Source organism: Leisingera sp. JC11, assembly GCF_040704725.1.
Lineage (GTDB): Bacteria > Pseudomonadota > Alphaproteobacteria > Rhodobacterales > Rhodobacteraceae > Leisingera.
Genome location: NZ_JBFCVS010000007.1, coordinates 56,292 through 109,216, shown reverse-complemented (window position 1 = coordinate 109,216; position 52,925 = coordinate 56,292). Strand labels below are relative to the sequence as shown.

Annotated in this window: 62 protein-coding genes (2 of these 62 cut by a window edge); 24 read left to right on the top strand and 38 right to left on the bottom strand. The window is 64.0% G+C overall.

The features are described 5' to 3' along the window. The 3 genes in view from pyrC to AB1A62_RS09850 are tightly spaced (each overlapping or abutting the next) and all read left to right on the top strand, a layout consistent with a single transcriptional unit that may run on beyond the window. Window positions 1-815: the 3' portion of a dihydroorotase gene (pyrC, locus tag AB1A62_RS09860; RefSeq protein ID WP_366661322.1), read on the top strand. Its footprint begins 496 nt before the window's first position; 815 of the gene's 1,311 nt are visible here — the last part of the coding sequence; the start codon falls outside the window, past its left edge; it ends in the stop codon at window positions 813-815. Then, window positions 815-1,420, top strand: a complete 606-nt coding sequence (plsY, locus tag AB1A62_RS09855) for a glycerol-3-phosphate 1-O-acyltransferase PlsY (RefSeq protein ID WP_366661321.1) — start codon at window positions 815-817, stop codon at window positions 1,418-1,420. Before pyrC ends, plsY begins: the two co-directional genes overlap by 1 nt. Next, window positions 1,417-1,689: a hypothetical protein gene (locus tag AB1A62_RS09850; protein WP_366661320.1), complete on the top strand. Its 273-nt coding sequence runs from the start codon at window positions 1,417-1,419 to the stop codon at window positions 1,687-1,689. Before plsY ends, AB1A62_RS09850 begins: the two co-directional genes overlap by 4 nt. Here AB1A62_RS09850 and AB1A62_RS09845 read toward each other — a convergent pair. Next, entirely contained in the window at window positions 1,679-2,029 is a 351-nt protein-coding gene (locus AB1A62_RS09845) for a hypothetical protein (protein WP_174146187.1), read from the bottom strand. The genes AB1A62_RS09850 and AB1A62_RS09845 overlap by 11 nt on opposite strands. A gap of 240 nt (window positions 2,030-2,269) precedes the next feature. Here AB1A62_RS09845 and AB1A62_RS09840 point away from each other — a divergent pair, with 240 nt between their 5' ends. Next, complete coding sequence (locus tag AB1A62_RS09840; protein ID WP_366661319.1) at window positions 2,270-2,746, top strand: YHS domain-containing (seleno)protein; 477 nt, start codon at window positions 2,270-2,272, stop codon at window positions 2,744-2,746. A gap of 107 nt (window positions 2,747-2,853) precedes the next feature. Here the strand turns inward: AB1A62_RS09840 and AB1A62_RS09835 are convergent, their stop codons facing one another. From AB1A62_RS09835 to AB1A62_RS09820, 4 genes are all read right to left on the bottom strand, one after another. Next, window positions 2,854-4,224 (bottom strand): glutamate--cysteine ligase, encoded by a 1,371-nt coding sequence (locus tag AB1A62_RS09835; RefSeq protein WP_366661318.1) that lies wholly within the window; start codon window positions 4,222-4,224, stop codon window positions 2,854-2,856. Window positions 4,225-4,289: 65 nt separating this feature from the next. Then, a complete protein-coding gene (locus AB1A62_RS09830; RefSeq protein WP_366661317.1) occupies window positions 4,290-4,817 on the bottom strand; it encodes a hypothetical protein in 528 nt (175 codons plus the stop codon). A 233-nt stretch (window positions 4,818-5,050) separates the two neighbouring features. Beyond that, a complete protein-coding gene (locus AB1A62_RS09825) occupies window positions 5,051-5,728 on the bottom strand; it encodes a hypothetical protein (protein WP_366661316.1) in 678 nt (225 codons plus the stop codon). Continuing rightward, entirely contained in the window at window positions 5,728-6,453 is a 726-nt protein-coding gene (locus tag AB1A62_RS09820) for a 16S rRNA (uracil(1498)-N(3))-methyltransferase (protein WP_366661315.1), read from the bottom strand. The genes AB1A62_RS09825 and AB1A62_RS09820 overlap by 1 nt, the downstream gene beginning before the upstream one ends. 12 nt (window positions 6,454-6,465) lie before the next feature. Between AB1A62_RS09820 and ubiA the strand changes: the two genes are divergently transcribed. The 3 genes from ubiA to AB1A62_RS09805 are packed head-to-tail and all read left to right on the top strand — an operon-like array spanning window position 6,466 to window position 9,689. Continuing rightward, on the top strand, window positions 6,466-7,428 hold the full coding sequence (gene ubiA, locus AB1A62_RS09815) for a 4-hydroxybenzoate octaprenyltransferase (protein ID WP_366661314.1): 963 nt from the start codon (window positions 6,466-6,468) through the stop codon (window positions 7,426-7,428). 60 nt (window positions 7,429-7,488) lie between these two features. Then, a complete protein-coding gene (locus AB1A62_RS09810; protein WP_366661313.1) occupies window positions 7,489-9,378 on the top strand; it encodes an OmpA family protein in 1,890 nt (629 codons plus the stop codon). Next, on the top strand, window positions 9,375-9,689 hold the full coding sequence (locus AB1A62_RS09805; protein ID WP_039131391.1) for a hypothetical protein: 315 nt from the start codon (window positions 9,375-9,377) through the stop codon (window positions 9,687-9,689). Before AB1A62_RS09810 ends, AB1A62_RS09805 begins: the two co-directional genes overlap by 4 nt. Window positions 9,690-9,939: 250 nt before the next feature. Here AB1A62_RS09805 and AB1A62_RS09800 read toward each other — a convergent pair whose 3' ends face one another. The 12 genes from AB1A62_RS09800 to AB1A62_RS09745 form a co-directional block, all read right to left on the bottom strand. Further along, window positions 9,940-10,386: a molybdenum cofactor biosynthesis protein MoaE gene (locus AB1A62_RS09800; protein ID WP_366661312.1), complete on the bottom strand. Its 447-nt coding sequence runs from the start codon at window positions 10,384-10,386 to the stop codon at window positions 9,940-9,942. A 4-nt stretch (window positions 10,387-10,390) separates the two neighbouring features. Further along, on the bottom strand, window positions 10,391-10,636 hold the full coding sequence (moaD, locus tag AB1A62_RS09795; protein WP_174146196.1) for a molybdopterin converting factor subunit 1: 246 nt from the start codon (window positions 10,634-10,636) through the stop codon (window positions 10,391-10,393). Beyond that, window positions 10,636-11,307 (bottom strand): CDP-diacylglycerol--glycerol-3-phosphate 3-phosphatidyltransferase, encoded by a 672-nt coding sequence (gene pgsA, locus AB1A62_RS09790; protein ID WP_366661311.1) that lies wholly within the window; start codon window positions 11,305-11,307, stop codon window positions 10,636-10,638. Before pgsA ends, moaD begins: the two co-directional genes overlap by 1 nt. Window positions 11,308-11,437: 130 nt before the next feature. Further along, window positions 11,438-12,049, bottom strand: a complete 612-nt coding sequence (locus AB1A62_RS09785) for a DUF922 domain-containing protein (RefSeq protein WP_366661310.1) — start codon at window positions 12,047-12,049, stop codon at window positions 11,438-11,440. Window positions 12,050-12,119: 70 nt separating this feature from the next. Then, window positions 12,120-14,000 (bottom strand): excinuclease ABC subunit UvrC, encoded by a 1,881-nt coding sequence (gene uvrC / locus AB1A62_RS09780; protein ID WP_366661309.1) that lies wholly within the window; start codon window positions 13,998-14,000, stop codon window positions 12,120-12,122. A 311-nt stretch (window positions 14,001-14,311) separates the two neighbouring features. Then, the gene (locus AB1A62_RS09775) at window positions 14,312-15,142 is read right to left on the bottom strand and encodes an SDR family oxidoreductase (RefSeq protein WP_366661446.1); all 831 of its coding nucleotides are present in this window, start codon (window positions 15,140-15,142) and stop codon (window positions 14,312-14,314) included. After that, complete coding sequence (locus AB1A62_RS09770; protein WP_366661308.1) at window positions 15,123-16,079, bottom strand: calcium/sodium antiporter; 957 nt, start codon at window positions 16,077-16,079, stop codon at window positions 15,123-15,125. The genes AB1A62_RS09775 and AB1A62_RS09770 overlap by 20 nt, the downstream gene beginning before the upstream one ends. Beyond that, window positions 16,076-16,249, bottom strand: a complete 174-nt coding sequence (locus AB1A62_RS09765; RefSeq protein WP_174146202.1) for a hypothetical protein — start codon at window positions 16,247-16,249, stop codon at window positions 16,076-16,078. The genes AB1A62_RS09770 and AB1A62_RS09765 overlap by 4 nt, the downstream gene beginning before the upstream one ends. A 1-nt stretch (window position 16,250) precedes the next feature. Next, window positions 16,251-17,048 (bottom strand): S49 family peptidase, encoded by a 798-nt coding sequence (locus AB1A62_RS09760; protein ID WP_366661307.1) that lies wholly within the window; start codon window positions 17,046-17,048, stop codon window positions 16,251-16,253. A gap of 327 nt (window positions 17,049-17,375) precedes the next feature. Then, window positions 17,376-18,137 carry an ABC transporter permease gene (locus tag AB1A62_RS09755; RefSeq protein ID WP_174146204.1) on the bottom strand — a complete coding sequence of 254 codons (762 nt, stop codon included), beginning with the start codon at window positions 18,135-18,137 and terminating at the stop codon, window positions 17,376-17,378. Next, on the bottom strand, window positions 18,134-19,093 hold the full coding sequence (locus AB1A62_RS09750; RefSeq protein WP_366661306.1) for an ABC transporter ATP-binding protein: 960 nt from the start codon (window positions 19,091-19,093) through the stop codon (window positions 18,134-18,136). The genes AB1A62_RS09755 and AB1A62_RS09750 overlap by 4 nt, the downstream gene beginning before the upstream one ends. A 111-nt stretch (window positions 19,094-19,204) precedes the next feature. Next, window positions 19,205-19,726, bottom strand: coding sequence for a carbon monoxide dehydrogenase subunit G (locus AB1A62_RS09745; protein WP_366661305.1), 522 nt, complete (start codon window positions 19,724-19,726; stop codon window positions 19,205-19,207). 208 nt (window positions 19,727-19,934) lie between these two features. On the opposite strand from AB1A62_RS09745, the gene AB1A62_RS09740 reads away from it, so the two are divergent. Further along, window positions 19,935-20,609: an NAD(P)H-binding protein gene (locus tag AB1A62_RS09740; protein WP_366661304.1), complete on the top strand. Its 675-nt coding sequence runs from the start codon at window positions 19,935-19,937 to the stop codon at window positions 20,607-20,609. 168 nt (window positions 20,610-20,777) lie between these two features. Here AB1A62_RS09740 and pobA read toward each other — a convergent pair whose 3' ends face one another. After that, entirely contained in the window at window positions 20,778-21,959 is a 1,182-nt protein-coding gene (pobA, locus tag AB1A62_RS09735; RefSeq protein ID WP_366661303.1) for a 4-hydroxybenzoate 3-monooxygenase, read from the bottom strand. A 105-nt stretch (window positions 21,960-22,064) separates the two neighbouring features. On the opposite strand from pobA, the gene AB1A62_RS09730 reads away from it, so the two are divergent. Together AB1A62_RS09730 and AB1A62_RS09725 are read left to right on the top strand one after the other, a co-directional pair. Further along, window positions 22,065-22,925 (top strand): helix-turn-helix domain-containing protein, encoded by an 861-nt coding sequence (locus tag AB1A62_RS09730; RefSeq protein WP_366661302.1) that lies wholly within the window; start codon window positions 22,065-22,067, stop codon window positions 22,923-22,925. A 46-nt stretch (window positions 22,926-22,971) separates the two neighbouring features. Beyond that, window positions 22,972-24,069, top strand: a complete 1,098-nt coding sequence (locus tag AB1A62_RS09725) for a CaiB/BaiF CoA-transferase family protein (protein WP_366661301.1) — start codon at window positions 22,972-22,974, stop codon at window positions 24,067-24,069. A gap of 2 nt (window positions 24,070-24,071) precedes the next feature. Here the strand turns inward: AB1A62_RS09725 and AB1A62_RS09720 are convergent, their stop codons facing one another. Together AB1A62_RS09720 and hemE are read right to left on the bottom strand one after the other, a co-directional pair. Then, window positions 24,072-24,239 carry a hypothetical protein gene (locus AB1A62_RS09720; protein ID WP_366661300.1) on the bottom strand — a complete coding sequence of 56 codons (168 nt, stop codon included), beginning with the start codon at window positions 24,237-24,239 and terminating at the stop codon, window positions 24,072-24,074. A gap of 63 nt (window positions 24,240-24,302) precedes the next feature. Beyond that, window positions 24,303-25,337, bottom strand: a complete 1,035-nt coding sequence (gene hemE / locus AB1A62_RS09715; protein ID WP_366661445.1) for a uroporphyrinogen decarboxylase — start codon at window positions 25,335-25,337, stop codon at window positions 24,303-24,305. A 184-nt stretch (window positions 25,338-25,521) separates the two neighbouring features. Between hemE and hemC the strand changes: the two genes are divergently transcribed. Further along, the gene (hemC, locus tag AB1A62_RS09710) at window positions 25,522-26,481 is read left to right on the top strand and encodes a hydroxymethylbilane synthase (RefSeq protein WP_366661299.1); all 960 of its coding nucleotides are present in this window, start codon (window positions 25,522-25,524) and stop codon (window positions 26,479-26,481) included. A gap of 128 nt (window positions 26,482-26,609) precedes the next feature. On the opposite strand, the gene AB1A62_RS09705 is transcribed toward hemC, so the two are convergent. From AB1A62_RS09705 to clpS, 5 genes are all read right to left on the bottom strand, one after another. Then, complete coding sequence (locus tag AB1A62_RS09705) at window positions 26,610-27,425, bottom strand: GH25 family lysozyme (protein WP_366661298.1); 816 nt, start codon at window positions 27,423-27,425, stop codon at window positions 26,610-26,612. A 178-nt stretch (window positions 27,426-27,603) separates the two neighbouring features. Continuing rightward, on the bottom strand, window positions 27,604-28,485 hold the full coding sequence (gene hemF / locus AB1A62_RS09700; protein WP_366661297.1) for an oxygen-dependent coproporphyrinogen oxidase: 882 nt from the start codon (window positions 28,483-28,485) through the stop codon (window positions 27,604-27,606). 24 nt (window positions 28,486-28,509) lie between these two features. Beyond that, a complete protein-coding gene (locus AB1A62_RS09695; RefSeq protein ID WP_366661296.1) occupies window positions 28,510-29,313 on the bottom strand; it encodes an SDR family oxidoreductase in 804 nt (267 codons plus the stop codon). A gap of 84 nt (window positions 29,314-29,397) precedes the next feature. Next, window positions 29,398-30,387 carry a methyltransferase gene (locus AB1A62_RS09690; RefSeq protein ID WP_366661295.1) on the bottom strand — a complete coding sequence of 330 codons (990 nt, stop codon included), beginning with the start codon at window positions 30,385-30,387 and terminating at the stop codon, window positions 29,398-29,400. A 12-nt stretch (window positions 30,388-30,399) separates the two neighbouring features. Continuing rightward, entirely contained in the window at window positions 30,400-30,723 is a 324-nt protein-coding gene (gene clpS / locus AB1A62_RS09685; RefSeq protein ID WP_036761102.1) for an ATP-dependent Clp protease adapter ClpS, read from the bottom strand. 106 nt (window positions 30,724-30,829) lie between these two features. On the opposite strand from clpS, the gene AB1A62_RS09680 reads away from it, so the two are divergent. The 3 genes from AB1A62_RS09680 to AB1A62_RS09670 all read left to right on the top strand — a co-directional run bounded on the left by AB1A62_RS09680 (window position 30,830) and on the right by AB1A62_RS09670 (window position 33,814). Then, window positions 30,830-31,543, top strand: coding sequence for an HAD family hydrolase (locus AB1A62_RS09680; protein ID WP_366661294.1), 714 nt, complete (start codon window positions 30,830-30,832; stop codon window positions 31,541-31,543). A gap of 43 nt (window positions 31,544-31,586) precedes the next feature. Then, on the top strand, window positions 31,587-31,913 hold the full coding sequence (locus tag AB1A62_RS09675) for a hypothetical protein (protein ID WP_366661293.1): 327 nt from the start codon (window positions 31,587-31,589) through the stop codon (window positions 31,911-31,913). Between the two features lie 260 nt (window positions 31,914-32,173). After that, window positions 32,174-33,814 (top strand): D-alanyl-D-alanine carboxypeptidase family protein, encoded by a 1,641-nt coding sequence (locus AB1A62_RS09670; protein WP_366661292.1) that lies wholly within the window; start codon window positions 32,174-32,176, stop codon window positions 33,812-33,814. A 207-nt stretch (window positions 33,815-34,021) separates the two neighbouring features. Here AB1A62_RS09670 and ccoS read toward each other — a convergent pair whose 3' ends face one another. The 4 genes from ccoS to ccoG are packed head-to-tail and all read right to left on the bottom strand — an operon-like array spanning window position 34,022 to window position 38,292. Beyond that, the gene (ccoS, locus tag AB1A62_RS09665; protein WP_222479326.1) at window positions 34,022-34,180 is read right to left on the bottom strand and encodes a cbb3-type cytochrome oxidase assembly protein CcoS; all 159 of its coding nucleotides are present in this window, start codon (window positions 34,178-34,180) and stop codon (window positions 34,022-34,024) included. Between the two features lie 30 nt (window positions 34,181-34,210). Beyond that, entirely contained in the window at window positions 34,211-36,388 is a 2,178-nt protein-coding gene (locus tag AB1A62_RS09660; RefSeq protein ID WP_366661291.1) for a heavy metal translocating P-type ATPase, read from the bottom strand. 5 nt (window positions 36,389-36,393) lie between these two features. Further along, entirely contained in the window at window positions 36,394-36,858 is a 465-nt protein-coding gene (locus AB1A62_RS09655) for a FixH family protein (RefSeq protein WP_366661290.1), read from the bottom strand. Between the two features lie 3 nt (window positions 36,859-36,861). Next, window positions 36,862-38,292: a cytochrome c oxidase accessory protein CcoG gene (gene ccoG / locus AB1A62_RS09650; RefSeq protein ID WP_366661289.1), complete on the bottom strand. Its 1,431-nt coding sequence runs from the start codon at window positions 38,290-38,292 to the stop codon at window positions 36,862-36,864. Window positions 38,293-38,787: 495 nt separating this feature from the next. Between ccoG and AB1A62_RS09645 the strand changes: the two genes are divergently transcribed. The 3 genes from AB1A62_RS09645 (at window position 38,788) to AB1A62_RS09635 (ending at window position 40,419) form a co-directional block, all read left to right on the top strand. Then, window positions 38,788-39,204: a PRC-barrel domain-containing protein gene (locus tag AB1A62_RS09645; RefSeq protein ID WP_366661288.1), complete on the top strand. Its 417-nt coding sequence runs from the start codon at window positions 38,788-38,790 to the stop codon at window positions 39,202-39,204. Window positions 39,205-39,794: 590 nt separating this feature from the next. Then, on the top strand, window positions 39,795-40,283 hold the full coding sequence (locus AB1A62_RS09640; protein WP_366661287.1) for a hypothetical protein: 489 nt from the start codon (window positions 39,795-39,797) through the stop codon (window positions 40,281-40,283). 10 nt (window positions 40,284-40,293) lie between these two features. After that, window positions 40,294-40,419: an entericidin gene (locus AB1A62_RS09635; RefSeq protein ID WP_366661286.1), complete on the top strand. Its 126-nt coding sequence runs from the start codon at window positions 40,294-40,296 to the stop codon at window positions 40,417-40,419. Window positions 40,420-40,539: 120 nt separating this feature from the next. Here the strand turns inward: AB1A62_RS09635 and AB1A62_RS09630 are convergent, their stop codons facing one another. From AB1A62_RS09630 to AB1A62_RS09615, 4 genes are read right to left on the bottom strand one after another with little or no spacing between them, the layout of a single operon-like run. Then, complete coding sequence (locus AB1A62_RS09630; RefSeq protein WP_366661285.1) at window positions 40,540-42,027, bottom strand: phospholipase D family protein; 1,488 nt, start codon at window positions 42,025-42,027, stop codon at window positions 40,540-40,542. Beyond that, window positions 42,002-43,774 carry a histidine kinase dimerization/phosphoacceptor domain -containing protein gene (locus AB1A62_RS09625; RefSeq protein ID WP_366661284.1) on the bottom strand — a complete coding sequence of 591 codons (1,773 nt, stop codon included), beginning with the start codon at window positions 43,772-43,774 and terminating at the stop codon, window positions 42,002-42,004. The genes AB1A62_RS09630 and AB1A62_RS09625 overlap by 26 nt, the downstream gene beginning before the upstream one ends. After that, complete coding sequence (locus AB1A62_RS09620) at window positions 43,771-44,328, bottom strand: RNA polymerase sigma factor (RefSeq protein WP_366661283.1); 558 nt, start codon at window positions 44,326-44,328, stop codon at window positions 43,771-43,773. The genes AB1A62_RS09625 and AB1A62_RS09620 overlap by 4 nt, the downstream gene beginning before the upstream one ends. Next, complete coding sequence (locus AB1A62_RS09615; protein ID WP_366661282.1) at window positions 44,321-44,578, bottom strand: NepR family anti-sigma factor; 258 nt, start codon at window positions 44,576-44,578, stop codon at window positions 44,321-44,323. The genes AB1A62_RS09620 and AB1A62_RS09615 overlap by 8 nt, the downstream gene beginning before the upstream one ends. A 30-nt stretch (window positions 44,579-44,608) precedes the next feature. On the opposite strand from AB1A62_RS09615, the gene AB1A62_RS09610 reads away from it, so the two are divergent. Then, window positions 44,609-45,424: a response regulator gene (locus AB1A62_RS09610; RefSeq protein WP_366661281.1), complete on the top strand. Its 816-nt coding sequence runs from the start codon at window positions 44,609-44,611 to the stop codon at window positions 45,422-45,424. Window positions 45,425-45,586: 162 nt separating this feature from the next. On the opposite strand, the gene AB1A62_RS09605 is transcribed toward AB1A62_RS09610, so the two are convergent. The 3 genes from AB1A62_RS09605 to AB1A62_RS09595 form a co-directional block, all read right to left on the bottom strand. Next, the gene (locus AB1A62_RS09605; RefSeq protein ID WP_366661280.1) at window positions 45,587-46,084 is read right to left on the bottom strand and encodes a DNA starvation/stationary phase protection protein; all 498 of its coding nucleotides are present in this window, start codon (window positions 46,082-46,084) and stop codon (window positions 45,587-45,589) included. Window positions 46,085-46,209: 125 nt separating this feature from the next. Next, complete coding sequence (locus AB1A62_RS09600; protein ID WP_366661279.1) at window positions 46,210-46,380, bottom strand: DUF1328 domain-containing protein; 171 nt, start codon at window positions 46,378-46,380, stop codon at window positions 46,210-46,212. 133 nt (window positions 46,381-46,513) lie between these two features. After that, window positions 46,514-47,245, bottom strand: a complete 732-nt coding sequence (locus AB1A62_RS09595) for a Crp/Fnr family transcriptional regulator (RefSeq protein WP_366661444.1) — start codon at window positions 47,243-47,245, stop codon at window positions 46,514-46,516. Between the two features lie 33 nt (window positions 47,246-47,278). Between AB1A62_RS09595 and AB1A62_RS09590 the strand changes: the two genes are divergently transcribed. The 3 genes from AB1A62_RS09590 to AB1A62_RS09580 all read left to right on the top strand — a co-directional run bounded on the left by AB1A62_RS09590 (window position 47,279) and on the right by AB1A62_RS09580 (window position 49,266). Beyond that, window positions 47,279-47,752 carry a hypothetical protein gene (locus tag AB1A62_RS09590; protein ID WP_366661278.1) on the top strand — a complete coding sequence of 158 codons (474 nt, stop codon included), beginning with the start codon at window positions 47,279-47,281 and terminating at the stop codon, window positions 47,750-47,752. A 38-nt stretch (window positions 47,753-47,790) separates the two neighbouring features. Beyond that, complete coding sequence (locus tag AB1A62_RS09585; protein WP_260017514.1) at window positions 47,791-47,964, top strand: DUF1328 domain-containing protein; 174 nt, start codon at window positions 47,791-47,793, stop codon at window positions 47,962-47,964. A 261-nt stretch (window positions 47,965-48,225) separates the two neighbouring features. Then, a complete protein-coding gene (locus AB1A62_RS09580; protein WP_366661277.1) occupies window positions 48,226-49,266 on the top strand; it encodes a radical SAM protein in 1,041 nt (346 codons plus the stop codon). 79 nt (window positions 49,267-49,345) lie between these two features. Here AB1A62_RS09580 and AB1A62_RS09575 read toward each other — a convergent pair whose 3' ends face one another. Next, complete coding sequence (locus tag AB1A62_RS09575) at window positions 49,346-50,143, bottom strand: phytanoyl-CoA dioxygenase family protein (protein ID WP_366661276.1); 798 nt, start codon at window positions 50,141-50,143, stop codon at window positions 49,346-49,348. Between the two features lie 99 nt (window positions 50,144-50,242). Here AB1A62_RS09575 and AB1A62_RS09570 point away from each other — a divergent pair, with 99 nt between their 5' ends. Then, the gene (locus AB1A62_RS09570) at window positions 50,243-51,175 is read left to right on the top strand and encodes a LysR family transcriptional regulator (protein ID WP_366661275.1); all 933 of its coding nucleotides are present in this window, start codon (window positions 50,243-50,245) and stop codon (window positions 51,173-51,175) included. On the opposite strand, the gene irrA is transcribed toward AB1A62_RS09570, so the two are convergent. Continuing rightward, window positions 51,140-51,556: an iron response transcriptional regulator IrrA gene (gene irrA / locus AB1A62_RS09565; protein WP_366661274.1), complete on the bottom strand. Its 417-nt coding sequence runs from the start codon at window positions 51,554-51,556 to the stop codon at window positions 51,140-51,142. The two genes, AB1A62_RS09570 and irrA, sit on opposite strands and share 36 nt — an antisense overlap. Window positions 51,557-51,773: 217 nt before the next feature. On the opposite strand from irrA, the gene fabA reads away from it, so the two are divergent. Further along, on the top strand, window positions 51,774-52,283 hold the full coding sequence (gene fabA, locus AB1A62_RS09560) for a bifunctional 3-hydroxydecanoyl-ACP dehydratase/trans-2-decenoyl-ACP isomerase (RefSeq protein ID WP_039158860.1): 510 nt from the start codon (window positions 51,774-51,776) through the stop codon (window positions 52,281-52,283). A 45-nt stretch (window positions 52,284-52,328) separates the two neighbouring features. Continuing rightward, window positions 52,329-52,925 carry the 5' portion of a beta-ketoacyl-ACP synthase I gene (fabB, locus tag AB1A62_RS09555; protein WP_039181510.1) on the top strand. 633 nt of this gene lie beyond the right edge of the window, so the window shows 597 of its 1,230 coding nt (coding positions 1-597); it begins with the start codon at window positions 52,329-52,331; its stop codon lies off the right edge, out of view.

Sequence of the window (52,925 nt, the reverse complement as noted above, 5' to 3'; positions counted from 1 at the left end):
ACGTGGTCAGCAACACCAAGGTTTTCCAGCGGGCGCTGAACTATGCCCGCTCCTGCGGCGCGCTGGTCATTGCCCACCCGCAAGAACCGGTTCTGAGTAAGGGCGCCGCCGCCACCAGCGGCAAGTTCGCAGCGCTCTACGGCCTGCCGGCGGTTTCCCCGATGGCGGAACGGATGGGGCTGGACCGTGACATTGCGCTGCTGGAGATGACCGGCGCCAAATACCATGCCGACCAGATCACCACCGCGCGCGCGCTGCCCGCGCTGGAGCGCGCCAAGAAGAACGGGCTCGACATCACTGCAGGCACCTCGGTCCACCACCTGACGCTCAATGAGCTGGACGTGGCGGGCTACCGCAGCTTCTTCAAGGTGAAACCGCCGCTGCGCTCGGAAGACGACCGGCTGGCGGTGGTTGAAGCGGTGCGCTCAGGGCTCATTGACATCATCTCCTCAATGCACACGCCGCAGGATGAGGAAAGCAAGCGGCTGCCGTTCGAGGAAGCCGCAGCCGGTGCGGTGGCGCTGGAGACGCTGCTGCCTGCGGCACTGCGGCTGTACCATGCGGAACTCCTGGATCTGCCCGCCCTGTTCCGCGCCATGGCGCTGAACCCGGCCAAACGGCTGGGACTGGAGAGCGGCCGCCTGGCGGCAGGCGCGCCCGCCGATCTGGTTCTGTTCGATGCGGATGTGCCGTTTGTGCTGGACCGCTTCAAGCTGCGCTCGAAATCGCAGAACACGCCTTATGACGGCCAGCGGCTGCAGGGCCGGGTTGAAGCCACCTATGTGGCCGGTGAGCCCGTCTACCGGAGGGACTGATGCCAGTACTCGAAAGCTCTGCCACCGCTCTGCTCCTGTGGGCGGTGATCGGCTACGGCCTGGGCTCGGTGCCGTTTGGCATGGTGGTCACCAAGGCCTTCGGGCTCGGCAACCTGCGGGAAATCGGTTCCGGCAATATCGGCACCACCAACGTGCTGCGCACCGGCAGCAAGGCCGCCGCGGCGCTGACACTGCTTCTGGATGGCGGCAAGGGCGCGGCGGCGGTGCTGCTGGCCCGCTTTCTGGCCGGCGAGGATGCGGCGCAAACGGCAGGGCTGTTGGCCTTCCTCGGACATTGCTTTCCGGTCTGGCTGGGCTTCAAGGGCGGCAAGGGCGTTGCAACCTTCCTGGGCCTGATGCTGGCGCTGGCCTGGCCGGTGGGCATTGCCTGCTGCCTGACCTGGCTTGCGGCGGCGGCGGTCAGCCGGATCTCCTCCATGGGGGCGCTGGTTTCGGCCGCCTCCGGTGCGGTCTGGGCATTGCTGCTGGGATATCAGCCGGTTGCGGTGCTGGCGGTGCTGCTGGCGGCGGTGGTTTATGTCCGTCATTCGGCCAATATCGCCCGGCTGCGGGCGGGCACCGAGCCGCGGATCGGCCAGAAGTGACACCGGAGAAGCTGCAGGCCTTCCTTGCAGCTTTTGACGCCCTGCCGGTGGGCGCCTTCACAGGGAAAGCTGACGGGCGGCGCTATGCGGCGGTCCGCCAGGATCTGGCCGGCGGCAAGGCTCAGAAACTCGTGGCGCGGGAGCTGGGCGGTACGGATTACATCAGCCTCAACCTCTACCGGCTGGCCTCCGGAACGCGGCTGAAGCCCTGCGAGATGCCCGCGGAAAAGGTTGTGCGCTTCGTACTGGCGCTGCAGGTCACGGAATGAGCCGCTCCAGCGCGCGGCCGTTGGACCAAGTGCCGTGCAGCTCGCCATTGGGCATCCGCACGTAGACCACCGGGTAGGTATCGCCCCAATTGACCCAGACCACATCACCGTTGCGGGTGCCGGTCCCGGCATAAGTCTGGCTGCCGACCTGCCAGTTCATCTCAATGGCGCCACCGTTGTCGCGGATCTGCACCGTGCCGGCATAAGTGCTGCCGTCGGGGTTGCGCCCCTCGGCGCGGTAGCTGCCGCTGATGCTTTGGGCTGCGGCCGCCCCTGCAAAGGCTGCTGCCGCCAATAGGCCGCCCAGAATTGCGCGGCGGGTGGGGAATGGGCGTATCATACAAGTCTCCAATTGGCTTGCCCTCACTCTGCCCGCATCTGTGCAGCCTGTCACCCGTTCTGCGCGGCAACGCACAGCCAGCTGCCGCCCCGCGCACAGTCAATTTGAGTTGTTTTGAATGTGATCGGCCGCCTCTCCACATCGGTGCCGTGACCCGCAGCATACCGCGGCACACATGGTGAAACGCCGGCCGGGCAAGCAATTGGGAACGCCGCGGCCGGGAATTGAAAGGACGGGACCATGAACAAAGTAAAAGCACTGATCAGCGGTGTGGCTCTGTCGGTTGCGATGGCAACCTCGGCACTGGCGGCGGGCGTTGAGATCAACGCATCCTCCACCGGCCTGGCCATGCAGGGCTATGACCCGGTCGCATATTTCACGGACGGTGCCCCCACCAAGGGCAGCTACAAAATCACTTCCATTTACAATGACGCAACCTACCGCTTTGCCTCGGAAGAGCACAAAGTGGCGTTTGAAAAGAATCCGGAAGCCTATGTGCCGGCCTACGGCGGCTACTGCGCCTTCGGCACCGCGATGGGCTTCAAGTTCGACGGCGATCCGAACCACTGGAAAATCGTCGACAACACCCTGTACCTGAACCTGTCGCAGGACATTCAGGACCGCTGGGAAGGCGACATTCCGGGCTTCATCCAGAATGCCAACGCCAACTGGACCGATATTGCGGACAAAGACCCGGCGGAGCTGCAGACGCAGTAAGGCCTGAAGCCGCCACTCACGTGCAAACAACCGGCGGCAGAGCAATCTGCCGCCGGTTTCTCAATGCAAAAAGGCCGCGCCCGGAGCGCGGCCTATTTCGCCGGTAGTCAGTAGGCGAATTCGCTGTAAATGCGGGAGAGATCCCCCTCCCAGGCGCCGTTATAGCGCTCCATCAGCTCATCCGCGGGGACCTTGCCGGTTTCCAGGCTGTCCTTCAGCGCGTTCAGGAAGTGGGTTTCGTCCGGCACCAGACCGCCAGCGCCTGGGCGCGCGCGCGCCTTAAGGCCGCTTTCGGAGATCGCCACCGCCTCGCGCGCCAGCTCGTGCATGCTGATGCCGTTCACCTTGGCCTGCAGCCCCTGTTCCGAGGAGGCGACGCGCAGGGCGTCGCGGGTTTCTGCGTCCCAGCCCTTGACCAGATCCCAGGCTGCATCAAGCGCGGTCTGATCATAGGTGAGCCCCACCCAGAAGGCCGGCAGCGCACAGAGGCGGCGCCAGGGGCCACCGTCGGCGCCGCGCATCTCAATGAATTTCTTGATGCGGGCCTCGGGGAAGATGGTGGTGAGGTGGTCGGCCCAGTCGCTGAGCGTCGGGGTTTCGCCGGGCAGCGCGGGCAGCTCGCCCTTCAGGAAGTCTCGGAAGGACATGCCGAGCGCGTTGATGTATTCGCCGTTGCGGTAGACGAAATACATCGGCACATCGAGCGCGTATTGCACCCAGGCCTCGAATCCGAAGCCCTCCTCGAACACAAACGGCAGCATGCCGGTGCGGTCGGCGTCCAGCGAGCGCCAGACGCGGGCGCGCCAGGATTTGTGGCCGTTGGGCTGGCCATCCAGGAACGGTGAATTGGCGAACAGCGCGGTTGCGACCGGCTGCAGTGCCAGCGCCACCCGCAGCTTCTGCACCATGTCTGCCTCGGAGGAGAAGTCGAGGTTCACCTGCACGGTGCAGGTGCGGCGCATCATGGTGGTGCCCATGGTGCCGACGTCCTGCATGTAGCCATCCATCAGCTTGTAGCGGCCCTTGGGCATCAGCGGCATGTCTTCATGGCGCCACACAGGTGCGGCGCCCAGGCCGATGAAGCCGACGCCGATCTTGTCGGCGATGTCCTTGACGTCGCGCAGATGGGCGTTCACCTCGTCGCAGGTCTCGTGGATGGTTTCCAGCGGCGCGCCCGACAGTTCCAGCTGGCCGCCCGGCTCCAGGCTGATGTTGGCGCCGTCCTTGGTCAGGCCGATCAGGTTATCGCCTTCGGTCAGCGGCGCCCAGCCGTGGCCGTCGCGCAGCCCTTCCAGCACCGCCTGGATGGAACGCTCACCGGCATAAGGCAGCGGCTTCAGCGTGTCCTTGCAGAAGCCGAACTTCTCGTGCTCGGTGCCGATGCGCCAGTCTTCCTTGGGTTTGCAGCCGTCGGCAAGATACTGGGCAAGCTGCTCGTGGTGTTCGATCGGCCCGCCGCCGGACTGGGGAATGGACATGCCTGGCACTCCGTCCTGTTAGATCTGTCTTGAACGGCCAGTCGTGGGCGGAATCGCCGCCGGTGTCAATGCAGGCGCTGATGTTCCGGACGGCTGGCGGCACGCTCCCAGATCACGACCTGGTGAGGGCCGCGGCGGCGCAGTTCTGCCAGCATCCGCTCAGTCTTGAGGCCCGGGAGGGCGGCAAAGACATCAAACAGCGCCTCGTAGCCTTCCGCATTCACCGGGATTGCCAGCGGCGGCTGGCCGGGCTGTTCCAGCAGCCAGTGCGGCGGTTTGGAAGTGTGGTCCAGTGCCAGCCGCTCCAGTTCTGAGGCCGCTACCGCGCCGCCGGTGAGCGGTCCGAAATAGGCAATCTGCCCCTCGTCCACCTGCACCACGCCAGGGCCGCCGGTGCCGCGCCGGAACCGCATCCGCTGGGCGCCGATCACTGCGGTCACCAGCCCGGTGGCAACCAGAGCCCAGCCGGTGATCGCAGTAAAGCCAGCAGAGGAAAACGCCCATTTCAGCCCCAGTAGGAACATCAGGGCAGCGGCCAGGACTTCGCGCCATTGCCACAGCGCTTCGCGGGCTTCGGGGCGGATGAAACTCATGTGTTTCGCCTCATAAAAACGTCTGGCAGGCGGTACGACCTGCCGTGCCCTCCTTACTTGTGGGGTCAGGGCGGCGGATGCAATGGCGGCCAGGCCGATTGCAGGCTGCATGGGCGGTTTCTGCACCGCCGGCTACCGCTGACGCATACTCAAAGGTTAACCGAAAATGGTTTCCAAACCGTGACCAGAGGCTTTGCCCCACTCTTACCAGCGCCCCGCCTGTTGCCGTTGTGTCATGGCGACCCACTGTGCCAGCGCTCGGGACGCACGGGGGAACAGCCGTCGTAAGGAGCTTTGATTGCCTCAAACTGCATAAAGGAACAATCCAACAAGAGCTCCAATCCTTCAGCAGTCTTTCGAAAGAGCTTGCTGCCGACGCATTCGTAGCAATCTAGCAAACTTGTAATTTTCCCTCGTTTGGATTGGACTGATTCCCGCAATGCAATCTGCTCGTGATAAGAAATGCCCGCATCTTTTGCGTTTCGGCAATGAGACCAATTCTTCCAGTCGGTGTCTTGCCGCAAGCCACAGTCCAATTGGATTGTTCCACCATCGGACATTGTGTGGTGAAAGGTCACAGTATCCTTGTCCACGAAGTACCCCCCAGCGTCAAAACTGGTTAGCCCCGTCTTGAACTCAAGCGCTGTAAAATAGGGTGCGATGCTAAGAGCCGTGAAGACATCCGGAGTTCCGCGATGCATTGCACTGTACACAAAGTACTTTCCATCGGCAGAAACTGCGCACGCGGGTTCAAAAACCCTCGTTTTGATCCACTGGCCAAGAAAAAAAGTATCGCCTTTTGTGTCCCAAGAGATCAGCCGGTACAGGCTGCTTTTAGCCCGGTATAGGATAACCGCCGTCGAATTTTCCACCGCAAAAAACAGATGCAATTCACGGCGTGGCTCTTCCATTACCAGTCCCCCAGCGCCTGCTGCCATAGGGTCATGGCGGCCACGGCTGCGGTGTCCGCGCGCAAAATACGGGGGCCGAGGCTGACCACATGGGATTGCGGCAGCGCGTGAAGGCGTTTGCGCTCCGCCTCGGAAAAGCCGCCTTCCGGGCCGATCAGAATGGCCCATGGGGCGTCCTTTAGCGTCTCCGCGGCCAGTTGCAGCGCATTGCCCACCTCAGCCTCGTCGCAGAACATCAGCTGCCGCTCGGCGGGCCACTGATCCAGGAGGCGCGGGAGTTTCTGCAAATCCGCCACCTCCGGCACATAGGTGCCGCCGCATTGCTCTGCCGCCTCGACCGCATGGGCCTGCAGCCGGTCCTGGCGGATGCGTTCGGAATTGGTGAACTCGGTCTGCACCGGCAGGATGCGGGCGGCGCCCATCTCCGCTGCCTTTTCGACAATGAAATCGGTGCGCGCCTTTTTGATCGGGGCAAACATCAGCCACAGGTCCGGCGGCAGCTGCAGGGGCTTCGTCTGCTCCTGGCAGATCAGCGTGCCGCCGCGTTTGCCGGCTTCGGCAACCTCGGCCAGCCACTCGCCGTCCTGGCCGTTGAACAGCGCCACATGGGCGCCAGCAGACAGCCGCATCACCCCGAACAGGTAATGCGCCTGATCACGATCCAAGGGAACCGATTGCCCTGCCCCCAAAGGGTGCTCTACATACAGTCTGATTTTTGCACTCATGGGGTCCTACATATGCAAGGCCAGAAGCCAGCGCCAGAGGGTCAGGTCGCGGATGCGGTCAAGGGAAACTGGGTCGACACATATGCGCCGGAACGGACGCGGCCCTATCTGCGCCTCAGCCGCGCCGACCGTCCGATCGGCACCTGGCTGTTGCTGATCCCCTGCTGGTGGGGGCTGGCACTGGCGATCCTGGCCGATCAAAGCCCGCGCTGGAGCGACCTTTGGATTGCCATCGGCTGCGCGGCCGGCGCCTGGCTGATGCGCGGGGCCGGCTGCACCTGGAACGACATCACCGACCGCGACTTCGACGGCCAGGTGGAGCGCACCCGCTCGCGCCCGATCCCCTCGGGCCAGGTGACGGTCAAGGGCGCGCTGGCCTGGATGGGGCTGCAGTGCCTGGCTGGCCTTGCAATCCTGCTGACCTTCAACCAGGCGGCCATTGCCATGGGCATCCTGTCGCTGCTGCCGGTGGCGGTCTATCCCTTTGCCAAGCGGTTCACCTGGTGGCCGCAGGTGTTTCTGGGCCTTGCCTTCAACTGGGGCGCCATGCTGGCCTGGGTGGCGCATACCGGGTCCATGGGCTGGCCGCCCATGCTGCTGTATCTGGCCGGCATCGCCTGGACCCTGTTTTATGACACCATCTATGCCCATCAGGACACTGAGGACGACGCGCTGATCGGGGTGAAGTCCACCGCCCGGCTGTTCGGCAGCCAAACACCGATGTGGCTGCGCCGGTTCATCGTCGCTTTTGTCTGCCTGATGGCGATGGCAGTGATCGGCGCGATGCTGGAGAGCGCCTCAGTGCTGGCGCTGGTGCTGGCGCTGGCGGGGCCTTGGGCGATGGGCTGGCACATGACCTGGCAGCTGCGCGCCTTTGACGCAGAAAACAATGCCCGGCTGCTGCAGCTGTTCCGGCTCAACCGCGATACCGGCCTGATCCCGCTGATCTTCTTTGCCCTCGCCATGTTCGTGTGATTGAACCACGGCCCCGTGCAGGGTAAGAGCCACTAACTGACCAAGGGAAACTGCCGCCATATGCGCTTGTCCTCTCTGCTGATCCCAGGCCTGGCCTTCACCGCCGCCGCAGGGCTGAGCCTTGTTGCTGCCGGATTTGCCGTCACCGCGGTGGAACGCAGCACCGAAACCGGGGTGCGTCAGGCGCTTGACGGTGCCGGGCATACCTGGGCTGAGGTCACGGCGGACGGGCTGCAGGTGCTGCTCGAAGGCACCGCTCCCGACGAGGCAACCCGGTTTTCGGTGATCTCGCTGGTTGGCGGCGTGGTGGATGCGGCCCGGATCATCGACGGGATGGAGGTTCCCCCGGCCAAGGGGCTGGCGCCGCCGCGGTTTTCCGCGGAAATCCTGCGGAACGACAGCGGCATTTCCATCATCGGCCTGATCCCGGCAGGCTCCGGCCGTGCGGCCATGGTCAAGCAGCTGAACGCCCTGGCCGGTGAAGGCAGCGTGGCGGATCTCCTGGAAACAGCCAAATACACCAAGCCCGAAGGCTGGCAGCAGGCCCTGGATTTCGCTGTCGAGGCGTTGAAACTGCTGCCGCGCGCCAAGATTTCGGTTGAAGCCGGCGAGGTGTCCATCACCGCAATTTCCGGCAGCGAAGAGGCCAAGCACCAGCTGGAGGAGCAGCTTGGCCGGCTGGCGCCGCCGGGGCTGCGGCTGGCGATGGACATTGCGGCGCCGCGCCCGGTGATCACTCCCTTTACCCTGCGGTTCCTGCTGGACAAGGATGGCGCCCAGTTCGACGCCTGCTCCGCCGAGAGCGAGGAAAGCCACAAGCGAATCCTCGCCGCGGCCCGCACAGCGGGGCTGGAAGGCGAGGCCGATTGCGTGATCGGCATGGGTGTCCCTTCGCCGAACTGGGCCCGCGCGGCGGAACTCAGCATTGCCAGCCTGAACGAGCTGGGCGGCGGCTCCGTCACCATCGCCAATGCCGATATCACACTGGTGGCCGCAGAAGGCACTGCCAGCGGCACCTTCGACCATGTGGTGGGCGAACTGGAAAGCGCCCTGCCCCGGGTCTTTGCCCTGCATGCAGTGCTGCCGGTGCCGGAAGCCAGCGCCACTGCCGGGCCGCCCGAATTCACTGCCACCCTCAGCCCCGAAGGCCAGGTGCAGCTGCGCGGACGGCTCAGCGACGCGGCGCTGCGGACCGTGGCGGACAGCTATGCCAAGGCGCGCTTCGGCTCGGCGAACGTGCATACCGCCACCCGCGTCGTCGCCGACCTGCCCGCCGACTGGCCGGTGCGGGTGCTGGCCGGGCTGGAGGCGCTTTCCTATCTGCAGCGCGGCTCGGTAACGGTCACGCCGGAAAACCTGGAACTGCGCGGCATGAGCTACCGCAAGGACGCCCCGTCCGAGATCGCCCGCTTCCTGTCCGCCAAACTGGGCGAAGCAGAAACCTACGGCCTCGACATCAGCTATGAGGAGCCTCCCGCCCCCAAGGATCAGCCGATCCCGCCGGAACTCTGCGAGGCGCAGCTGGCCGGCGCCCAAGCCGAGTCGAAGATCGCCTTTGAACCCGGCTCTGCCACCATTGCCGCCGAAAGCGCCGGCACCATGGACCGGATCGCCGAAGTGCTTGCCAACTGCGGCCCGGTGCGGCTGGAGATCCAGGGCCACACCGACAGCCAGGGCCGCGAAGTAATGAATCAGAACCTGAGCCAGGCCCGGGCGCAATCGGTGCTGAACGAACTGCGCGCGCGCCGGGTGGTGACCTCAACTTTTGCAGCCAAGGGCTATGGCGAGAGCGAGCCGATCGCCGACAACGGCACCGAAGAAGGCCGCGAGGCCAACCGCCGCATCGAGTTCAAGCTGGTCCGCCCGGCTGAGCAGGCGGAAGCGGAAAACGAGAATAGCGGCGAGGCCGCCGCAAGCGCAGATGACGCACAGGAGACCACAGAGGAATGAACAGGACAGAGTTCATCATCACCACCGCGATCATCCTGTTTGCGGCCTTTGCCATGGGCTGGTTTGCCAATTGGCTGGTGCATCGTTTTACCCGGGTGCGGCAAAGCGATGTGGCTGACCTCGACCGGATGAGCCAGGAGCTGCACGAGGCGGAGGAAACCCGCGACCAGGCGATCACCTATCTGCAGCAGCGCGAGGCGGAGCTGACCAACCAGCTGACCCAGACCGAAGCGGAGCTGCGGGCGGCAATGGAAGGCCTGCGCGAGGCCCGCCGCGAGGCCGAGGAGCTGCGCTCCCAAATTCCGCACTGACCTTGGGAAGAGGCCTGCCGCGCCTGCAGGCTCCGGCGGGCCAAGGAGGCCGCAGGCCCCGCGAAGCGCGCATGCCCTTGACGCGCCAATCTTCAAACAAACTCGAATCGGGCCTGATCGGCTGACCTGCCCTGTCAGGCCCTCTCAGCAAAAGGAAAACGCCGCGCAGAGCGCGGCGCCCGGCCCAATAGGCGGAAATCATCTCTTGATGATTGAATGGCTGGCGGGAGCCCCCTGTTCCGCCTCGGCCTCACCAGCGCTTCAGGGCGTCCTCGTCGGCATCCTTGGCCTCGACCCAACCGGTGCCGCCGCCTTCCAGAATCTCCTTCTTCCAGAACGGCGCGCGGGACTTCAGGTAGTCCATCAGGTACTCCGCCGCCTCAAAGGCATCCTTGCGGTGGCGCGCCGCGGTGGCGACCATCATGATGCGCTCGCCCGGGGCCAGGTGGCCGTGGCGGTGAATCACCAAGGCATCGGCCAGCGACCAGCGTGTCATGGCCTCCTGCGCGATCGCGGTCAGCGCCTTTTCGGTCATGCCGGGATAGTGCTCGATCTCCATCGCCCGAAGCCCGCCCTGATCCGCGTCCCGCACAACGCCGGTGAAGGTCACCACGGCGCCTGCATTGGAAACCGCCGCCGCAAAGGCATCGCTTTCGGCACCCAATTCAAACGGAGCCTCCTGTACCGAGATCCGCATCGCGTCAGCCTCCGGTCATCGGCGGGAAGAAAGCCACCTCGCGCACGCCGTCCAGCGGCGCGTCGAACTCCGACAGCTCCTGGTCCAGCGCCACCCGCAAGGCCGACAGGTCGGCAAAAGCGGCGGCATAACGGTCTTCACGCCCGCGCAGTTCCTCTACCAGATCCGCCACCGTGGCAGCGGTGGTTTCGACCCGCTCGCGCGGCAGGCCGATGCGCTCGCGCACCCAGGCGAAATACAAGACATCCATCAGTGGGCCTCCTTCAAATGCGGCATCGCCTTGCGCAGGTAGTCGATACCGGTGAACGCGGTCAGGGCGGCAGCAATCCACAGCAGCCACAGCCCGATGCGGCCGGTCCAGACCATGCCGTCGAATTTCCAGCGCAGGCCCATTTCATCAGAAACCTGCCCCGTCATGATCTGGTCGATCAGCGCCTGATCCATGCCAAAGGAGGACATCACCAGATAGTGCTCGAAGATTCCTTGCGAGAACAGCGTGGCAATCGCGATCATCTGGGCCGTGGTTTTCCACTTGGCGAGCTTGGTCACCTTCAGCGTGCCAGCCGCAGCGCCAAGGTACTCGCGCAAGCCGGACACAAACACCTCGCGGAACAGGATCACCGTGGCGGGCAGCACCAGCCATGGGGTCCAGTGTTCGGTGGAGTAGCCCACCAGGATCATCAGCGCGATCACCACCATCGCCTTGTCGGCAATCGGATCCATCATCGCGCCCATTTTGGTTTCCTGCTTCCAGGCCCGCGCCAGGTAGCCGTCGAACCAGTCGGTCACAGCCGCCGTCACAAACAGCAGCAAGGCAAACCAGTCCGCATAGGGCCGGTGGAAATACAGGAACATCACGGCTAGGCCGGGCGCCGCGACCAGGCGCAGCAGGGTGAGGATATTGGGCAGAGTCCACTTCATGCGGCGCACATTATCCGGCTGTTTCGCAAGTGGAAAGCGGGGTTAGCTAAAATTCGGCAATGGCTGGCGCTGGCGCACCGCGGCAGTCTGCAGCAATCCGGGCACGTTGCACACGGAACGGGCCCATTCCTCACCCTACGGAGGTATCCAGCAGCGCGCCTTTCTTTTCGCCGTGGTGGCTGGAATGATCAAACTTCCGGTGCACCTCGTTCAACCGGTCGCGGTCAACAAAGATATGGTTGTTGATCTCCCGCATCAGATCTTCCTTGGCCATCTTCAGTGCATCCGCCTCGGTATCCGCCAATCCGGTGCCTCTAAGCTTGTTCAGCTCCTTGGCGATCTTTTCGCATTCCTTCTTGGCCTTGTCCAAGTGCTGGGCCTCATGCGCCAGGCAGCAGGCATAGAAGCGGTACCATTCGATCAGCGCCCGCGGCGACAGCCCGCTGACAGAGCGTTTCGGGCACTTGACCGTCGTATGCAGGATCAGCTTCAGCGCTGAAACCTTGGCCGTCACCTCGAACCAGCCGGTTTTCTTGTCGATCTTGGCTTTGCCGTCTGCCACGTATTTGCCCTTGGCGGTCAGGCATTCCAATTCCGTGGTGGTCAGAAAGGCCACCTTCTTGTTGTCGTTCGGATCCTTCGGCCCGCTCTTCTTGATGCTCTTGGCTATGTCGGGCAGCGTTTTTCCGGACACTGAGTAGGTGTCATAGACAACGGATTTCACGGTCAGGGAGACGGGCATAATTCCTCCAGGCAGTTAACGGCTGCCCTTCAGACATAGCACGATACTCCCATGGCCCAAGTTCAGCAGGCTAGCCCTGCGTGTGAAAGTGGTCGTAGATCCGTTCTGCCAGCGCCTCGGATATTCCATCCACAGCCTTGAGGTCAGCCAGATTGGCGCGGCTCACCGCCTTGGCGCTGCCGAAATGCGCCAGCAGCGCCCGCTTGCGCGAGGCGCCGACGCCCGGCACCTCGTCCAGCGGCGTGGCGCTCAGCGCCTTGGCGCGCTTGGCGCGGTGGGTGCCGATGGCGAACCTGTGCGCCTCGTCCCGCATCCGCTGGATGAAATAGAGCACCGGATCATTGCGTTGCAGAGCAAAGGCGCTTTCGCCGGGACGGTAGAACTCTTCCTTGCCGTGGTCGCGGTCCACGCCCTTGGCGACGCCGACCATGGGAATGTCCTGCACGCCATGTTCTTCCATGATCTCCGCCACCGCCGAGACCTGCCCGGCGCCGCCGTCGATCAGCAGCAGGTCCGGCCACAGGCCTTTGCCGCGGTCCGGGTCTTCCTTCAGCAGGCGCGAGAAGCGGCGGTTCAGCACTTCCTTCATCATGCCGAAGTCATCGCCGGGCACCAGGTCGTCACCCTTGATGTTGAACTTGCGGTAAGCGTTTTTCAGGAAGCCCTCCGGCCCCATCACGATCATGCCGCCCACCGCATTTGTGCCCTGGATATGCGAGTTGTCGTAGACCTCGATCCGCTGCGGCGGGCCTTCCAGTCCAAAGGCCTCGGCCAGCCCGCGCAGCAGCTTCGCCTGGGTCGCGCTTTCGGCCATGCGGCGGGCCAGGCTTTCGCGGGCGTTGCGCACCGCAAAGGCCACCAGCTCTGTCTTTTCACCGCGCTGGGGCACCAGCAGCTCGACCTTGCGCTCGGCTTTCTCGCTCAGCGCCGCCTCCATCAGGTCGGCGTTTTCGATACCGTCTGACAGGATCAGCTGCCGGGGCGGCTCCTTGTTGCCGTAGAACTGGCCGAGGAAGGCCTCCATGACCTCTGCCGGGCTCATGTCTGCGTCCACCCGCGGGTAGAAATCCTGGTTGCCCCAGTTCTGGTTGGCACGGATGAAGAAGACCTGCACGCAGGCCTGACCGCCATCCATGTGCAGGCCGATCACATCCGCCTCCGCCACACCGCGCGGGTTGATGCCTTGGCTGGTCTGCACCTGGGTCAGCGCCTTGATCCGGTCGCGCAGGGCGGCGGCACGCTCGAACTCCATCGCCTCGGAGGCGGCCATCATCTGCTCCGCCAGCTCCTCCTGGATACTGGTGGAACGGCCGGACAGGAAACGCTCGGCGTCGCGGACGCTGGCGGCGTAATCCTCTTCGCTGATCAGCCCGGTGCAGGGCGCGGTGCAGCGCTTGATCTGGTATTGCAGGCAGGGGCGCGTGCGGGTCTCGAACATCGAATCCGAGCAGTTGCGCAACAGGAACGCCTTTTGCAGCTGGTTGAGCGTCCGGTTCACCGCGCCTGCGCTGGCGAAGGGGCCGAAATAGCTGCCCTTCTGCTTGCGGGCACCGCGGTGTTTCTTGATCTGCGGAAAGGCATGATCCTTGGCCACCAGGATATTGGGGAAGCTTTTGTCGTCGCGCAGCAGCACGTTGTACTTGGGCTTCAGCTGCTTGATCAGATTCTGTTCCAGCAGCAACGCCTCGGTTTCCGTCCGGGTGGTCAGGAACATCATCGAGGCGGTGAGCGCGATCATCCGCTCGATCCGCGGGCTGTTGCCGGGGCGGGTATAATTCGACACCCGAGCCTTGAGATTGCGTGCCTTGCCCACGTAGAGCACCCGGCTGTCCGCATCCAGCATCCGATAAACGCCGGGCGATGCGTCCAGTGTTTTTACATAATCCTGGATCACCGCATAACCGGTGCGGGCGGGCGAATCCGGGGCTGTTTCGGAAGGCTGGTCAGTCATGCGCCCAGACATATGATTCCCTGCCCCTGGCTGCAACGTTTGCCTGTCCGGATCAAGAGCGGGGAAATCCACGGAACCTGTGGATAACTGCGGAGATATCTTTGGGCTATCCCGGCTTTTCTCTTATATCAGAGCGGTTTTGGACGGATGCCTAATTTTTAGGCACTTCAATAAGATGCTGATTTAACGCAAAATTTTTCCTGCCACCTGTCAAGGTTTTGAAAAGAAAAGCACTTTTGTAACGCTTCCGTGACGGCAGGTGAACCGGTGCAAAACTTGCGGCAAAAGGGACGGTTTTGTCCCTGTTTGCGTCACTCAAGACCGTCGCTGTCCGGGGTTCTCCAGCCCAGGTGCTGGCCGCCGTCCACGCAGATCATCTGGCCGGTAACCGCTTTTGCCCGCAGCAGATAGCTGAGCGCCGCGGTAACGTCCCCTGCGTCCGCGCCGCGCTGCAAAATCGTGGACTTCCGCTGCCGGGCAAACTGTTCCTCGCTTTGCCGCGGCCCCTGCAAGGTTGGGCCCGGGCCGATTGCGTTGACGCGGATCCGCGGCGCCAGCGCCTGGGCTGCCGTCCGGGTCAGCGTCCACAGCGCCGATTTGGCCAGTGTGTAGCTCATGAACTCCGGCGTCAGCTTGCGCACCCTCTGGTCGATCATGTTGACCGCCAGGCCCCAGGCGCGAGGCTCGCCCGCCGCGTCAGCTTCCAAAGCAACCTCCTGTGCCGCCATTGCCTGCAGCAGCACAAAAGGAGCCCTGAGGTTGCTGCCCATATGCCGGTCCCAGCTGCTGCGGGTGGCTGTGGCCAGGGTGTCATGTTCGAACACAGACGCATTGTTCACCAGACAGGTGACGGGACCGCCCAGCGCCGCAGCCGCACGCGGCACCAGCGCCTGCGCCTGCGCCTCTTCCAGCAGGTCCGCCGCCAGCGGCACGGCCTGACGGCCCATTGCGCGGATCTGTGCGGCTGTCTCCTCTGCCGCATCAGCCGAAGACGCATAGTGGACCGCCACGTCGCACCCTTGCGCTGCAAGTTCCAGCGCCATGGCCCGGCCCAGCCGCCTGCCCGCTCCGGTCACCAATGCCCGCATCTGCGCCTCCCTGCTGCTGCCCGCGCTGTCAGAGTTAGAACAGGACGAACATATAAGCCAGATAGAGGGCGGACAGAACGCCGCCCCAGATACGGGTGATATCCTGTTTGAAGAAGACAAAGGGGATCAGCAGGAGCGAGGCCGTCAGCATGACCCACAGGTCGAACTGCAGGAACTCCGGGTCTACGCTGATCGGGCCGACAAAGGTGGCGATGCCGATGATGGCCAGCAGGTTGAACATGTTGGAGCCGATCACATTGCCCAGCGCCACATCAGCCTGGCGGCGCAGGGCCGCCATCACGGTGGTGGCCAGCTCCGGCAGCGATGTGCCGATCGCCACCAGCGTCAGGCCGATCACCGTTTCGCTGATGCCATAGGTGCGCGCAATGATGCTGGCATTGTCCACCAGCAGGTCAGCCCCCAGCGGCAGGCCGATCAGGCCCAGCAGCAGATAGATGCAGACCCGCCAGTACGGCATGTCCGGATCGGCTTCCTCGATCTCTTCCAGCTCCGTATCCGCGGCACAGCCTTTGCCATTGCGCCGGTGGTTGCGCGCCTCGTGGAAGGCTATGCCGAGCACCCCGGCAAGCGCAGCCAGCAGGATCAGGCCGGACCAGATGGTGAAGGTCCCGCAGAAGGCCAGGCCGATGAACAGCACGGAGGCCCCGAGCATGAAGATGTAGTTCTTGCGGGTGCTGCATTCGCTGGTGTGCAGGGCGCGCATTAACGCGGGAATGCCCAGAACCAGCAGGATATTTGCGGTGTTCGACCCCACCACGTTGCCCAGCGCGATACCGTCTGCCCCCTCGTGCACAGCACTGATGGCAATGAGCAGCTCCGGCGCCGAGGTGCCGAAGGCCACGATGGTCAGACTGACGATCAGCGCAGGCACCCCCAGCCGCAGGCTGAGGTTCACCGCGCCGCGCACCAGCGCGTCGCCCGCCAGCAGCAGGATCACCAGACCAAGCGCCGAGTACAGCCATGGCATCATTTGCCACGATCTCCTTTTCTACAGGCGCACGGCCCCTTGCCGATCTTGAACCGGCCGCATGACGGGCAGCGCCTGGAATTGATTTGCTTCTGGCCGGGAAACCGCAGCTTGCCGAACATCGCAAGCACAGCCATCACCACCAGAAAGATTGCAACGATCTTGAACAGCACGTCAGAGACCGAAACGCGCGTATTCGGCACGCTCCTCGATCCCGGCCAGCGCGTCCTGCGCGACCTGCATGCCGAAGCGGCTCCAGAACGGTTTTTTCAGGCCGTAGCGGCGGAAGCGGACCTTCTCGCCGAACCGTTCCTGCATTTTGGGCTTCAGATGGCCGATGCCGTCGATCAGCCCCAGCTCCTCGGCCCGGCGCGCCAGCCAGATCTCGCCGGTGAACAAGTCTTCATCGCTGTGCAGCTTGGACCCGCGGCGTTCGGTGATATGATCGATGAAGTTGGCGTGGATATCGTTCAGGATCACCTTGAGGCGTTTGACATCCTCGGGGTTCTCCGGGCGGAACGGGTCCAGCATGGATTTGCTCTCCCCCGCGGTATAGACCCGCCGCTCCACGCCCTGTCGGGCCAGCAGAACATGGGCGCCGAAACCTGCCGAGATGACCCCGACCGAACCCAGCACGGAGCTGGCGTCGGCCCAGATCTCATCCGCAGCCGCGGCCAGCCAATAGCCGCCGGAAGCGGCCACGTCCTCGACAAAGGCAAAGACCGGGATGTCCATTTCCTCGGCCAGGCGGCGGATGCGGGCGCCGATCATCGAGCTTTGCACCGGCGAGCCGCCAGGAGAGTTGATTTCCAGCGCCACCGCGGCGGGCTTGCCCTTGCGGAAGGCGCGCTCCAGCACCGGGGCCAGCGCGGTATCGCTGAGGGAGCCGCGGCCTGGCATGCCGATGGCGCCATTGAGGCGCACCACTGCCACCAGCGGCTGTCTTTTCAGGAAAGGCAGGCGAAATCTCATGGCGCCGATGTAGAGGGCCGCCCGGGGTGAAACAAGGTGCGCGGTCTTGGGAATTGGCGTGAAATGCAAAAACCGCCCGGCCGCGGGCATAAATGCAACGCTGGTCTGCGCCTGGCAAATAGCCCGGATGCTCTCCCGCCCGTCAGGCCGGCAGCTTGCAGCCGCCGCCTTCCCGTTGGGTCACGCACCGCGCTGCCGCGCGGCGCATGACGCCAGCTGCAAGCGCAACACCCGGCACGCGGCACGCGTGCCGGGCCCAACCGTGACGGGCGCCCTGCGGGCGCCCGGAGCGGGCGGGAGCGCTTTACCTTGCCTGCAATGCCCGGATCAGGCCCGGATGCGCCAGCCGGTTTTGAAGATCCACCAGATCACTGCCATGCAGGCCAGGGTAAAGCCGCCGATTGCTCCGAGGCTCAGCAGCACCGGCACATCCGCCTGGCCGAAAAAGGCCCAGCGGAAGCCGGACACCAGATAAACCACCGGGTTGAACAGGGTGATCGTCTGCCACACCGGCGGCAGCATCGAGATCGAATAGAAAGACCCGCCCAGGAACACCAGCGGCGTCACCACCAGCAGCGGCACCAGCTGCAGCTGCTCGAAGTTCCCCGCCCAGATGCCGATGATGAAGCCCATCAGCGAGAAGCTGAGGCAGGTCAGCACAAGGAACGCCACCATTGCCAGCGGGTGCTGGATGGACAGATCGACAAACAGCGACGCCGTGCACAGGATCACGGTGCCGATGAACAGCGACTTGGTTGCCGCCGCGCCGACGAATCCCGCGACCACCTCCAGGAAATTGATCGGCGCCGACAGGATCTCATAGATATTACCGATGAATTTCGGGAAGTAGATTCCGAAGGAGGCGTTCGAGATGCTCTGGGTGATCACCGACAGCATCACCAGCCCCGGCACGATGAAGGCGCCGTATTCGACCCCGTCGACCTCCTGGATGCGGCTGCCGATGGCGCTGCCGAACACCACGAAGTACAGAGACGTGGACAGAACCGGCGAGATGAAGCTTTGCAGGAAGGTGCGCCAGAACCGCGCCATTTCCGCCCTGTAGATGGTGGCAACTGCTGTCCAATTCATGCTGCATCTCCTGAAACAGCCCCGCCTGAGGCTTTGCCGCCTGAAACCAGGCCGACAAAGATGTCCTCCAGGCTGGATTCGCGGGTCTGCACGTCTGCCAGCACCAGACCGGCCTCCGCCACATCGTTCAGAAGCGTGGTGATGCCCGTCCGTTCCGCCCGCGTGTCATATGTGTAAAGCAGCGCATCGCCGCCGTTGACGATCTGCAGGTTGTGCTGCGCCAGCGCCACAGGGATCGCGGTGACCGGTGCGGTCAGCTGCACCTCCAGCTGCTTCTGCCCCATCCGGGCCATCAGCTGCTCCTTCTCCTCGACCAGCAGAAGCTCTCCGCCGGTGATGACCCCGACCCGGTCGGCAATCGCTTCGGCTTCCTCGATGTAATGCGTTGTCAGGATGATTGTGACCCCGTCCGCCTTCAGCTCGCGGACGATCTCCCACATGTCCTTGCGCAATTCGACGTCGACACCCGCGGTCGGCTCATCCAGAAACAGGATGCGCGGCTCATGCGCCAGCGCCTTGGCGATCAGCACGCGCCTTTTCATGCCGCCCGAAAGGTCCATGATCCGGCTGTCCCGCTTTTCCCACAGAGACAGCTTGCGCAGCACGTCTTCCACCAGCGCCGGGCTGGCAGGCTTGCCGAACAGGCCGCGGGAGAAGGTGACCGTGTCCAGAACCTTGGTGAAGGGCTCCAGCGTGATCTCCTGCGGCACCAGCCCGATCAGGGCACGCGCCTGCCGGAACTGGCCGACATTGTCGAACCCGCCAACGCTGACACTGCCAGAAGTCGCGGTGGTTATACCGCAAATGGTTGAAATCAGGGTGGTCTTGCCCGCGCCATTGGGGCCGAGCAGTGCCAGGATTTCACCTTCTTCAATATCCAGCGAGACGCCTTTCAGCGCCTGGAAGCCGCCATCGTATGTTTTGCGCAGATCGCGGATGGACAGGATCGCTGCCATGATGCCTCCGGGATGGTCTCAAATCCCGGCCACCCTAGCGGCGGTTTGCCGCATCTGCCAGCCCTGCGCCGCGGATCGGTCCGCAGAATGGCCTGTGCGCCAGTGCAGGGGTCAGCCGCGCCCTGTCACCTTGCTGAACCAGCCCTTCTTTTCTTCACCCTCTTCCGGCGTATCGCCATCCTGGCTTTCCTCTTCCGGCGCCAGATGCGCCTGCAGGTTGGCAAAGAACTGATCCGCCATCTTCTTGGCAAAGCCGTCGATGATCCGGCTGCCCAGCTGCGCCAGCTTGCCGCCGACCTTGGCCTCCACGTCATAGGACAGCAATGTGCCGGTTTCCGACGGCGCCAGCGTCACCACCGCACCGCCTTTGGCGAATCCCGCCGCGCCGCCCTTGCCCTCGCCGGAGATGGTCAGCTTCTCGTTTGCAACCAGATCCGACAGTGTGACCTGCCCCTTGAAGGTGGCTTTGACCGGCCCGACCTTCTGAGTGACCGTGGCCTCGAACCCTTCCTCCGGTGTGCCGGCCACTTCCTGCGCGCCGGGCACGCAGGCCTGCAGCACCTCCGGGCTCAGCAGCGCCGCATAGACGGTTGCCGGGTCAGCGGCGATCTCTTTCTGGTCACTCATCTGCATTGTGGAGCCTCCCTGGCGCTTGCTTGCGGACTGTTCCAGACCTAGCCCCCCGCTCCGCCCCTGCCAAGCCCGCAGTGACATTCAGGCATCTTGCGGCCGCTCCCGGCTCTCTTGCCGGCGGCGGTTTTGCCGATCTTATCTTGACGTCAAGATTTTTAGAAACTATCTCGACATCAAGGTAAATGCAAAGCCAACACAGGAGCACACCATGAAGATCATTCTCTTTGGCGCCACCGGAGACGCCGGCGGTGCAGCATTGCAGGCCGCCGTTGCCCGCGGCCACCAGGTCACCGCGGTTGCACGCCGCCCGCAGGCCCTGGCGGCGGCCAGCCCGCTGGTGACACCGCTGGCACTGGATCTGCTGGCAGAGCCGCAAGCTGCAGCAGACGCCGCCGCGGGCCACGACTTGGCCATCAGCACCCTGCGCCCGCCCGCTGGGCACGAGCCGGACCTGGTGCCGCTGACCCGCACTGCGCTGGCGGCGGCACGGCAAGCCGGGATCCCGGTTCTGGTCACCGGCGGCGCTGCAACGCTGAAACTGGCCGACGGCAGCGGCCACACGGTGCTGAGCGCTCCCGGTTTCCTGCCCGAAAGCGTCCGCCCGATTGCAGAGGCCTGTGCCGCGCAGGACGCGCTGCTGGAGGCGGAAACAGAGGCGCAATGGACCTGCCTGCGCCCGCCCGCGATGCTGACGAAGGGGCCGCAGACCGGCAGCTACCGCTTCGGCACCGACACGCTGGTCACCGATGCAGCGGGCAACTCGCAGATTTCCTTTGCCGATTTCGGTGCGGCGCTGCTGGATCTGGCCGAAACCCCGCGCGGCACCCGGCAGAAGCTGACCGTTGCCTGGGGCGCTCCTGCCCCCGCCCTGGCGGCTGGCTGACGCCGCCCTTGGGGCAGCGTTGGGCCGGGCAGCACGCGGCCGCGTGCTGCAGCGCCGCGCACCAGCGCGGCGCCGGGCCCAAGGCTTTGCCGGGCATCTGCAATGCCCGGCAAAACCTTGGGAGCCGGTCGCTCGCCCGATGACCGGATCAGCCGCAGGACAGCGCCCTCAATAGGGCAGCCCGACGTAATTTTCCGCCAGCGACACCTGTGCTGCCTCTGAGGAAAACAGGTAGTCCAGTTCGGCCCGCTGCAACCGCAGGTCCGTCTCCGACCCCTCCGGCGCCCGGTGCAGCAGGTTGGTCATCCACCAGCTGAACCGCTCCGCCTTCCAGACCCGGGCCAGCGCCTTTTCCGAATAGCCGTCCAGCCCGGCGCTATCGCCGTTCAGGTAGTGGTCCAGGAACCCATGGTAGAGGTAGTGAATATCAGATGCCGCCAGGTTCAGCCCCTTGGCGCCGGTGGGCGGCACGATATGGGCCGCGTCACCCGCCAGGAACAGATTGCCGTAACGCATCGGCTCGGCCACGAAGCTGCGCAGGGGGGCGATGGATTTCTCAATGGAAGGCCCGGTCTGCAGGCCCGCCGCCACGTCCTGCGGCAGCCGCCGTTTCAACTCCTCCCAGAACGCCGCATCGCTCCAATCCTCCACGCGGTCGGTCAGCGGCACCTGGATGTAATAGCGGCTCAGCACGCGGCTGCGCAGCGAGCACAGCGCGAAGCCGCGCTCGTGCCGGGCATAGATCAGCTCCTCAGCCACTGGCGGTGTTTCCGACAGAACCCCCAGCCAGCCGAAGGGGTAGACCTTCTCGTACTCCTTCAGCACATCCGCCGGGATTGATTTGCGGCTGACGCCATGAAAGCCGTCAGCGCCGACGATGAAGTCGCACTCGGCACGCCGGGCCTCGCCGCCGTGCTCCCAGGTCACATAGGGGCGCGCTTCGGTCAGCGCCTGCGGCTGCACATTCTGCGCCTCGTGAATGACCACGCCGTCCATCGCATCCCGTGCCTCGTAAAGGTCACGGGTCACCTCGGTCTGGCCGTAGACCATCACCGTGTCGCCGCCAGTGTGCTTTGCCAGATCAACCCGGTCCAGCTGCCCCTGATGGGCGATATGAAAGCCCTCGTGGATTTCCCCCTCGCGGTCCATGCGCTCACCGCAGCCCGCTTCGCGCATCAGGTTGACGAAACCATGCTCCAGCACGCCTGCCCGGATGCGGCCCAGCACATGCTCCCGAGTGTGCTTCTCCAGCACGATCGAACTGATCCCCTTGCGGTGCAGGAGCTGCGACAGCAGCAGCCCCGAAGGCCCGCCGCCGATGATGACAACCTGTGTCTGATGCGTGGACATGCGCGTTCCCCTGATCGTTTTACTGTTTTCGTGCGTTAAGGATTATGCACCAAGCGCTGATATCTGCGAATGGACCAAGCGCGCCACTTCTTGTACATTTCGAACATGAACTCTCCAACCCGCATCGACAGCTACAACTTGTTCGGAGAAACTGCCGAACTGGCTGATGTGCTGCACATAGAGACGATCCGCGCGCGTTCGGAGCTGCATGATTGGGAGTTGCGGCCGCACCGGCACGCCAGACTGCATCAGCTGCTGGTGCTGACCAGCGGGGACGGAGAGGCTGATCTTGACGGAATCAGACATGGGCTGGCTCCGCCCTGCCTGATCAATGTGCCGCGCGGCGTGGTGCATGGCTTCCGGTTCGGCAGCGGCACCAGCGGCTGGGTGATTACCCTGACATCAGACCTGCTGGACCAGAATCTGACGCCGGGCGAAGGGGTCCGCGCTGTTCTGGACCTGCCCGCCGTTCTGCCGCTGCCTGACGGACTTCAGGATCTGGCAGAGCAGCTGTTCAAGGAATACGGCCGCCGCGACTTCGGGCGCGCGCAGATGCTGCGCGGACTGACGCTTTCGCTCACCGCAGCGGCTGCGCGTGCCATTGCTGCCAGCCAGGAAACCTCTGCGCAAGCGCAGCACAGCACGCTGTTCGCCCGGTTCGAGGCGCTGGTAGAACGCGACTTCCGCCTGCGCCGACCGCTTGCGGAATATGCCAGAGAACTGGCGGTTTCCGCCACTCACCTCAATCGCCTTTCCCATCAGGCCACCGGCCAGCCGGCCTCGGCGCTGGTCAGCGCCCGGGTGCTGCGGGAGGCGCGGCGGCTGCTGATCTATACCAACCTGACAGCGGCGCAGATCGCCTATGAGCTCGGCTTCAACGATCCGGCCCATTTCAGCCGGATGTTTGCCAGGGGCACCGGAATGCCGCCACGGAAATTCCGCCAGCAGCTTGCCGGAAGCGGCTGAGCCGGAGCAGACTGGCGCTTGCAGGCCATCGCAAAGGGAGCGCAAAATGCTGCACGGGATCCGCATTCTGGAGGTCGAGGGCCTGGGCCCCGGCCCCTTTGCCGCGATGACACTGGCCGACCTCGGGGCGGAGGTGATCTGCGTGCACCGCCCGTACACCCCCCGTACACCGGGCCGTACACCGGGGATGCCGGAAAGCTCGCTGCTGGACCGCGGCAAGCGGTCGATCACGCTGGACCTGAAGGACCCTGCCGATGCGGAGACCTTCCTGAAACTTGCCAAAACCGCACATGGTCTGATCGAGGGCTTCCGCCCCGGCGTGATGGAGCGGCTGGGCCTCGGCCCCGAGGCCTGCCACGCGGTGAACCCGGCGCTGGTTTACGGGCGGATGACCGGCTGGGGCCAGGACAGCCCGCTGGCCCATGCGGCGGGGCATGACCTCAATTACATTTCGCTGTCAGGCGCACTGTGGTATGCCTCCGCCCCCGGCGACGTGCCGCTGACGCCTGCGACGCTGGTCGGCGATATCGGCGGCGGCGCGATGTATCTGGTGGCGGGGATGCTGGCGGGCATTCTCAAGGCGCAGTCCAGCGGCAAAGGATGCGTGGTTGATGCCGCGATCTATGACGGCTCGGCCCATATGATGAACCTTCTGATGAGCATCCGTCAGGCCGGAAACTTTGGCGTTACACGTGGAGCAAACCTGCTCGACGGGCCGCATTGGAGCCGCACCTATGCCTGTGCCGATGGCGGCTATGTCTCGGTGCAATGCCTGGAGCCGAAGTTCTATGCGCTGTTTCTGGAAAAGCTGGGACTGGCAGAAGATGCAGAATTCCAGCAGCAGTTCGACAAAGCCAAGTGGCCTGCCCTCACTGGCCGCCTTGCCGGGATCTTTGCCAGCCAGCCGCGCGATCACTGGGCGGCATTGTTCGAGGGGAGCGATGCCTGCGTCGCGCCGGTGCTGAACCCGGAGGAAGCCAAGGCGCATGGGATGAACACCCGCGGCACCTGGGTTGAAGACCAAGGCGTGCTGCAAGCCGCCCCTGCCCCGCGGTTTTCCACCCAGCCTGAGTGGGCGCCGCCGGAGATCCCCCGGCGCGGCCAGCACACGGAGGACATCCTGGCAGAACTGAACCAGGAGTAGGGTCAGTCCTCTTTCTTGGCCTTTTCGGCAGCGGCCTTCATCCGCTTGAGCAGCTCAGCCTTGTCCGCCTGCTTGCCAAACGGGTTTTTCTTGGTGCCCTTGGCATTGTGTTCCGAATGACGGGGTTTGTTGCTGCCCATGCGGGCGCCGCCCATTCTGCTGTAGTCCATCGTGAGACCTCTGGATGTATCCGAAGATGCGGCTATTGCCGCATCTTATTGGATAACACAAGATCAGCCGTTGCGGACCGTGTCGATCATCAGCTGCACATTGTCCGGGTCGGCGTCGGGCGTGATGCCGTGGCCCAGGTTGAAGATATGCGGGCCGTTCCTGAACGCCTCGACGATGCGGCGGGTTTCATCGACCAGAGCCTGCCCGCCGGTCACCATGTGGCGGGAGGCGAGGTTGCCCTGCACGCAGCCGTCCGCCTGCACATTGGCAGCGGCCCAGACCGGGTCCACGGAGTTGTCCAGCGCCACGCAGTCGACGCCGGTTGCCTTGGCAAAGCCCACGTAATTCTCGCCCGCCTCGCGCGGGAAGCCGATGACGGGGATGCCCGGGTGGCGTTCCTTCAGCGCCTGGGTGATCTGGCGGCAGGGCTCCAGCGCGTATTTCCGGAACGCCTCGCCCTTCAGCGAGCCGGCCCAGCTGTCGAAGATCTTGACCACTTCGGCGCCGGCCTCGATCTGCTTGGAGAGGTAGTCGATTGTCGCCTCGGTGATGCGCGCCAGAAGTGCCTCGAACAGGGCGGTGTTTTCCTCGCGCAGGGCGTGGGCAGGCCCCTGGTCCGGGGTGCCGCGGCCCGCAATCATATAGGTGGCAACGGTCCAGGGCGCGCCGGCGAAGCCGATCAGCGTGGTTTCCGCGGGCAGCTCGCGCGACAGGATGCGGACGGTTTCATAGATCGGGTTCAGCGTCTCGTGGATATCGGACGCCGGACCCAGCTTGGCGAAGTCCCCCTCAGTCGTGATGGTCGAGAGCCGCGGGCCTTCGCCGGTCACGAACCACAGATCGGCACCGAGCGCCTGCGGCACCAGCAGGATGTCGGCAAACAGGATCGCCGCGTCGAACCCGTAGCGGCGGATCGGCTGCAGGGTCACCTCGGCGGCCAGATCGGAATTGTAGCAGAGCGACAGGAAATCCCCGGCCTCGGCCCGCGTGGCGCGGTATTCCGGCAGGTAGCGGCCGGCCTGGCGCATCATCCAGATCGGCGGCACATCCTGTTTCTCACCCGCCAATGCGCGCAGCAGCTTCTTTTGTCCGGCCATGGTCATCCTCGCTATCATTCGCCCCTGAGGTCACGCCTGCGAGGGCGAATGTCAAGAGCAGGGGCGATCTGCCGCGCCCCGGGCAAACGTTCCTTGTCCTATGTCAAAGTCCGCGCGCGGCACCCGTGGGAGATGCGCAAAAACCGGTTTCCACCGGGACGCAAACTGATTTATGGCTTTCTGCATGACACTGACCCTGCCCTCCCCCGCTTCGCCCCTGAAGATCGGCACCCGCGGATCGCCGCTGGCGCTGGCCCAGGCGTATGAGACCCGCAGCCGCCTCGCCGCCGCATTCGATCTGCCGCAGGAGGCGTTCGAAATCGTGGTGATCAAGACCACCGGCGACAATCAGGCGCTGATTGCGGCGGACAAGCCGCTGAAGGAGCTGGGCGGCAAGGGGCTGTTCACCAAGGAGATCGAAGAGGACCTGCTGTCGGGCGCCATCGACATCGCGGTGCATTCGATGAAGGACATGCCGGTTGCGCAGCCGGAGGGGCTGGCGCTGGACACCTATCTGCCGCGCGAGGACGTGCGGGATGCCTTTATCTCGCCGTCGCTGAAGTCCCTGCACGATCTGGCCGAGGGCGCGGTGGTCGGCACCTCCTCGCTGCGCCGCCGGGCGCAGCTGCTCAATCGCCGCCCGGACCTGAATGTGGTGGAGTTCCGCGGCAATGTGCAGACCCGGCTGCGCAAACTGTCCGAAGGCGTGGCGGAGTGCACCTTCCTGGCGATGGCCGGCCTGAACCGGCTGGCGATGGACGATGTGCCCGCCAACCCGATCGAGACCAGCGACATGCTGCCCGCGGTGGCGCAGGGCGCCATCGGCATCGAGCGGCGCGCGGATGACAGCCGCGCGGGCGACATGCTGGCGGCGATCCATGATAATGAGACCGGCTTGCGGCTGGCGGCGGAACGGGCGTTCCTGGCGGCGCTCGACGGCTCCTGCGAAACGCCGATTGCGGGGCTTGCGGAACTGGACGGCGCCACCCTGCGCCTGCGCGGCGAGGTGCTGCGGCCGGATGGCTCTGAGTCGATCAGCGATGACCAGAGCTGCGCAGTTGAAGACGGCGCGGGGCTGGGCCGGGAGATGGCGGCGAAACTGCTGGAGAAGGCCGGCAAGGGCTTCTTTGACTGGAAGGCCTGAGCAAGGCTCTGCCTCGCGCTCCGGGATATTGGGGGCCAGATGAATTAAGGGTCCTCTCCTCATCTGGCTGAAAAATATCCTGGGGGGTGAGCGCCAAGGGCGCGAGGGGGCAAGGCCCCCTGCCTGCGCTAGATCTGACCGGACCACCTCAGCCAGCTTTCCGGGCTGCCGCGGAAGGTGTTGAGATCGACGTCACCCGCAACGCCCGGCACCTGGCCGGTGCCGGAATACTGCCAGAAGCTCCAGCTTTTACCCGGGTAGACTTTCTTCGGATGGCCCGCGACGGAGCGCAGCCAGAATTCGGTGCCGGTGAGCCGCCCGATGCCGGTGTCGCGGTAGAAATCCACCGTTGTGTAGACCACCGGGCGCTTGCCGTAGTGGCGCTCCAGGATATTCAGGAACTTGCGCGCCTCGGCCCGCACCGTGGCGCCGTCGGGCCGGGTGCGGCAGGTGCGGGAGCGGTGGTTCCACTCCATGTCCAGCACCGGCGGCAGCGCATTTGCATCCTTCGGCACATTGCGGATGAACCAGCGCGCCTGCTCCGCCGCCGGTCGGCAGAAGTAGTAATAGTGATAGGCGCCGTGCTTGACCCCCGCCGCGCGCGCGCCGCGCCAGTTGTCGCGGAACTTGGCGTCGGTGTGGTCGCCGCCCTCGGTTGCCTTGATATAGGCAAAGGAGACGCCGGAGCGGCGCACCCTGTGCCAGTCGATGTCGCCCTGGTAGCGCGAGACATCAATGCCGTGGACCGGGTAGGACCAGGGCTTGCGGCCTTCCCAGTCATGCGGGTCGCGGTCGCCGAAACGGGGATAGGTGGAAAGCCCTGCAAGCCGCGCGTTGGCGGGTTCGGTGCGGGTGACCGCCGGTGCGCTGACGGCCCTTTCGGGCGGTCTGCCGCATCCTGCTGCCAATGCCAGTGCCAATGCCCCAAGAACCAGTCTGCGCATGTGATGTGCTCCCTGCCCGCTTCGTGAAAACCGCTCTTTTCTTTGCCTGTTGATTTTCATCTTAGCGCAGGTCAGCGCTATGTCGCGCCCCCAAGAGCGCAGGTCAGCGTAAATCCGCCGCAAGAAAAAACGCGCCGCTGAGCAGCGGCGCGCTGTCACTGTTCCGGTCCGGCCCCGCTCAGACCCATTTGGCCAGGGGCGGCAGGCTCATCAGAACCGCGTTGGCGTCGTGGCCGGTTTCCAGCCCGAACTTGGTGCCGCGGTCATAGACAAGATTGTATTCCGCATAGAGGCCGCGGTGGATCAGCTGGGCGTCCTTGTCGGCCTCGGAATAGCCCTGCACCCGGCGTTTCTCGACCAGCGGCACAAAGGCCGGCAGGAAGGCGCGGCCGATGTCCTGGGTCAGGGCAAAATCCGCCGCCCAATCGCCGGAGTTCTGGTCATCCATGAAAATGCCGCCGACGCCGCGGGCGCGCTTGCGGTGGGGAATGTAGAAATACTCATCCGCCCATGCCTTGAGCCGCGGGTACTGGTCTTCCCCATGCGGGTCCAGGTGCTGTTTCTGCGTGGCGTGGAAATGCGCGGTGTCCTCGTCGTATTCGATACAGGGGTTGAGGTCCGAGCCGCCGCCGAACCACCAGGCGTGCGGGGTCCAGAACATGCGGGTATTCATGTGCACAGCCGGCACATGCGGGTTGCGCATATGGGCAACCAGCGAGATACCTGAGGCCCAGAAACGCGGATCGTCCTTCATCCCCGGGATGCCCTTGCGCGCGGCCATCGCTGCCTGCGCGCGCTCGCCCAAGGTGCCGTAGACCTCGGAGATATTGACACCGACCTTCTCGAACACCCGGCCGCCGCGCATCACGCTCATCAGCCCGCCGCCGGCGTCGGAACCGTCGTCCGAGGTGCGTTTGGTTTCCGTCACCTCGAACCGGCCCGGTTCCATTTCCGAGAACGGGCCCTCACTGTGGCTGTCCTCCAGCCCCTCGAACGCGGCAACGATCTGGTCGCGCAATTCCCGGAACCAGGCAGCTGCCCGGGCCTTTTCCTCTTTCATTTCAGCAGTCACAGGTCTTTCCAATCAGTGCATCGGGGCGGACACCGGGTCCAGCAGAGTGCGGCCGCCGTCCAGCGTGAGCACCTGCCCGGTCATGAACCCGGAGGCGTCGGAGGCGAGGTACTGCGCGGTCTCGGTCAGCTCGGTGGGAGAGGCCACCCGGCCCAGCGGGGTGTGCGCCTCTATGTCATGGCGGAAGCTGCGGTTTTCCTTCAGCGTCACCTGCATCGAGGCGCTCATCACCGAGCCGAAGGCAATCGAGTTCACGCGGATCCGGTGCGGGGCCAGCGCCACAGCCAGCGAGCGGGTCGCCTGATCCAGCGCGGCAGAAGCCACCGAATAGGCCATCAGCTCCGGGTGGGTGCGGCGGGCTGCAATCGAGGAGAGGTTGATGATGCTGCCAAGGGGGCCGTCGTCCTCGCGCTCCTCACCCTGCTTGATCATCCGCTTGGCCACTTGCTGGGACAGGCGCACCGTTGGCAGCAGGCTTTGGTTCAAGAGCTGGTCCAAAGTCTCGTCCTGCGGATCCAGCGCATCGGTGGCCACCACCTGCCGGGCGCCGTTGACCAGAATATCGATATCGTCAAAGGCGTCGATGGTGGCCGACAGCAGGTTGGCAATGGTCAGCCGCTCGCGCAGATCGCCGGCAAAGTACCGGATATTGCTCTCGTCTGCCTGCTCTCCCAGTTCATCGACCAGCTGCGCCTCATGCATGTCGGCAAACATCACATTGGCGCCAGCATCGGCGAACTGCTTGCCGATCGCCAGGCCGATGCCGCTGGCGGCGCCGGTCACGATGGCAGTCTTGCCGGAGATCGAAAAGGACATGAAAGGGTACTCCCCTAAAGCATCTGGTCCGCACGTTAGACCGCGCCTGCTGGTTTGGAAACCGCCATTGCGCCGCGTCTGCGGTTACTTGCGCCCGCGTTTCGGCTTGGCGGCGTGCAGGATCTTGAAGCGGTTGTCGCCGCCCTCTTCGCGCACCTGGGCGAACCGTTCCGCCAGCGCGGTCTCATACGGCAGGTGCCGGTTGGCCACCATCCACAGGCTGCCGTTGGCCGCCAGCATGGATGCCGCTGCGCCGATGAAGGCCTGCCCCAGCGACGGTTCCGCCGCGCGGCCGGTGTGGAACGGCGGGTTCATCACCACGGTGTTCACCGGGCCCGGCGCCTTCCAGCTGCGGGCATCGGCCCAATGGAAATGCGACCGCGGATCGGCAGCGTTCAGGCGGGCACAGGCCAGCGCCGCATGGTCGGCCTCGGCCAGGTGCAGCTCCTCAACGCCCTCGTGCTTCAGCACCTGCGCCGAGAGATAGCCCCAGCCTGCCCCCAGGTCAGCCACGCAGCGGCCCAGTTTCTGCGGCAGCGCCGCCGCCAGCATGCGGGAGGCGGGGTCGATGCCATCTGCCGAGAAAACGCCGGGGGCGGTGATGAAACCCTCGACCTGCTGCGGGCCCTCGGGCAGCCAGCCGGACAGGTCGGTGCCGCCCTGGATCCAGAACACCTTGCCATGCGCCTTGGAGACCGGCGCCGAGGGCTCGCAGCGCTTGCGCAGGTCCTTCAGCACCGAATCAATCCCTTCGGTCTTGGCGCCGTCGATCAGCACCTGGCCATGGGTGGCGGCAGCAGCCTGCGCCACCAGCATCCGGGCCAGCGCCTTGGCCCGCGGCAGGAAGACCACGGCGGCGGCGTACTCTGCCCCTGCCTCCGGCGATGGCACGCAGTCATAGCCCTGCCCTGCAAAATGATCGTGATCCGGGCGGAACGGCTGGATGATCAGCAGCTGCTCCTTGGGCAGCGCCGACAGGTCGTGCTCAGCGCGCGGGTGGAACACGGCGATGCGGCCCTCAGCAGGCACAGCAAAGCCGCCCGATTGGGCGGCCAGGGACAAGCGAACGGACATCTAAGGGCCTCTTCAGTCTTCTTTTTCCATGGTGCACTGCAGCGGGTGCTGGTGGCGGCGGGCGAAATCCATCACCTGGCCCACCTTGGTTTCCGCCACCTCATGGCTGAACACGCCGACCACGGCAACGCCCTTCTTGTGCACCGTCAGCATGATCTCAAACGCCTGCGCGTGGGTCATGCCGAAGAACCGCTCCAGCACCATCACCACGAATTCCATCGGGGTGTAATCGTCATTCAGCAGCAGCACCTTGTAGCGCGGCGGGCGCTTGGTCTTGGGCCGCGTCTTGGTCAGGACGCCGGCTTCCGTGTCGTCATCAGAATGATCGGTCATCATCAAGGGCTGCAGCGGCATAAGCAATTTGATCCAGTGGTGCATGGAATTTCCTGTGACGCTTATATAGCCTCTTAGCTGTTCAGGAAAAGAGACTGAGACCCGCAGATTGACACCTAATTTGACAACAATCGGCTTTGATGCCGACGATACCCTCTGGCACAACGAACGGTTCTTCCGCGTCACGCAGGAACGGTTTGCCGAATTGCTGCAGGATCACACCCCCGCGGACATCGGCCCGGAGCAGCTGGAACGGCAGCTGCTGGAGGCTGAAAAGCGCAACCTGGGGCGCTATGGCTACGGGGTGAAGGGCTTCACCCTGTCGATGATCGAAACCGCGATCGAAGTGACCGGCGAGCGGGTGCCCGCCCCGGTTATCAAGGAGCTGATCACCGCCGGCCAGATGATGCTGTCCTACCCGATCGAACTGCTGCCGCATGCGCGCGAAGCGGTGGAGGCGGTGGCCGGTCGCTACAAGGTGGTGCTGATCACCAAGGGCGACCTGCTGGACCAGGAGCGCAAGCTGGCGCAGTCCGGCCTGGGCGAGCTGTTCAACGGGGTCGAGGTGGTGTCGGAAAAGACGACGGAGGTCTACCTGGACATCTTCAACCGCCACGGCGACGGCGCCGCGCGCGCGATGATGGTCGGCAACTCCATGCGGTCCGATGTGGTGCCGGTGATCGAGGCCGGCGGCTGGGGCACCTATGTGCCGCACGGGCTGGTCTGGGAGGTCGAGCACGCCGAAGCGCCGGAGCACAGCCCGCGCTACACGGAAATCCCCGATCTCGGCGGGCTGGCGGATCTGGTGGACAGCCTGGGCTGAGCGGCGCTATCCCTTTGGCAAACGCCAAGGGAGCCCCGGACACATGCCGCACGCAGAACTGAAATTCTCCAGCGATCTGGATCTCGATGCAGAAGCCATTCTCGATGAAATCGAAGCGGTGATACTGGAGCACGACGGCGGTGCGGGTGCCTGCAAGGGCCGTGCCTACCCCACGGACCGGTATCACCACACCCATATCACCGTCAGCGTCGCTCTGCTGACCAAGCCGCATCGGGATGAGGCGTTTTCCCAGGCGCTGCTGGCAGACCTCGAATCCCGCATCAAGGCGCGGCTGCTTCAGCCCTGCGAATTCTCGCTTGGCCTGAGCTATTCCACCCCGTTTTATGTCACCAATTTTCACGCTGGTTGACCGGAATTCTGAACAGAAGGCCTGTCAACCCGGGCTTAAGCTGCCCGCGCCCCGATGCAACGGCAACTTTTTTTGATAACCTTTCGTTAGGACTTGCCGGATTTAGCGGTCAGGCAACACCCACACACAACATGCCGGCACCCTTCGGCCGAAGCGCCTGACTTCGTGCCGGCGCCGCTGTTTATTCCTCGTAAACCCTGTGTTACGCTTTTGCACACAGGCAAAAACGTCAGCCGGAAAATCGGCGGCACGAGGCAAACATGGCAGTGATCACGCAGGTCAAACCGGCGTCAGGCCGGTATTCCCGTACCCGGTTCCTATGGACAGCCGCGGTCTTTCTCTTGGCAGTCTTTACGCTGGCGTTGCAGCCGCAGCGGGCCGCAGCCGCGCCCTATGCAGCGATGGTGATCGACGCCCGAACCGGCGAGGTATTGCATTCACGCAATGCCGACACCCGGCTGCACCCGGCATCGCTGACCAAGATGATGACGCTCTACATCGCGTTCGAAGCGGTGCGGAACGGCGAGATCACGCTGGATACCAAGGTCCGGATCAGCCGCAATGCCGCCGCAGAGCCGCCGTCGAAACTGGGGCTGAAATCCGGCCAGCGGATCGCCTTCCGCTATCTGATCCGCGCCGCGGCAGTGAAATCCGCCAATGACGCCGCCACTGCCATCGGCGAGACCCTGTCCGGCTCCGAGGCGGCCTTTGCCCGCCGGATGAACCGCACCGCCAAGGCGCTGGGGATGAGCCGCACGACCTTCAAGAACGCCCATGGCCTGACCGCCAGCGGGCATCTGTCGACCGCCAGCGACATGACCACGCTGGGGCGGCACCTGCTGTATGATTACCCGGAATACTACAACCTGTTCTCGCGCCGCTCGACCCATGCCGGCATCCGCGAAGTGCCCAATACCAACCGCCGCCTGCTGGCGGCCTACCGCGGCGCCGACGGGATCAAGACCGGCTATACCCGGGCCGCAGGGTTCAACCTCGTGGCCTCGGCCAAGCGCGGCAACGAGCGTATCATTGCCACCGTCTTTGGCGGAAAATCCACCGTGTCACGCAATGCCAAAGTGGCGGAACTGCTGGATCTCGGCTTCCGCCGGGCGCCGTCGCGCGCCGCCCTGCGCAAGCCGCAGCGGCCGGCCTACCAGGGCGCGGGCAATGTGGTGGTTGCCGACGCCGATGACGGCCCCTCGCACGGGGTTGCGGGCAAGACCATCCGCGTGACCGGCCAGGTTAACACCAGCCTGCGTCCGAAAACCCGCCCGGGCAAAGGCGAATCGCCGGTGCTGGTGGCGGCGCTTGAGGAAGCGCTGCAAACCCCGCCCGCAGAGAAAGCCGGAGCGGCGGATGAGACCGCGGCGGCCGAAGCAGCAGAAGCCGTAGCAGAAACCGCTGAGGATCCGATCGAAAACGTTCAGACCGTCAGCGCCGATGGTGCCGCGCGGGGGGATGCGCTGCGTGAAAGCATCGCCGTTGCCTTGGCGGAAGCAGAGGCGGAACCGCTGCCCGCGGCCGAGGAAGCCGCCCCCGCGGTGATTGCAGCCGTGCAGAAGGTGCCCTTCACCGGATTGCGCCCGGTGGCCCGCCCGGCCAGCCTGGCCGCGGCCTCGCCTGAGCCGGAACCGGTTGTCGTGACCCGGCTGTCGACGTCCGGCGGGCGCTACTGGGGTGTTAATGTCGGGCTTTACACAAGCCGCTATCAGGCTGAGAAGGTGCTGCTGCGCACGGCGCTGGCTGAGCTGGAAACGCTGGACGGCACCCTGCGCAAGGTGGCCAAGACCCGCCGCGGGTTTGAGGCGAACTTCCTGGGCATGACCCAGGAGCAGGCTGAACTGGCCTGCCGCCGCCTGAACGCCCGCAACGTGACCTGCGAACCGATCGGCCCGTCCTGAACAGTGTCTCAAGCCAAACGCAGAAAAGGCGCCCGCGGAGGCGCCTTTTTTCATGGTCTGATCCAATACGTTGCCCGGCAGGCTCTCGTGCCCGTCGTCACGGATTTTCCGGCGTACATCCACCCTCCCGTTGGGCGTGGCACCGCCAAGGGGCTCTGGCTCAGCCAGGGCACCTGCGGAGGCGGGAGCTTTTGGTTGCGAGTGATGTCAGGGCTTGGGCTTGTCGTCCCACTCATCGCTGAGAATCCGGCGGGAGTCGCCTTCAGGATCGTCGTACTGGTTGCTGCGCACCGTGTAGAAGAAGGCCGCAAGCCCAACCGTGCCGAGGATCAGTGAAATCGGGATCAGGTAGGCAAGGACACTCATGAGTTCAGTACCAGTCTTGCAGGCGCGGGCTCAGCGCAGCCGCAGCGCGTTGAGGGAAACGGTTATGGAGGAAGTAGACATCGCCAGCGCCGCAATCAAGGGCGTCGCCAGCCCGGCGATGGCCAGCGGCACTGCAATCACGTTGTAGAGCGTGGCTATGCGGAAGTTCTCGCGGATGCGGCGGGTGGCCTTCTGCGCCACGCCGCAGGCCTCGGCGATGGGCTCAAGGTCCTGGCCCAGAAGCACGATGTCGGAGGCCACCCGTGCCGCGTCCAGAGCGGAAGCCGGAGAGATGGAGACATGCGCCGCCGCCAACGCCGCGGTGTCGTTGAGGCCATCGCCCACCATCAGCACCTTCTTGCCCTGGTCCGAGAGCATCCGGACCCGGGCGGATTTGTCCGCAGGCAGCGCCTCGGCCACCCATTTGGCGATGCCGAGCCGCTGGGCCAGGTCCTCTACCGCGCCGGTGGTGTCGCCGGAGATCAGCAGCACATCCTTGTCTGCAGCTCTCAGCGCCGCCACCGCCTCCGCCGCGCCGGGGCGCAAGGCATCGGTGTACAGGAAAGCCTTTGCACGCCCGGCTCCGGTATCGAGCCAGGCCGCCGTCTGGCTGCCCTGCTCTGCGCCGACCCAGGCCGCCCTGCCGAGCCGGACACGGCTGCCGCGGTACAGGCCTTCGGCGCCATAGCCGGGCACCTCGGTGATGTCCTGAACGCTGGCGGGCTTGATCCCGGCCTCCCGCGCGGCGCGGGACAGCGCCACCGACAGCGGGTGCGAGGAGCCTTCGGCCAGCGCCAGGGCAATCTCCAGATCCGCGCGGGCATGGTCGCCCAGATTGGTGACTTCAGGCGTGCCGGCGGTCAGCGTGCCGGTCTTGTCGAAGACGACGGTATCGATCTCCGCCAGCCGCTCCAAAGCGGTGGCGTGTTTGATCAGCATGCCCTTCTTGAACAGCCGGCCCGAGGCGGCAGTGGTGACAGCGGGCACGGCGAGGCCCAGCGCGCAGGGGCAGGTGATGATCAGCACCGCAGCGGCAATGTTGAGCGAGGTGCGGATGTCGAAGGTGTAGAGATACCAGCCGGCAAAGGCGAGCGCCGAGAGGATATGCACGCCGGGGGCATAGAGTTTCGCTGCACTGTCGGCGAGCGATGTGTAGCGGGAGCGGCCCGATTCCGCGATCGCGACCAGGTCGGCCATGCGGTGCAGCGAGGTATCCTCGCCCACCGCGGTGGCCCGGATGGTCAGCGGGCCGGTGAGGTTCACTTCACCGGCAGAGACCGCCAGGCCGGGATCCGCAAAAACCGGCAGGGTTTCCCCGGTCAGCAGCGAGCGGTCGAGTTCGGACTGGCCTTCCACGATCTCGCCGTCCACCGGCATCCGCCCGCCCGGGCGCACCAGGATCAGATCGCCGATGGCCAGATCCGCCACCGGCACCTCGTATTCGTCCCCGTCCAGCAGCCGGATGGCGCGGGGCACCTCCAGCGCCGCCAGTTCTTCAGCCGCCGAGCGCGCCACGGCGCGGGTGCGGTAATCGAGGTAGCGGCCCGCCAGCAGGAAGAAGGTCAGAGTCAGCGCCGCATCGAAATAGGCGTGCTCACCCGACAGCAAGGTCTCCCACAGCGAGGTTGCCAGCGCCAGCACCAGGGCCAGCACAATCGGCACATCCATGTTGAGGCGCCTGACGCGCAGGGCGCTCCAGGCATTGGCAAAGAACGGCTGCGCCGAGAAGATGATCGCCGGGAAGGTGATGGCGGCGGAGATCCAGTGGAACATGTCGCGGGTTGCATCCGAGGCCCCGGACCAGACCGAGATCGACAACAGCATCACGTTCATCGACGCAAAGAAGGCCACCGCCAGCCGCATCAGCAGGTCACGGCCCATCTTGTCGTTCTGGGTGGCCGCCAGAGCCGCCAGATCCAGCTCATGCGCCTCATAGCCGATGCCCTCCAGCACCGGGATCAGGTCAGCGGCACGCAAATCCGGCTCTGCCTCGATCAGCGCCCGCTTCAAGGTCAGGTTCACCCGCGCCGAATGGATGCCGGGATGGGCGTTCAGTTCCCGCTCCACCGCAGAGATGCAGGCCTGGCAGTGAATGCCCGGCAGGGACAGCGCCAGCCGCGCCTCTGTTGGCGCCTGCTCCGCACCCTCATGCGGGGCGGCGACGCAGGCGGGACAGGCGGCAAGCGAGGGGCGGAGCTGGGCGGTCATGGCGGTCAGCCTTTCACATGCAGGATCACCCGCTGGGTGAACTCGGTGCCGTCCGTGGCCCTAGCCACCATGCGGATGTTCCAGTTGCCCGGACCCAGATCAGCCGGCGCCACATAGGCCTGGCCGTCAAATGTGAATTCCGGTTTCTGGTCGTCCTGAACATGGGTTGCCCGGCCGAGCGTTGCGCTCAGCTTGGCGACCTTCACCGGATTGCCATCGGCGTCGGTGATCTCCAGCTTGACCTGATCCCCTGCCGAAGAAGCATAGACCGACCAGCCCAGCGCCTCCTGCGCTGAGCGGCGCTGGTCGAATTCCTGGCTGGCGACATAGGAGTTCTTCACCTCCAGCCCAGGAAAGGTTTTCACTGCATTGACCGCCAGGATGATGTTGACCCCGATGATCACCGCAAAGGCGCCGCCGAACAGCAGGATGGCGTGCTTGCCGGTAAATTCGCGCTCGCGCTTGGCCATGGCTCAGTTCCCCTTGCCGTTAAAGCTGGTGTCCTTGTGGGCCCGTTCCCCGTTTATCAGATCCTCGACCCAGATGCGAACCGGGGTGCTGGAGGCCTGCGACGGCGGCGCGCCCTTGGCGGAGACGATATAGACCCGCTGCAAGAGAGCCGTATCTGCCGGCACGTTCACCGAATGATAGACGGTGCCTTCCAATTGCAGGCGCATTGCCGGGTCGCCCTTGATCGACAGTTTGAACACCCGGTCCTCGCCGTGCTTGTTGCGCAGGCGCACGTCATAGGTGTTGCGGATCGAGCCATCGGACAGCGTCACATAGGTCGGGTTGCGTTCAGGCGCGACGGTCAGTTCGATGTCGGAGCGGATGAACAGTGCAAACAGCAGCCCCACACCGACCAGCGACCACATGCTGGTGTACATGATGGTGCGCGGGCGCAGGATGTGCTTCCAGACGTTCTTGGGCGGCTGACCGCTCCGCTCCAGCGTCTCGTCCGACAGCGCCATATAGTCGATCAGGCCGCGCGGCTTGCCGATCTTGGCCATCACATCATCGCAGGCGTCAATGCACAGCGCGCAGGTGATGCATTCCATCTGCTGGCCGTCGCGGATGTCGATCCCCACCGGGCAGACGTTGACGCAGGCCATGCAGTCGATGCAGTCGCCCTGCCCTTCGGCCACCTGGCCCTTCTTCAGCTTGCCGCGCGGCTCCCCGCGCCATTCGCGGTAGCCGACAGTCAGCGTGTCCTCATCCATCATGGCCGCCTGGATGCGCGGCCAGGGACAGGCATAGATGCAGATCTGCTCGCGTGCGAAACCGCCGAACAGGAAGGTGGTCGCGGTCAGGATCAGCATGGTGGAATAAGCGATAGGGTGCGCGTTCAGCGTCACCAGGTCATAGGCCAGCGTCGGTGCATCGGCAAAATAGAACACCCAGGCGCCGCCGGTGGCGAGGCCAATCAGGAACCACGCGGTCCATTTGGTGACCCGCAGACGCGCCTTGCGGAAATCCATTTTCTTCTGCCGGTGCAGGCGCAGGCGGGCATTGCGGTCGCCCTCGATCCAGCGCTCCACCAGGATGAATAGGTCAGTCCAGACCGTCTGCGGGCAGGCATAGCCGCACCAGACCCGGCCCAGCGCAGAGGTAAACAGGAAGAGCCCCAGCCCGGCCATGATCAGCAGACCGGCGACGAAATAGAACTCATGCGGCCAGATTTCGATCCAGAAGAAGTAAAACCGGCGGTTTGCCAGGTCCAGCAGCACCGCCTGATCCGGCAGCGAAGGGCCGCGGTCCCAGCGGATCCAAGGGGTCAGGTAGTAGATCCCCAGTGTCACCGCCATGATGTACCATTTCAGGTTCCGGAACTTGCCGGACACGCGCCGCGGGAAGATCGGCTCTCTGGCGGCGTAGAGGCTGGGGGCCGGGTTGGAATCGCTCACGGACTCTCTCCGTCTTGTGGCAGTGTTGCCGCCCTTGTCACAGAAGCAAAGTGCCAGAACTTTGACGTGGATCAAAAAGCGCATCACACAATCATGTTTTCCGGCCGGCTTTTGCACCCGGGAACGGCAAGCCGCCACCTATGCCTGAGCTTGCGGGCCCGCCAGAGGCAAGTTGCCGCAGAGGCGGAAAACACCCCCGGCTGCCGCCATTTCCACCTGGCCCCTTCCGAGAGCCTGCGCGCAGGTTTTTGAGAATTTTTCAATTGCACCGGAACTTTCCCGGACGGTGCGGGTTGGGTGGCTGTATTTCAGGCGCGCTGAAGTGCGGAACACACAGGAGATCAACTTATGAAACACCTTATGCTTTCGACTTCGCTGATTGTTGCTGCCGCGGTTCCCGGTTTTGCCGGACCCGGGAGCAGCGCGTCCGGCAGTGCCGGGGCCGGTGTCCAGTTTGAAACGCCTGCGGGCGGGGCCGCTTCCGGAACTGGCGTAATGGGCGAAGCCAAGGCAGAAAGCACGCCGCTGCAGCCCGGCTCTGAAGCCGCAGACAGCCCGCTCAGTGCCGGCAGCGCATCCGAGGGCGGATTTTCAGCCCTGATCCCTGACGCGGACGGACCTGCGATGGAGCCCCTGGGCATGAATGAGGTGACCGCACAAGCGCTGACGGGCGCGCCTGCCTATGACGCCAAAGACGAACACATCGGCGAGTTGTCGCAGATTGTGGTGAACACGAACGGCGGTGTTGAAGCGGTGATTATCGATGTCGGCGGCTTCCTGGGCATCGGCGAGAAGCCGGTCGAACTGTCCATGGGGGATATTGAGATCATGCAGGCCGAAAACGATGTGCGCGTCATCACCCATCTGACCCGCGAGCAGCTGGAAGCGCTGCCGGATTACCGGCCTGGCTAAACATATGGATTCATGAGGTTTTCCAGCTCCTTATGAGAACTGCCGCCTGACGGCCGGCCCGGCATCCGGTTTCCTGCCTCGTACCGGCATACCAGGCGGGCATCAGATCCAAGCGGCCTGCAAGACCGGGTTCCGGATCGGAGCCCGGTCTTTTGGCGCCGGGGGCACGCGGACGGCCAAAAAAACCGGCACGCCGCGGGCAGAGGAAATGCACCGCGCCCCGCGGAGCGGCGTGACCACCGCCATGGCCGGGACCGCCAGCACAGCTGGAAGCGAACTATGCCCCAGTTCTTCCGCAAACCGGCTGACAGTGGTGCCGCCGCGGTTTCTGCGGGCCAGGCTGCTGGTTTCCTTCAGCACATGTTCAACGGGCTGTCTTTTCGGTGTCATATGCCCCTTCTGGCGGTTGCACCGGCTTGAAAACCAACGCCTTGGCAGCACTGCGGTTGAACCTGCCAGAAATCCGCAAAAATCCGCCTATGCGCCTGTGCAACCTCAGCTTTTCAGGCTGAGCCAGGAACCTTTGCTCAAGCCCGTGCGTTTTGCCGGTGCATCCCCGAGCGGGAAACGAATGGAAAGGAACATCGACAATGAAACATCTGATCCGCACCACCACCCTCGTTGCTGCCATGGCCACTGCGGTCTCGGCCGGGTCCATGGTTTCCGACATTGACGTGACTGCTGACCTGAGCGCGATCGAGAACCACCCCGCGGCGAAAGTCTGGACCAGCCTTGAGACCGACCTGGAAACCGCACTGGCGGTACAGCTGGCGGGCCAGATCGCCGAGCCTGATGCCGAAGGGGCCGCGGAAATCCATGTCGAGATCGACTCGGTTGCGCTGGCCAGCAACTTTGAGCAGGCACTGGGTGTTGGCGAATGGGTGCTGAAAGGCGATGTCGACATCGATATGGCCGACGCATCCAAGGACATGCGGTATGACCTGACCGTGTCCGCGGATCAGCTGAACGCCTATTACCCCGAGGGCACCGATCCAGCGGTTGTGACCGTCGACAGCGATCTGTTCTACAACGCCATCATCGATGCCTTTGCAGGCAATGTGGCCTCGAAGCTCAAGTAAGGAGGCCAGCATGCGTATCCTGACAGCCTTACTGGCACTGGCCGGATTGGCCGCCTGCGAAACCGCTGAAGGTTTCGGCAGGGATGTGTCGAACCTTGGCGATGAAATCACTGAGGAATCCCAGGAAGCGCAGTAGAGGTTTAGAGCGTTTCCCTTAGCTTCAATGACCCGGCGCAGCACTGCGCCGGGTCTTTTCTTAACCCTGGCCGGGTTGGGTTTTGAACCGTTCTTCCCTCCGGCTGCGACCCTCCCGGCGTCAAACGATGTCTTCAGTTGCGCCCGGCAAGGGCTGCTGCAGCTCTGCCATCCTGTCCGGATCATGCGGCACCAGCAGCCCGCGGCGGGCTTCCGGGCGGCGCACCTGGTTGCGGCGGATTTCACGCTGCCACCAAGCAGCGGCGCGTTCCGGGTCCAGCGCCTCTTGCGGCAGGTCCTCCTGCCACCAGTGCCGGGCCAGCGCCTGCCAGAGCTGCGCGACCCGGTCCGGACGGGTGATCCGCAAAGCCGCCTCGGTGTCCCAGCGCATAGACCGGCCGTTCAGATTGGCTGAACCGACCATGGCAAAGTCCTGGTCGGTGATGAGCGCCTTGCTGTGCAAATAAATCAGCGGAGAGCCGGCCAGCGTTGAGGGGGCGTCCCGGGCGGCCATGCGGCGCTGCACCGGGCTGGCGATACAGGCGCGGGAGCCGAAGGCCGCGCTTACCGTGTCAAGCGCTTCGGCCTGCAGCGCCATGCCGTAACGGGCGTCGAGTTCCTCATTCCCGTCGAACGCAACATCTTCCGGCAAGCCGGGCAGGATCAGGATCAGCGACAAATCAGGATTTCGGCGAGCGGCGTCCGCAAGTCCGCGGGCGATGACGCTGGAGCGCAGAAACTGGGTTTCCAGATAGATCAAGCGGCGGGCGCGGGCAAAGGCGGCCAGGTGGTCTTCCTCTATTTCGCGCAGAACGGTTTTCGGCGACAGCGCCCAAAAGCCCGCGCGGCGCGGAACCGATAAGGTGCGGCGGATGTGCTTGCGGGCAGGAGGCGTTCTGCACCCGGCGATATCGTCCAGAAAGCTGTCGAGATGATCCGCGGCTTCTTCAGCTTCGGGGCCGCGCAGCAGCAGCTGCACGTCTGCCCATGTTTTGAACGCCGGCTGGTCGTGCGCGGCGGTGTCATACCGGCGGCGGTTCTGGTCCAGCCCGCCGATGTACAGAACCTGGCGGTCGATCACCGCAACCTTCTGGTGATGCGAGACGGGATACAGTTGCGGCAGGCCGGTTTCCGCGGCAGAGGGCCGCAGCCGCTGCGGCAGTTTCCGCAGTTTCCGCAGCACGAACGGCGAAAACGCCAGCCGCGGCAGAATACCTGCCCGGGCCGGATGCAGCGCCGCAGTCACCGACAGCCGCGCGGCTTCTTCCCGCGAAAGCCCGGCGGCAATCTCTCTGGCCTGAGCGAGCGTGTTCTGTGCTGCGGCATGCAGCGGGGCAGCCATCACCGGGTCAAAGTCGCTTACGATCAGACGGACCTGCACACCGCGCCGCAGGGCGGCGGCGATCAGCTCTGCCCAGGTCTGTCCTGCTTCCCTGGCCTCCGGGCTGAGCAGACGGGTGGCAAAGTCGAACAGGCGGAAGCTCGCCGTGATTTCCTGTCTGGCCTCCAGCACGGCGCGCTCAAATGCGGGCCAGGCCTGTTCCGCCGTGACCAGCACTGAAAATTCCGGGCAGCTGAAGTCGTCAGACTGCGGGTTCTGCTGCGTCATGATCCTGTTCTTTGTCATGTGCGGCTGGCGGCACCGCCCCGGCAACAACGGGAAAGCCCAGCCGGTAGGTGTAGCCCGTCTCGGTCTCGTGCGTGCTGGCGGTGCCATCCAGCTGTGCCGCGAATGCCATCATCAGCCTTGCCCCGATGCCGGTGCCCTGGATGCCGTCACCCTCCGTGACCAGCGGCTGCCCCTTGGTGTTGGTGATTTCAAGCTCCAGCCAGTTTTCCGCTGTTTCATGCAGGCGGACATCTATCCGCGGGCGCCCGCCTTCAGGCACTCCCAGGTACTTGACCGCATTGGTCATCGCCTCCGACACCAGCATCGAAAGCGTGACACCCTGATCCTGGCTCAGCGGCACGGGTGCCAGGTCGGCTTCGATCACGATCTCCTGCCCCGTTCCGGCGTTCATCGAACCGATTTCCGCGATCAGCTCCTGGATCAGGTCGCGGCTGTCCACGGTTGTGATATCCGGGTTGGTGTTCAGGTTGCGGTGAATGGTGGCCAGCCCCCGCACCCGGCGCTGCAGCTGTGACAGCATCCGGCGGGCCTCGGGCGTCTGAGCGCTGCGGCCCTGCATGTTCATGATCGAGGCAACCAGCTGCAGATTGTTCTTGACCCGGTGGTGCACCTCGCGCAGCAGAACCGTCTTTTCCTCAAGGTCCAGTTCGCGCCGCCGCTCGGCCTCGCTGAGGATGACAACCATCCTGTTGAAGGACTGCTGCGCCTCCTCGAACTCGCGCGGCGGGTTGATGAGTTCCAGCTTGGGGTCTTCACGCTCGCCCAGCGCATAGCGGCGCATGGCCCGGCGCAGCGCGCTGAGGTGGCGTATGACCATTTGCTGCAGGCCGAGGAGTGCCACGGAAATCCCCGCCAGCCACATGAGCACGGGAAAAGCGACGGTCATCAGCGAGGCCGGGTTTCTTGCTGCAGTCATGGCGTTTTCCACCGGCCAGCTGCCGACCACCGACACCTGACCGGGAAGAATCTCCGTTACTGCAAAAAACCGTTCGTCGCCGGAACGGTCATCCTCAAAGAAGGTTTCCCCGGTGCGGTCCAGCAAATCCCGCCGCGGCACAGATACCGGCAGCACCTGAGCGGCCTGCTGCTCCGGCACGCTGGAAGACAGGATTTCCCCCTGGTCGTCGACGGTGACAAACTGAATTCCCCTGTCGGACCAATTCTTGCCGGACCGGACCGCGGACACCTTGTGCGGGATGGCAATCGACACATAGCCCAGCAGGATGCCATCACGCTGCACCGGGCTGGTGGCCAGAAGAAAAGAACCGCCTTCCCCTAAAAGGTTCCGGCCCAGGGCAAACGACAGTTGCGACGCTTGCCGGGCCTTCAGATACATCCACCGCTCGGAGACGTCCCGCACCTTGCCGTCTGAGGCGCAAGTCATCCGGCCTTCCGGTGTGATGAAAGCGGCAAAGGTAAACGGGTTCTGGCCTTCGGTAAAAGCCCGAAGCAGGATCCCGCAGGCGCGGCGGTCTTCAAAAACAGGCAAAATGGCCGCTGCGACGCCTTCTGTCGCCCCGCCTGCCCGCTGCAGCAGCTCGCGCTCCCTGGCCGCGGCCCTTTCGGTGCGGTCCAGCAGGGAGGCATGCGACAGCCGGGTGGCTTCCTCCACCACCGCATTGGTCTGGTACAGAGCGATCAGGCCCAGCGGCAGCAGCGCAAAGGTCATCAGCGCCGCGAGGCGGGCCAGCAGCCCGCCTGCCTGCAGCCGCGGCATTGAAATCATGCGGCGCTCTGCTGAGCGACAATCCCTGCTGTGACAGTGTCGGTCAGCTCCATCTGGCCGTCTTCGTCCAGGTCCATCAGCTCCGCCAGGCGGGCACGGGCGCGGTTCACCCGGCTTTTGATGGTGCCGGTTTTCACCCCGCACATCTCTGCGGCCTCATCGTAGGAAAAGCCGCTTGCGCCGACCAGCACCAGCGCCTCGCGCTGCTCATCGTTCAGCTGGGCGAAGGCAGCACTGAAGTCGCGCATGTGCAGCCGCCCGTCATGATCGGGTTTCTGCGCCAGGCTTCCGGACAGCGCACCGTCCGCATCTTCGACCTCGCGCTTACGCTTGCGGCGCAGCGAGTAAAAGGTGTTGCGCAGGATCGTGAACAGCCAGGCGCGCATGTTGGAGCCGGCTTCGAATTTCTCGATGTTGGTCCAAGCTTTGACCAGCGTGTCCTGCACCAGATCATCGGCAGTGGCGCTGTTGCGGGTCAGGCTGATTGCAAAGGCCCGCAAAGCGCCCAGGTGATTGACCAGGTCGTCTCTCGGGTCGGCCAGATTATCAGTCATTTGAGGTGTGCTCCTCTGACTGTTTCGCCTTTTCTTGGGTCTCTTTTTCCTTCAGCTGCTTCAGCAGGTCGGTGAATCTGTCCGGAACAGGCTCGCTCGCGACCTTATCGAAGGCGCGCTTGAGATTTTCATCGATTTCGCGGTCGGCCTGTTCATTGCGGGGCCGGGCACGTTGTGGCTGTGTCATGCGATCCATCAATTTTTTGCGCTGTTTCTGGAACCAAACGCGCGGCGGTGCGTATAGTTCCATATATATTGTAAAAAAAAGGAACGTCGCACAATGACCGCTCAATCGGGAGAACTGATCGCCAGCCAGATCGGCGCCAACCTGCCCTATCTGCGCCGCTATGCGCGGGCGCTGACCGGCAGCCAGAGCAGCGGCGACAAATATGCCCTGGCAGCGCTGGAGGCAATCCTGGCGGGGGAAGCCGAATATGACAGCGGCCTGTCGCCCAAGGCGGCCCTTTTCCGGGTTTTTCATGCAATCTGGTCCTCCTCGGGGGCACCGGCAGGAGAAGACGAGGGTGATACCGGGCTTGCGGCCAAGGCGCAAAGGCATTTGCGCCAGCTGACCCCGAACACCCGTGAAGCACTGCTGTTGCACACCATCGAGGAGTTCAGTGCTGCCAGCGTTGGCATCATCATGGGGGTCGGTGAAGACGAGGCATCCGAGCTGATTTCGATCGCCTACGAGGAAATGTCGCGCGCCACTGCGGGCCAGATCATGATCATCGAGGATGAGGCGGTCATCGCCATGGATCTGGAAGCCATTGTCACGGGGATGGGCCACAGTGTCACGGGCATTGCCCGCACCAAGGCCCGGGCCATGGAGCTGGCGGCCGAGAGGCCTGCCGATCTGATCCTTTCTGATATCCAGCTGGCCGACAACTCCAGCGGCATCGACGCCGTCAACGGCATTCTCGACAGACATGGCGACCGCCCGGTTATCTTCATCACCGCCTACCCGGAACGGCTGCTGACCGGCGAAGGGCCGGAACCGGCCTTTCTGATCTCCAAACCCTACACCGAGGAACAAGTCCGTTCAGCGGTCAGCCAGGCAATGTTTTTCTCTTCGACAGAAACCCTGAAAGCCTGACGCCTGTTAATCGCTTCCCCTTGCGTTTCCCGGGCCGCTGCTGCGGCCCGGGCCTTTCTTTGAACTCAGTATTGAAATCCCCCGGCCGATAACTCAGCCGGGGGTCTCGCTCCGCCCAGCCAGACGGGACGGAAGCAGGGCGGCGGGACACTTTTCTTAAGGTCAGGATTTGGCGATTGCCCGCAGCATCCAGGCGGCCTGCTCGTGGAAAGCGGAGCGCGCGGTTGCCAGATCCTCTGTCACGATATCGCGGCGGCGCCCCGCCAGTTCGGCGAGCGCGTGCATCCGCTGGGCGATACGCTCGTGGCTTGCGGCCAGGTCCTGCGCCATTTCGCCGGCGTTGAGCTTGCCGCTGGGATCTTCGATCTTCGAGCGGTTCAGCACCTCGTCCATCCGCGACGGCGCCAGATGCCCCAGGGCGCGGATGCGCTCTGCCAAGGCGTCGGCAGCGGTGAACATGTTTTCGTATTGCTCTTCCGTCAGCTTGTGCATCGAATAGAAGGCCGGGCCTTCGACGTTCCAGTGGCACGCGTGTGTCTTGAAAACCAGGCGGTAGGTATCCGCAAGCACATCCGCCAGGCCGTCTGCGATTGCGCCGGTGTCTCTGACGCCGGTGTCAACTTTGTCAGGGCTTGGAACGGCGGTAAGTGCGCCAGTCATGGGAAACTCCTTTTGCTGTCTAAAGTTACTCACTTGGGAAGAAACGCAGGCTGCTGCGGATTGTTCCATCCGGCCTGCGGAACGAAACCGGAGCGGCGGCACATGGCCGCTGCCGGCCCCGGCGCTCAGCGGAAGGTGCCGCGCAGCAGCCGGACGATCACGGCCGCAGCGAACAGAAGCAGGAAGATGTAGAACAGGATCTGCGCGATCCCTGCTGAGGCCGTGGCAATGCCGCCAAATCCGAAGATACCGGCGATGATTGCAACGGCCAGGAAGACGAGTGCCCAGTAAAGCATGCCGTGTCCTTTCGGTTGCGTGTGTCACCGTACTAACCCGCGGCCCTGGAAAATGTTCCATGCGGAGAATTGGGGCCGGCCCGCCGGGCAGGCTGGATCACGCCCTCAGCCAGGAATGGGGCATCCTGCCCCATCAGATAAGCGGCCGGACATCCGGGGATGAGGTTTCGATCAGCGCCAATTCCGCGAGCGCGGCAATGTTGCGGATCTTCAGCATTCCGTTCTGCCACTCTGCCAGCTTGGTGTCGCGCAGCGTTTTCAGCATCTTATTGGTATGCACAAGGGACAGCCCAAGCGCATCAGCCAGGTCCTGCTGACGGAAAGGCAGCGGCACGGCATTCTTGACCTCCATGCCGACGGCCTTCAGCCGCTCGTATATCCGCACCAGCGCCCAGGCGATGCGCTGCCGGGCATCTCGCTGCCCAAGAGAGGCAATGGTTTCGCCAAGGAAATGCTCCTCCACCGCGGCAATCCAGGTCAGGTCGTAGGCGCGTTCGGGATGATGCTGGAACAGTTCATACAGAGCGGAGCGCCGGAACACGCACAGCGTCATGCCGGTGGTTGCTTCAACGGAATGCTTCATCTCGCCCATGAGCCCGGCCTGAAGCCCGGCGAAATCGCCCGGGAACAGGAAATTGATCACCTGCCGGCGGCCGTTTTCCAATGTCTTGTAGCGTGTGCCCATTCCCTTGAGCACAGTGAACAGCTGCGGGCTGTTTGATCCTTCCAGCAGGATTGTTGTGCCTGCATCCACCACCATTTCACCGGTTTTGAAGGATTGGGTAAAGACGACCTCCTCGCTCGACATCGGCGTGAAAATGGCCCGTTTGCGCAGCGGGCAGTTCTGGCAGGCGGTCGCAGACATCATCTTTCCCCACTTTGTTTATGTCACAGTTTAATGCGCGCGGAGCCGGAAAGTTCCAAAGTGCCAGGTCAAAGGGGGAGCAAAACAATGGATACGCTCAACCGCGGCTGCGCGCAGGTCTACCTGATTGCGTCCAGGAACTATCTGGTCACCTGCGATATCTGCGATGCGATACAGGATTTCGATCCTACTGCAGAGATCAGCGTGCAGAAGGGCCAGGAAACCGCTCTCCCGGTGCTGTCAAGATACCGGCGGATTGCAGTGGCTTTCATGGAATGCGGATCCGAAATGATTGTCCGGTTCAGGATCGACCAGGCCGTTCGCAGCCGAGGCGGCAGGCTGGTCCTGATGGGCAGCACAGCTGAATCGGAACTGGACCGGCGATCGCCGCGGCTGCAGTGGCCGGTGCTCGCCAGACCGGTTTCAACCCGGATGATCATGGCCCATCTGCTGCCGCGGAACCAAAGGCCTGGGAACAAAACCGGCGTTCCCGGGTTGATAATCTGACTGCTGCATCTGGCAGCCCCTCAATAAGGAGTAACGACATGCTAGGTTGGGCAATTACATTTTTGGTTATCGCATTGGTTGCAGCGCTGCTTGGGTTTGGCGGCATCGCCGGCGCTTCCGCGGGCATTGCAAAGATCCTGTTCGTCATCTTCCTGATCCTGTTCGTTGCCGCAATGGTGGCACGCGCAGTGAAGGGAAAACCCCCGGTGTAACGCAGGATCGGACACTGCGTTCCGGGGAGCTGACACCCGGGGCATGCAGTACCGGATGGCGGTTTTCCGGGGGGAAGCCGCCATTCGGCTTGTTCGGTCAGAGGTCCCCGCCAAAGTATTTCCCGCTATTGCCGCCAATCCAGGCGCCAAGCCAGCGGCGGCCTCTCACGCACACCTCACGATCTGTGACCGGCCAAAAGCTTGCCAGTCGGCCCGCAGTCTTTAAGGTTGATTGTGCACGCACAGATCGGAGACAGCCCCATGCAAGATCTCGCCCCCGCCCCCGACCTCAATCCGGGCTCCGCGCAGCCAGACCTGCCCGACAACCCGCCGGGTCTGCACGAACGGGCGCTGCACCTTCTGGCCCGCTTGCTGCCGCTGTCCTTCTTCCGCCGCCCGCCCAAGATCATCATCATCGACGCCACCAACAGCTGCAACCTGCGCTGCCCGGTCTGCCCGGTGACGTTTGCGATGAAGCGCAAGCGCGGCATGATGAAGCCGCATGTGTTCCGCAAGATCATCGACGATTTCAAGGATCAGCGTGAGAAGCCGGCGATCTACTTCAGTTTCTCAGGCGAGCCGACCCTGCACAAGGACCTGCCGGACTTCATCGCCTATGCCCATGAAAACGGCCATGACACCTATCTGTCGACCAACGCCACCCGCCTGACGCCGGAGATGAGCGAGCGGCTGATCCGCTCCGGGCTGGCCCGGGTGAACCTGTGCATGGACGGGTTTTCCAAGGAGGCGCAGGAAGCCTACAGGGTCAATTCCGACTTCGATGACGTCAAGGCCAGCATTGAGGAGTTCCTGGCCATCAAGAAGCAGATCGGCTCCAAGTCGCCTGTCACCGTGCTGCAGACGCTGCTGACCAGTTATTCCGAACCGCAGATGGACGAAATGGAGGCCTGGGCCAAGGATGCCGGTTTTGACCGGGTCCGGTTCAAGACCTTTTCGATCGGCTCCTACACCTCTGCCGATCAGAAACGCGAATTCGCGCATTTCCTGCCGCGGCAGAAGGAACTGCGCCGCCACCCGCGCCACACCAGCCATGCCATGTGCACGGTGCCGCTGTTCCAGTCGGTGGTGTTCTGGAATGGTGATCTGGGCCTCTGCTGCATCGACTATGACCAGGTCATTCAGCTGCCGAACGTTGAACAGGACGGCTTCCTGGCCGCCTACCGCTCTGATGAGGCTGCCCGCGCCCGCAAGCGCGGCTTCCTCAAGCAGTTCGGCATCTGCAAGACCTGTTCGTTTTCAAACGCTGAGAACATGGGTATCCGCCGCGACCTGAAAAAGTAAACCCGGCGGGCTTTTCATCTTTCTTGAAATACTCTGGGGGTGAAGGCCGTCAGGCCTGAGGGGGCAAGGCCCCCTCCCCCTACCGCTGCAGCAGGATCGGGAACCAATCTTCACGCAGGCGCTGGCCTGGCTGCATCTCGTGGCCCGGGAACGGCGGCGAGGTGCGGCCGGGGCGTTCCACATAACGCGCATCATCCCCCACCAGACGCAGCGAGAAGGCGCGGCGGCGCGACGTGGAGGTATTGCCGCGGGCGCCGTGCAGGATCTTGTAGTTGAAGGCTACAGCATCGCCGGGCTGCATCGGGTATTCCAGCACGGTCATGCCTTCGGCGTCCGGATCCGGGACAGGCATGTACTGGCCCTCGTCCGGGAAGAAATCCTGCTCCGACACCCAGCGGGTCGGCAGCACTTCCCTCTCCCATTTGTGCGATCCGGCCACGCAGCGCAGGGTGGCCTCCTTCACCTCATCCAGCGGTGACCAGAAGCTGATGGTCTGCTGACCCTCGACGAAGTAATAGGGCCCGTCCTGATGCCAGGGTGTGGCCATCGAGGTGCCCGGCTCCTTGACCAGCACATGGTCGTGGAACATCTGCACCGAGGTGGATTTCATCAGGTCGGCGGCAACTTCTGCGACAGGGGACTCTTGAATGGCCTGCTGGAACTCAGGGATCCGGGTCCAGTTGCAGTAGTCGTCAAAGAAGCGTCCGGTCTGGCCTGCCTTTTCGTTGTTCGAGGCATAGGGGCCCGGGTTGTCCATGTTGGCGGCGACGCCCGCACGCAGCAGCTCGACCTGCTCCGCGAACAGCCCGCGGATCAGAACCACACCGTCACGCTGGTATTGCTCGACATGTTCCGGGGTGATGAGGGGGTGGACCATTGCTGCCTCCGCTGCTGAATGATGCATTTCTGATGCGCTCTTCCTGCCGCGGCACTGGCATAGTTTCAAATCATATCTTTCTAAGATACCCTTCAGCACATGTTATATCTCACCTTGCGCCACTACGAATACATCTGCGCCGTCTCCAGGCACGGCAGCCTGTCGGCCGCGGCCGAGGCCGTGCATGTGAGCCAACCTGCCCTGTCCGCAGCCCTCAGCCGGATCGAAGACCATTTGGGCCACCCGCTGTTCCTGCGCCGGCGCGGGGCCGCTTTGTCCCTTACACCGCAAGGGCGGCTGTTTGCAGAGAAGGCGCAAATGCTGCTGGATCAGGCCGCCCAGCTGGAAGACCCCAAGGGCGCTGGAGCCGGGCAACAGCGGCTGGTGTTGGCGTGTTTTTCGGACCTGGCGCCTTTCCTGCTGGCACCGGCGCTGAAAGCCCTGCGCGAGGCTATGCCCGAGATCGAAATCAGCCACCGCGCCTGCGGGTTCGAACCTTTGATCACGGCCCTCACCGAAGGTGAAGCAGATCTGGCAATCACTTATGATTTGGGACTGGACGCCGCGTTCAGCCGGGCTGAGCTGGACCGCTATGTGCCGCACGCGCTTGTGCCCCCGGGACATACGCTAGCCGGGCGCAGCGGCCTTACCCTTGAGGAACTCACAAAATTCCCGCTGGTGCTGTCGCAAGAGGGGATGTCACTGCAGCATATGTTGGGACTTTTCAAAACACATGGGCTGGTGCCGCGGATCGCGCACCGGGCGGATTCGCTGGAGCTGCTGCGCAGTCTGGCAGCCAATGGCGAAGGCGTTGGCATCAGCTACAGCCTGCCCCCCGGCGGGATGAGCTATGACGGCAAACCACTGTGCGCGGTGCGGGTCAGCGATCCGGCAGCGGAAGAGCCTGTGATTCTCGCCACCCATGCACAATTGCCCGGGACCTCCCTGGCCTTCCAGGCACACGAGATTCTGCGAAACGTTTTAAGCGCAGGAAGATCAGAGCTTGCGCAGGCGGATCACCACGTCGACTGAGGCGATCTCCATCCCTTCGGGCGCTTCCGGAAGCTTATGAATCACCAGCTCCTGCGCCGGCGCATCGCTCACACGGCCCTCGTCCTCCCAGAAGAAATGGGGATGGTCGTGGGTGTTGGTGTCGAAATAGCTCTTGGAGCCGTCCAGCGGGATTTCCTGCAGCACACCAGCGTCGCAAAAGGCGCGCAGCGTGTTGTAGACTGTGGCCAGCGACACCGCGGCGCCGTTTTTCTTGGCCGACTCGAACAGGCTTTCTGCGGTGATGTGACGGTGCTTGCCATCGCCCACCAGCAGTTCGGCAAGCGCAACCCGCTGCCGGGTGGGTCTCAGCCCGGCATCTGTCAGCCAGCGTGTGGCCACTTCTTCGCTGTTTGGCGTCATGAGCAGGTCCTGCGTCGCGTTGCTGACCGTATATATAGGAGCAACACCCGGGGTTTTTCAAATGAAATTCATTCGCAGCTGGCAGGCGCTTTCCATTGCGCTTGTGGCATAATCAGCGCAGGAAGTGACGCGGGGTCCCCTTGCAGGACCCTTTGGCCGGGTGCTACAGGGATCCAGATATATATCTACACGAACTTCACGCAGGAGATGCGCCCGGATGGCCGATTACCCCAGCAGCTTTGACAAGGACGATTTGCTGAAATGCGCGCGGGGCGAGCTGTTCGGTCCGGGCAACGCCCAGCTGCCGGCCCCGCCGATGCTGATGATGGACCGCATCACAGAGATTTCCGGCGACGGCGGCGAGCATGGCAAAGGTCATGTGATAGCCGAGTTCGATATCACCCCGGACCTGTGGTTCTTCGACTGCCATTTCCCCGGCAACCCGATCATGCCCGGTTGCCTAGGCCTCGACGGCCTGTGGCAGCTGACCGGCTTCAACCTGGGCTGGCGCGGCTGGCAGGGCCGAGGCTATGCGCTGGGTGTGGGTGAGGTGAAGCTCACCGGCATGGTGCGCCCGGACCGCAAGATGCTGACCTACCGCGTCAACTTCACCAAGGCCGTGCAGACACGCCGCCTGACCATGGGTGTCGCGGACGGCATTGTCGAGGCCGACGGTGAAGTGATCTATCAGGTCAAGGATATGAAAGTGGCCCTGTCCGAAAGCTGATACGCTTTCCGGCAGGACAAAAGTCACAGAAACAGGAGTACGCACATGCGCCGCGTCGTCGTCACCGGTTTGGGGATTGTCTCCTCCATCGGGAACAATGCCGAAGAGGTCACCGCCTCTTTGAAGGCCGGGAAGTCCGGCATCGTTGCCAGCCCGGAAATGGCTGAGCACGGCTTCCGCAGCCAAGTGGCCGGCACGCTGAAGATCGACGTGGCCGAGCATGTGGACAAGCGTACCCTGCGTTTCATGGGCCCCGGTGCGGCCTATGCCCATATCGCCATGAGCCAGGCGATTGCCGATGCGGGCCTCAGCGAGGATCAGGTGGTGAATGAACGCACCGGGCTGGTGGCCGGTTCCGGCGGCCCGTCGACCTCTGCCATGCTGACCGCGCATCAGACCGTGCTGAAGTCCGGCGCCACCAAGCGGATCGGCCCCTTTGCCGTGCCGAAGTGCATGTCCTCGACGATCTCGGCGAACCTGGCGACCGCCTTCAAGATCAAGGGCATCAACTACTCGATCACCTCGGCCTGCTCTACCTCCTTGCACTGCATCGGCAACGCGGCGGAGCAGATCATGATGGGCAAGCAGGACGTGATGTTCGCCGGCGGCGGCGAGGAGCTGGACTGGACCCTTTCCTGCCTG

Bases quoted from the DNA above. Each gene is read 5' to 3' on its own strand.
- plsY (WP_366661321.1), top strand. From the start codon at position 815: ATGCCAGTACTCGAAAGCTCTGCCACCGCTCTGCTCCTGTGGGCGGTG.
- AB1A62_RS09845 (WP_174146187.1), bottom strand. From the start codon at position 2,029: ATGATACGCCCATTCCCCACCCGCCGCGCAATTCTGGGCGGCCTATTG.
- AB1A62_RS09840 (WP_366661319.1), top strand. From the start codon at position 2,270: ATGAACAAAGTAAAAGCACTGATCAGCGGTGTGGCTCTGTCGGTTGCG.
- AB1A62_RS09835 (WP_366661318.1), bottom strand. From the start codon at position 4,224: ATGTCCATTCCCCAGTCCGGCGGCGGGCCGATCGAACACCACGAGCAG.
- AB1A62_RS09830 (WP_366661317.1), bottom strand. From the start codon at position 4,817: ATGAGTTTCATCCGCCCCGAAGCCCGCGAAGCGCTGTGGCAATGGCGC.
- AB1A62_RS09825 (WP_366661316.1), bottom strand. From the start codon at position 5,728: ATGGAAGAGCCACGCCGTGAATTGCATCTGTTTTTTGCGGTGGAAAAT.
- AB1A62_RS09820 (WP_366661315.1), bottom strand. From the start codon at position 6,453: ATGAGTGCAAAAATCAGACTGTATGTAGAGCACCCTTTGGGGGCAGGG.
- ubiA (WP_366661314.1), top strand. From the start codon at position 6,466: ATGCAAGGCCAGAAGCCAGCGCCAGAGGGTCAGGTCGCGGATGCGGTC.
- AB1A62_RS09810 (WP_366661313.1), top strand. From the start codon at position 7,489: ATGCGCTTGTCCTCTCTGCTGATCCCAGGCCTGGCCTTCACCGCCGCC.
- AB1A62_RS09805 (WP_039131391.1), top strand. From the start codon at position 9,375: ATGAACAGGACAGAGTTCATCATCACCACCGCGATCATCCTGTTTGCG.
- AB1A62_RS09800 (WP_366661312.1), bottom strand. From the start codon at position 10,386: ATGCGGATCTCGGTACAGGAGGCTCCGTTTGAATTGGGTGCCGAAAGC.
- moaD (WP_174146196.1), bottom strand. From the start codon at position 10,636: ATGGATGTCTTGTATTTCGCCTGGGTGCGCGAGCGCATCGGCCTGCCG.
- pgsA (WP_366661311.1), bottom strand. From the start codon at position 11,307: ATGAAGTGGACTCTGCCCAATATCCTCACCCTGCTGCGCCTGGTCGCG.
- AB1A62_RS09785 (WP_366661310.1), bottom strand. From the start codon at position 12,049: ATGCCCGTCTCCCTGACCGTGAAATCCGTTGTCTATGACACCTACTCA.
- uvrC (WP_366661309.1), bottom strand. From the start codon at position 14,000: ATGACTGACCAGCCTTCCGAAACAGCCCCGGATTCGCCCGCCCGCACC.
- AB1A62_RS09770 (WP_366661308.1), bottom strand. From the start codon at position 16,079: ATGATGCCATGGCTGTACTCGGCGCTTGGTCTGGTGATCCTGCTGCTG.
- AB1A62_RS09760 (WP_366661307.1), bottom strand. From the start codon at position 17,048: ATGAGATTTCGCCTGCCTTTCCTGAAAAGACAGCCGCTGGTGGCAGTG.
- AB1A62_RS09755 (WP_174146204.1), bottom strand. From the start codon at position 18,137: ATGAATTGGACAGCAGTTGCCACCATCTACAGGGCGGAAATGGCGCGG.
- AB1A62_RS09750 (WP_366661306.1), bottom strand. From the start codon at position 19,093: ATGGCAGCGATCCTGTCCATCCGCGATCTGCGCAAAACATACGATGGC.
- AB1A62_RS09745 (WP_366661305.1), bottom strand. From the start codon at position 19,726: ATGCAGATGAGTGACCAGAAAGAGATCGCCGCTGACCCGGCAACCGTC.
- AB1A62_RS09740 (WP_366661304.1), top strand. From the start codon at position 19,935: ATGAAGATCATTCTCTTTGGCGCCACCGGAGACGCCGGCGGTGCAGCA.
- pobA (WP_366661303.1), bottom strand. From the start codon at position 21,959: ATGTCCACGCATCAGACACAGGTTGTCATCATCGGCGGCGGGCCTTCG.
- AB1A62_RS09730 (WP_366661302.1), top strand. From the start codon at position 22,065: ATGAACTCTCCAACCCGCATCGACAGCTACAACTTGTTCGGAGAAACT.
- AB1A62_RS09725 (WP_366661301.1), top strand. From the start codon at position 22,972: ATGCTGCACGGGATCCGCATTCTGGAGGTCGAGGGCCTGGGCCCCGGC.
- AB1A62_RS09720 (WP_366661300.1), bottom strand. From the start codon at position 24,239: ATGGACTACAGCAGAATGGGCGGCGCCCGCATGGGCAGCAACAAACCC.
- hemE (WP_366661445.1), bottom strand. From the start codon at position 25,337: ATGGCCGGACAAAAGAAGCTGCTGCGCGCATTGGCGGGTGAGAAACAG.
- hemC (WP_366661299.1), top strand. From the start codon at position 25,522: ATGACACTGACCCTGCCCTCCCCCGCTTCGCCCCTGAAGATCGGCACC.
- AB1A62_RS09705 (WP_366661298.1), bottom strand. From the start codon at position 27,425: ATGCGCAGACTGGTTCTTGGGGCATTGGCACTGGCATTGGCAGCAGGA.
- hemF (WP_366661297.1), bottom strand. From the start codon at position 28,485: ATGAAAGAGGAAAAGGCCCGGGCAGCTGCCTGGTTCCGGGAATTGCGC.
- AB1A62_RS09695 (WP_366661296.1), bottom strand. From the start codon at position 29,313: ATGTCCTTTTCGATCTCCGGCAAGACTGCCATCGTGACCGGCGCCGCC.
- AB1A62_RS09690 (WP_366661295.1), bottom strand. From the start codon at position 30,387: ATGTCCGTTCGCTTGTCCCTGGCCGCCCAATCGGGCGGCTTTGCTGTG.
- clpS (WP_036761102.1), bottom strand. From the start codon at position 30,723: ATGATGACCGATCATTCTGATGACGACACGGAAGCCGGCGTCCTGACC.
- AB1A62_RS09675 (WP_366661293.1), top strand. From the start codon at position 31,587: ATGCCGCACGCAGAACTGAAATTCTCCAGCGATCTGGATCTCGATGCA.
- AB1A62_RS09670 (WP_366661292.1), top strand. From the start codon at position 32,174: ATGGCAGTGATCACGCAGGTCAAACCGGCGTCAGGCCGGTATTCCCGT.
- ccoS (WP_222479326.1), bottom strand. From the start codon at position 34,180: ATGAGTGTCCTTGCCTACCTGATCCCGATTTCACTGATCCTCGGCACG.
- AB1A62_RS09660 (WP_366661291.1), bottom strand. From the start codon at position 36,388: ATGACCGCCCAGCTCCGCCCCTCGCTTGCCGCCTGTCCCGCCTGCGTC.
- AB1A62_RS09655 (WP_366661290.1), bottom strand. From the start codon at position 36,858: ATGGCCAAGCGCGAGCGCGAATTTACCGGCAAGCACGCCATCCTGCTG.
- AB1A62_RS09645 (WP_366661288.1), top strand. From the start codon at position 38,788: ATGGGCGAAGCCAAGGCAGAAAGCACGCCGCTGCAGCCCGGCTCTGAA.
- AB1A62_RS09640 (WP_366661287.1), top strand. From the start codon at position 39,795: ATGAAACATCTGATCCGCACCACCACCCTCGTTGCTGCCATGGCCACT.
- AB1A62_RS09635 (WP_366661286.1), top strand. From the start codon at position 40,294: ATGCGTATCCTGACAGCCTTACTGGCACTGGCCGGATTGGCCGCCTGC.
- AB1A62_RS09630 (WP_366661285.1), bottom strand. From the start codon at position 42,027: ATGACGCAGCAGAACCCGCAGTCTGACGACTTCAGCTGCCCGGAATTT.
- AB1A62_RS09625 (WP_366661284.1), bottom strand. From the start codon at position 43,774: ATGATTTCAATGCCGCGGCTGCAGGCAGGCGGGCTGCTGGCCCGCCTC.
- AB1A62_RS09620 (WP_366661283.1), bottom strand. From the start codon at position 44,328: ATGACTGATAATCTGGCCGACCCGAGAGACGACCTGGTCAATCACCTG.
- AB1A62_RS09615 (WP_366661282.1), bottom strand. From the start codon at position 44,578: ATGGAACTATACGCACCGCCGCGCGTTTGGTTCCAGAAACAGCGCAAA.
- AB1A62_RS09610 (WP_366661281.1), top strand. From the start codon at position 44,609: ATGACCGCTCAATCGGGAGAACTGATCGCCAGCCAGATCGGCGCCAAC.
- AB1A62_RS09605 (WP_366661280.1), bottom strand. From the start codon at position 46,084: ATGACTGGCGCACTTACCGCCGTTCCAAGCCCTGACAAAGTTGACACC.
- AB1A62_RS09600 (WP_366661279.1), bottom strand. From the start codon at position 46,380: ATGCTTTACTGGGCACTCGTCTTCCTGGCCGTTGCAATCATCGCCGGT.
- AB1A62_RS09595 (WP_366661444.1), bottom strand. From the start codon at position 47,245: ATGTCTGCGACCGCCTGCCAGAACTGCCCGCTGCGCAAACGGGCCATT.
- AB1A62_RS09590 (WP_366661278.1), top strand. From the start codon at position 47,279: ATGCGCGCGGAGCCGGAAAGTTCCAAAGTGCCAGGTCAAAGGGGGAGC.
- AB1A62_RS09585 (WP_260017514.1), top strand. From the start codon at position 47,791: ATGCTAGGTTGGGCAATTACATTTTTGGTTATCGCATTGGTTGCAGCG.
- AB1A62_RS09580 (WP_366661277.1), top strand. From the start codon at position 48,226: ATGCAAGATCTCGCCCCCGCCCCCGACCTCAATCCGGGCTCCGCGCAG.
- AB1A62_RS09575 (WP_366661276.1), bottom strand. From the start codon at position 50,143: ATGGTCCACCCCCTCATCACCCCGGAACATGTCGAGCAATACCAGCGT.
- AB1A62_RS09570 (WP_366661275.1), top strand. From the start codon at position 50,243: ATGTTATATCTCACCTTGCGCCACTACGAATACATCTGCGCCGTCTCC.
- irrA (WP_366661274.1), bottom strand. From the start codon at position 51,556: ATGACGCCAAACAGCGAAGAAGTGGCCACACGCTGGCTGACAGATGCC.
- fabA (WP_039158860.1), top strand. From the start codon at position 51,774: ATGGCCGATTACCCCAGCAGCTTTGACAAGGACGATTTGCTGAAATGC.